Annotated in this window: 44 protein-coding genes, 1 CRISPR repeat array and 3 riboswitches (1 of these 48 running past the window's edge); of the genes, 23 read left to right on the top strand and 21 right to left on the bottom strand. The window is 73.9% G+C overall.

Features of this window, described 5'->3' with window-relative positions; all coding sequences use genetic code 11:
- Positions 1-14 precede the first annotated feature (14 nt).
- Both HGB44_RS14400 and HGB44_RS14395 read right to left on the bottom strand, forming a co-directional pair.
- Complete coding sequence (locus tag HGB44_RS14400; RefSeq protein ID WP_061078768.1) at positions 15-194, bottom strand: DUF397 domain-containing protein; 180 nt, start codon at positions 192-194, stop codon at positions 15-17.
- A complete protein-coding gene (locus tag HGB44_RS14395; protein WP_231972244.1) occupies positions 191-1,048 on the bottom strand; it encodes a helix-turn-helix domain-containing protein in 858 nt (285 codons plus the stop codon). Before HGB44_RS14395 ends, HGB44_RS14400 begins: the two co-directional genes overlap by 4 nt.
- 197 nt (positions 1,049-1,245) lie before the next feature.
- Here HGB44_RS14395 and HGB44_RS14390 point away from each other — a divergent pair, with 197 nt between their 5' ends.
- Both HGB44_RS14390 and HGB44_RS14385 read left to right on the top strand, forming a co-directional pair.
- Complete coding sequence (locus HGB44_RS14390; protein WP_061078767.1) at positions 1,246-1,698, top strand: ATP-binding protein; 453 nt, start codon at positions 1,246-1,248, stop codon at positions 1,696-1,698.
- A gap of 183 nt (positions 1,699-1,881) precedes the next feature.
- Positions 1,882-2,097: a helix-turn-helix domain-containing protein gene (locus HGB44_RS14385; protein WP_019609968.1), complete on the top strand. Its 216-nt coding sequence runs from the start codon at positions 1,882-1,884 to the stop codon at positions 2,095-2,097.
- Between the two features lie 5 nt (positions 2,098-2,102).
- On the opposite strand, the gene HGB44_RS14380 is transcribed toward HGB44_RS14385, so the two are convergent.
- Complete coding sequence (locus HGB44_RS14380; protein WP_061078845.1) at positions 2,103-2,639, bottom strand: class IV adenylate cyclase; 537 nt, start codon at positions 2,637-2,639, stop codon at positions 2,103-2,105.
- A gap of 82 nt (positions 2,640-2,721) precedes the next feature.
- A CRISPR array of direct repeats spans positions 2,722-3,298; the repeat unit is 28 nt; unit sequence GGTCCATCCCCGCGTGCGCGGGGCTCAC.
- Positions 3,299-3,471: 173 nt separating this feature from the next.
- Between HGB44_RS14380 and HGB44_RS14375 the strand changes: the two genes are divergently transcribed.
- From HGB44_RS14375 to HGB44_RS14365, 3 genes are all read left to right on the top strand, one after another.
- Positions 3,472-3,861, top strand: coding sequence for an ArsR/SmtB family transcription factor (locus tag HGB44_RS14375; RefSeq protein ID WP_061078844.1), 390 nt, complete (start codon positions 3,472-3,474; stop codon positions 3,859-3,861).
- A complete protein-coding gene (locus tag HGB44_RS14370) occupies positions 3,858-5,828 on the top strand; it encodes a heavy metal translocating P-type ATPase (RefSeq protein ID WP_061078766.1) in 1,971 nt (656 codons plus the stop codon). Before HGB44_RS14375 ends, HGB44_RS14370 begins: the two co-directional genes overlap by 4 nt.
- A gap of 178 nt (positions 5,829-6,006) precedes the next feature.
- Complete coding sequence (locus HGB44_RS14365) at positions 6,007-6,933, top strand: universal stress protein (RefSeq protein ID WP_061078765.1); 927 nt, start codon at positions 6,007-6,009, stop codon at positions 6,931-6,933.
- A gap of 8 nt (positions 6,934-6,941) precedes the next feature.
- Here the strand turns inward: HGB44_RS14365 and HGB44_RS14360 are convergent, their stop codons facing one another.
- Positions 6,942-7,205, bottom strand: coding sequence for a hypothetical protein (locus tag HGB44_RS14360; protein ID WP_231972242.1), 264 nt, complete (start codon positions 7,203-7,205; stop codon positions 6,942-6,944).
- An 813-nt stretch (positions 7,206-8,018) separates the two neighbouring features.
- Between HGB44_RS14360 and HGB44_RS14355 the strand changes: the two genes are divergently transcribed.
- On the top strand, positions 8,019-9,353 hold the full coding sequence (locus HGB44_RS14355; RefSeq protein ID WP_061078764.1) for a YeeE/YedE family protein: 1,335 nt from the start codon (positions 8,019-8,021) through the stop codon (positions 9,351-9,353).
- A 55-nt stretch (positions 9,354-9,408) separates the two neighbouring features.
- A complete protein-coding gene (locus HGB44_RS14350; RefSeq protein ID WP_061078763.1) occupies positions 9,409-10,557 on the top strand; it encodes an NAD(P)-binding domain-containing protein in 1,149 nt (382 codons plus the stop codon).
- A 31-nt stretch (positions 10,558-10,588) separates the two neighbouring features.
- Here the strand turns inward: HGB44_RS14350 and HGB44_RS14345 are convergent, their stop codons facing one another.
- Both HGB44_RS14345 and HGB44_RS14340 read right to left on the bottom strand, forming a co-directional pair.
- Positions 10,589-12,022 carry a TrkH family potassium uptake protein gene (locus tag HGB44_RS14345; protein ID WP_082768201.1) on the bottom strand — a complete coding sequence of 478 codons (1,434 nt, stop codon included), beginning with the start codon at positions 12,020-12,022 and terminating at the stop codon, positions 10,589-10,591.
- Entirely contained in the window at positions 12,019-12,840 is an 822-nt protein-coding gene (locus HGB44_RS14340; RefSeq protein ID WP_061078762.1) for a response regulator, read from the bottom strand. The genes HGB44_RS14345 and HGB44_RS14340 overlap by 4 nt, the downstream gene beginning before the upstream one ends.
- Positions 12,841-13,109: 269 nt before the next feature.
- Between HGB44_RS14340 and HGB44_RS14335 the strand changes: the two genes are divergently transcribed.
- On the top strand, positions 13,110-15,644 hold the full coding sequence (locus HGB44_RS14335) for a sensor histidine kinase (protein ID WP_061078761.1): 2,535 nt from the start codon (positions 13,110-13,112) through the stop codon (positions 15,642-15,644).
- Positions 15,645-15,833: 189 nt separating this feature from the next.
- Positions 15,834-16,724 carry a dihydrodipicolinate synthase family protein gene (locus HGB44_RS14330; protein WP_061078760.1) on the top strand — a complete coding sequence of 297 codons (891 nt, stop codon included), beginning with the start codon at positions 15,834-15,836 and terminating at the stop codon, positions 16,722-16,724.
- A 135-nt stretch (positions 16,725-16,859) separates the two neighbouring features.
- Here the strand turns inward: HGB44_RS14330 and HGB44_RS14325 are convergent, their stop codons facing one another.
- Positions 16,860-17,663, bottom strand: coding sequence for a FadR/GntR family transcriptional regulator (locus HGB44_RS14325; RefSeq protein ID WP_061078759.1), 804 nt, complete (start codon positions 17,661-17,663; stop codon positions 16,860-16,862).
- A 360-nt stretch (positions 17,664-18,023) separates the two neighbouring features.
- Between HGB44_RS14325 and HGB44_RS14320 the strand changes: the two genes are divergently transcribed.
- Together HGB44_RS14320 and nhaC are read left to right on the top strand one after the other, a co-directional pair.
- Positions 18,024-19,157 (top strand): trans-sulfuration enzyme family protein, encoded by a 1,134-nt coding sequence (locus HGB44_RS14320; protein WP_061078758.1) that lies wholly within the window; start codon positions 18,024-18,026, stop codon positions 19,155-19,157.
- A gap of 36 nt (positions 19,158-19,193) precedes the next feature.
- On the top strand, positions 19,194-20,642 hold the full coding sequence (nhaC, locus tag HGB44_RS14315; protein ID WP_061078757.1) for a Na+/H+ antiporter NhaC: 1,449 nt from the start codon (positions 19,194-19,196) through the stop codon (positions 20,640-20,642).
- Between the two features lie 147 nt (positions 20,643-20,789).
- On the opposite strand, the gene HGB44_RS14310 is transcribed toward nhaC, so the two are convergent.
- Positions 20,790-20,957, bottom strand: a complete 168-nt coding sequence (locus HGB44_RS14310; RefSeq protein WP_082768200.1) for a CsbD family protein — start codon at positions 20,955-20,957, stop codon at positions 20,790-20,792.
- A 302-nt stretch (positions 20,958-21,259) separates the two neighbouring features.
- Complete coding sequence (locus HGB44_RS14305; protein ID WP_061078756.1) at positions 21,260-24,598, bottom strand: AAA family ATPase; 3,339 nt, start codon at positions 24,596-24,598, stop codon at positions 21,260-21,262.
- Between the two features lie 280 nt (positions 24,599-24,878).
- A riboswitch (cobalamin riboswitch) is annotated at positions 24,879-25,086 on the top strand.
- 54 nt (positions 25,087-25,140) lie between these two features.
- On the opposite strand from HGB44_RS14305, the gene HGB44_RS14300 reads away from it, so the two are divergent.
- Genes HGB44_RS14300 through cobM form a run of 4 tightly spaced genes read left to right on the top strand, consistent with a single transcriptional unit; the run spans position 25,141 to position 29,040 of the window.
- Positions 25,141-26,067, top strand: coding sequence for a nitrite reductase (locus tag HGB44_RS14300; protein WP_061078755.1), 927 nt, complete (start codon positions 25,141-25,143; stop codon positions 26,065-26,067).
- Positions 26,064-26,729, top strand: coding sequence for a precorrin-8X methylmutase (locus HGB44_RS14295; protein WP_061078754.1), 666 nt, complete (start codon positions 26,064-26,066; stop codon positions 26,727-26,729). The genes HGB44_RS14300 and HGB44_RS14295 overlap by 4 nt, the downstream gene beginning before the upstream one ends.
- Positions 26,726-28,273: a precorrin-2 C(20)-methyltransferase gene (locus HGB44_RS14290; RefSeq protein WP_061078753.1), complete on the top strand. Its 1,548-nt coding sequence runs from the start codon at positions 26,726-26,728 to the stop codon at positions 28,271-28,273. Before HGB44_RS14295 ends, HGB44_RS14290 begins: the two co-directional genes overlap by 4 nt.
- Positions 28,258-29,040, top strand: a complete 783-nt coding sequence (gene cobM, locus HGB44_RS14285; protein WP_061078841.1) for a precorrin-4 C(11)-methyltransferase — start codon at positions 28,258-28,260, stop codon at positions 29,038-29,040. Before HGB44_RS14290 ends, cobM begins: the two co-directional genes overlap by 16 nt.
- On the opposite strand, the gene HGB44_RS14280 is transcribed toward cobM, so the two are convergent.
- Positions 29,009-30,262: a bifunctional cobalt-precorrin-7 (C(5))-methyltransferase/cobalt-precorrin-6B (C(15))-methyltransferase gene (locus HGB44_RS14280; RefSeq protein WP_061078752.1), complete on the bottom strand. Its 1,254-nt coding sequence runs from the start codon at positions 30,260-30,262 to the stop codon at positions 29,009-29,011. The two genes, cobM and HGB44_RS14280, sit on opposite strands and share 32 nt — an antisense overlap.
- Before the next feature lie 50 nt (positions 30,263-30,312).
- Positions 30,313-30,454: riboswitch (cobalamin riboswitch) on the top strand.
- Between the two features lie 34 nt (positions 30,455-30,488).
- Between HGB44_RS14280 and HGB44_RS14275 the strand changes: the two genes are divergently transcribed.
- The 3 genes from HGB44_RS14275 to HGB44_RS14265 all read left to right on the top strand — a co-directional run bounded on the left by HGB44_RS14275 (position 30,489) and on the right by HGB44_RS14265 (position 34,674).
- Entirely contained in the window at positions 30,489-32,591 is a 2,103-nt protein-coding gene (locus HGB44_RS14275; RefSeq protein ID WP_061078751.1) for a VWA domain-containing protein, read from the top strand.
- The gene (gene cobO / locus HGB44_RS14270; RefSeq protein ID WP_061078750.1) at positions 32,591-33,205 is read left to right on the top strand and encodes a cob(I)yrinic acid a,c-diamide adenosyltransferase; all 615 of its coding nucleotides are present in this window, start codon (positions 32,591-32,593) and stop codon (positions 33,203-33,205) included. The genes HGB44_RS14275 and cobO overlap by 1 nt, the downstream gene beginning before the upstream one ends.
- A gap of 155 nt (positions 33,206-33,360) precedes the next feature.
- Complete coding sequence (locus HGB44_RS14265; protein WP_061078749.1) at positions 33,361-34,674, top strand: cobyrinate a,c-diamide synthase; 1,314 nt, start codon at positions 33,361-33,363, stop codon at positions 34,672-34,674.
- Between the two features lie 58 nt (positions 34,675-34,732).
- On the opposite strand, the gene HGB44_RS14260 is transcribed toward HGB44_RS14265, so the two are convergent.
- Complete coding sequence (locus HGB44_RS14260; protein ID WP_061078748.1) at positions 34,733-35,908, bottom strand: winged helix DNA-binding domain-containing protein; 1,176 nt, start codon at positions 35,906-35,908, stop codon at positions 34,733-34,735.
- Positions 35,909-36,055: 147 nt separating this feature from the next.
- Between HGB44_RS14260 and HGB44_RS14255 the strand changes: the two genes are divergently transcribed.
- Positions 36,056-36,730: a TetR/AcrR family transcriptional regulator gene (locus tag HGB44_RS14255; protein WP_168444021.1), complete on the top strand. Its 675-nt coding sequence runs from the start codon at positions 36,056-36,058 to the stop codon at positions 36,728-36,730.
- 189 nt (positions 36,731-36,919) lie between these two features.
- Positions 36,920-37,513: a Uma2 family endonuclease gene (locus HGB44_RS14250; protein WP_061078741.1), complete on the top strand. Its 594-nt coding sequence runs from the start codon at positions 36,920-36,922 to the stop codon at positions 37,511-37,513.
- A 43-nt stretch (positions 37,514-37,556) separates the two neighbouring features.
- Here the strand turns inward: HGB44_RS14250 and HGB44_RS14245 are convergent, their stop codons facing one another.
- The 8 genes from HGB44_RS14245 to HGB44_RS14210 all read right to left on the bottom strand — a co-directional run bounded on the left by HGB44_RS14245 (position 37,557) and on the right by HGB44_RS14210 (position 48,018).
- Entirely contained in the window at positions 37,557-38,276 is a 720-nt protein-coding gene (locus HGB44_RS14245) for a cobalt-precorrin-6A reductase (protein WP_061078740.1), read from the bottom strand.
- Complete coding sequence (locus tag HGB44_RS14240) at positions 38,273-39,850, bottom strand: cobyric acid synthase (protein WP_061078739.1); 1,578 nt, start codon at positions 39,848-39,850, stop codon at positions 38,273-38,275. The genes HGB44_RS14245 and HGB44_RS14240 overlap by 4 nt, the downstream gene beginning before the upstream one ends.
- A complete protein-coding gene (cobF, locus tag HGB44_RS14235; protein WP_061078738.1) occupies positions 39,847-40,590 on the bottom strand; it encodes a precorrin-6A synthase (deacetylating) in 744 nt (247 codons plus the stop codon). Before cobF ends, HGB44_RS14240 begins: the two co-directional genes overlap by 4 nt.
- Positions 40,587-44,180 (bottom strand): cobaltochelatase subunit CobN, encoded by a 3,594-nt coding sequence (gene cobN, locus HGB44_RS14230; protein ID WP_061078737.1) that lies wholly within the window; start codon positions 44,178-44,180, stop codon positions 40,587-40,589. The genes cobF and cobN overlap by 4 nt, the downstream gene beginning before the upstream one ends.
- Positions 44,177-45,043: an ABC transporter ATP-binding protein gene (locus tag HGB44_RS14225; RefSeq protein WP_231972239.1), complete on the bottom strand. Its 867-nt coding sequence runs from the start codon at positions 45,041-45,043 to the stop codon at positions 44,177-44,179. Before HGB44_RS14225 ends, cobN begins: the two co-directional genes overlap by 4 nt.
- A 113-nt stretch (positions 45,044-45,156) precedes the next feature.
- Positions 45,157-46,173 (bottom strand): FecCD family ABC transporter permease, encoded by a 1,017-nt coding sequence (locus tag HGB44_RS14220; RefSeq protein WP_061078736.1) that lies wholly within the window; start codon positions 46,171-46,173, stop codon positions 45,157-45,159.
- On the bottom strand, positions 46,170-47,201 hold the full coding sequence (locus HGB44_RS14215; RefSeq protein WP_061078746.1) for an ABC transporter substrate-binding protein: 1,032 nt from the start codon (positions 47,199-47,201) through the stop codon (positions 46,170-46,172). Before HGB44_RS14215 ends, HGB44_RS14220 begins: the two co-directional genes overlap by 4 nt.
- 59 nt (positions 47,202-47,260) lie before the next feature.
- Positions 47,261-47,474, bottom strand: a riboswitch (cobalamin riboswitch).
- Between the two features lie 142 nt (positions 47,475-47,616).
- Positions 47,617-48,018 carry a MerR family transcriptional regulator gene (locus HGB44_RS14210; protein WP_061078735.1) on the bottom strand — a complete coding sequence of 134 codons (402 nt, stop codon included), beginning with the start codon at positions 48,016-48,018 and terminating at the stop codon, positions 47,617-47,619.
- A gap of 50 nt (positions 48,019-48,068) precedes the next feature.
- Here HGB44_RS14210 and HGB44_RS14205 point away from each other — a divergent pair, with 50 nt between their 5' ends.
- Both HGB44_RS14205 and HGB44_RS14200 read left to right on the top strand, forming a co-directional pair.
- The gene (locus HGB44_RS14205) at positions 48,069-49,001 is read left to right on the top strand and encodes an NAD(P)-dependent oxidoreductase (protein WP_061078734.1); all 933 of its coding nucleotides are present in this window, start codon (positions 48,069-48,071) and stop codon (positions 48,999-49,001) included.
- 64 nt (positions 49,002-49,065) lie between these two features.
- Entirely contained in the window at positions 49,066-49,497 is a 432-nt protein-coding gene (locus HGB44_RS14200; protein WP_061078733.1) for a PPOX class F420-dependent oxidoreductase, read from the top strand.
- 166 nt (positions 49,498-49,663) lie between these two features.
- Here the strand turns inward: HGB44_RS14200 and HGB44_RS14195 are convergent, their stop codons facing one another.
- Together HGB44_RS14195 and HGB44_RS14190 are read right to left on the bottom strand one after the other, a co-directional pair.
- Positions 49,664-55,147, bottom strand: a complete 5,484-nt coding sequence (locus tag HGB44_RS14195) for an ATP-binding protein (protein ID WP_061078732.1) — start codon at positions 55,145-55,147, stop codon at positions 49,664-49,666.
- 505 nt (positions 55,148-55,652) lie between these two features.
- The gene (locus HGB44_RS14190) at positions 55,653-56,306 is read right to left on the bottom strand and encodes a pyridoxamine 5'-phosphate oxidase family protein (protein ID WP_061078731.1); all 654 of its coding nucleotides are present in this window, start codon (positions 56,304-56,306) and stop codon (positions 55,653-55,655) included.
- Between the two features lie 69 nt (positions 56,307-56,375).
- On the opposite strand from HGB44_RS14190, the gene pdxR reads away from it, so the two are divergent.
- Positions 56,376-57,671, top strand: the 5' portion of a protein-coding gene (gene pdxR / locus HGB44_RS14185) for a MocR-like pyridoxine biosynthesis transcription factor PdxR (protein ID WP_061078730.1). Its footprint extends 222 nt past the window's final position; only the first 1,296 of its 1,518 coding nucleotides appear in the window; its start codon is at positions 56,376-56,378; its stop codon lies off the right edge, out of view.

Here is a 57,671-nt window from a genome sequence, read left to right as displayed (position 1 = left end):
TTCACCTGCTGACGTTACCGACCGCGTACCGCACTCAACAGGGCCGTCCACTCGGCAGCCGGAGCGGCCAGGTGGCCGAGCGGCCGGTTCTGGGTGTCGCGGACCAGGACGGCCGCTTGGTCGCGACGGGCTTCCACGCAGTCGCCGCCCTCGCCGTTGCTGTAGCTGGACTTGCTCCAAGCCTCGGTCATCATGTGATGCTGCCTCGAATCTCTTCCATGCGGGACCGTGACGAGGGCACCGGCAGGGCGGCGCTCCTCAGCTCCGCGAATATCCGGTCGTAGCTTGCCACAACGTCCGGCTGCTTCAGTGACACCCCTGTCCTCTGGCTTTCGATATAGGCGAATGTGCTCGAATCAGGCACGTCGATCAGCCTAAAGGACCCGAACAGACCCGGATGTCCCTCGGTCGCGATCGGCACGATCTGGAGGTTCACTCGCGGGCGATAGGACTGGTCAATGAGGTGATCGATCTGTTGCTTCATCACCTCCGGCTTCCGGAACCGTCGCAGCAGCACCACCTCGTCCAGGAGCACCGTGATCGTCGGCGGGTGGGGCCGGTCCAGGATCTGTTGTCGGTACTTCCTGGCCTTCACGATCTGGTCAATGGCCTCCGTGGTGGCTTCGGGGTTGGAGAGTTCACTGATGGCCCGCACGTACTCCTCGACCTGGAACAGTCCAGGAACCAGGCCGTAGGAGTAGTCGCGGATCTTGAGAGCCATCTGCTCCGCCTCGGCCACCTCGCGGAAGTACGCGGTCACCCCGGCTCCGGAGAACACCGCGTCCCACGCGTCCACGAGCACGCCCCGGGCGGTAAGGGCTTTGTCGAGACGTACTACTGGATCTCTCCGCGTCCCCTTTTTCCCGCGTTCCAAATCGCTGACGGTGCTCTGTGACACCACGGCCAGGGCAGCGAGTTCCTGCTGAGTAAGACCCGCCTGACCTCGGAGTTTGCGGAGCAACTTGCCGAAACGAAGCTGTGCAGCCTTGTCGGCATCTTCTTCTTGCACCATCACACCACCAGGCCAACCAAAAATATCGCTGGCCATAGAAGTTTTACCGTCTTAGGTAATAAGCATAGCGCCAAAGACAGACCAGTTGGCAAGGTTCGTGACGAAGCAAATACAGAAAGCTTCGCAGCCCATATCGGGCGAAATATCTACAAGGGCATGAAAAAGCCCCGGAGACCGAAGGTGAGAGCGATCTCCGAGGCAAGGTGCCCCACCCCGAATACCCGAGGTGAGACATGAACAAGCCTATCGTCCAGGCCCCGACGCTTCCACGCCGACTGTGTGGAACCAGCACCAAATCAGGCATTCTGCTCGGCCCCGAACTCGGCCACGTCAAGATCGCCCGCCGCTGGGCCACCCAGGCCACCCGCTCCCGCCCCAGCCTGGCCGAACCCGTCGGCATCGCCGTCTCCGAGCTGGTCACCAACACCCTGCGCCACTCGGCCTCCGGACTTCCCGGCGGCACCATCCGCGTCGAGATCGAACGCACCTCACGCCACCTCGAACTCCGCGTCACCGACAACGGCCCCCGCCCCGGCGACAAACCCAGCTTCCCGGCCGTGCCCGACCCCGAACCCCTGCGCCCCAGCGGCAACGGACTGCGCCTGGTCGAGGCCCTGTGCTCCTACTGGGACTGGAAACAGCACACCTGCGGCGCGATCACCGTCCGCGCCGTCTTCCCCTGGTAGCCCGCTCCCCCGGCAGGCGAGCCCTTCCAGACTCCGCACCACCCGACCTGTCCCCCGGGCCGGTGCGGACGGGCCGGTGCCCTGCGCACCAGCCCTGGGGCCCCGCCTCCTCCTTCCCCGGGGAGGCGGGGCCACCCGATCGACCACTCACAGAACAAGAACACCGGACACGGAAAGCGCCTCATGCCCGACTACAGCTACCTCCTCGACGGCCGCCCCGACGTCCTCACACCCAGCGAAGTCGCCGCCCTGTTCAACATCCGCCCCCGCAGCCTCCACCGAGGCGAATGGGACAACGTCCTCAAACCCTTCCGCACCCCCGGCGGAGCACGCCGCTACCCCAAAGAACACATCGCCACCCTCCTCAACCAGCCAGACGAATCCGCCCCCACCCCCTGAAGCCGTCAGGCCGTCGCGGCGCGCACGAGGGTGTCGTAGGTGTCGGTGGTGCGTTCCAGGGCCGCGTCGAGTCCTCGCGCCCACGCGTCGAGTTCGGCCTGGACGGTCAGGCCGTCGCGGTCGTCATCGACCACCAGTTCCAGTTCGACGAAGGCGCCCAGGCCCTCGACCAGGTCCACGCACACCCCGATGGGTCCTGTGGTGCCGGTGCGACGGTGCTTGACAATGCGCACCGTGGGTTCGTAGCCCAGCGCCAGCAGGGCCCCGTGCATCTGCTCACGGTCGGCGACGATGGTCTCGTACTCCACGCACTCCATGGCGTTGGCCAATGGGGTCTTGGTGGTAAGCAGGTGCACGCTGTCCTGGGTGCGCAGACGAGCGAAGGTGTGGCCGACCTGGCCCAGCTCCGAGCACCAGCCAGCGGGGGCATAGGCCTGGTCGTCCTGGTAGACGGGGTCGCTCATGCGCACCCCGGCCTGTTTGAGCGCGGCCAGCAGTGCTTCGAGATCAGCTACCCGGTACTTCGTCTCGATCTCCCGCACCACAGGCCCCCTGTGTCTCGGCACCACCGTCCCGGCGAGCGTACCGAGACCGCGCCCCACCAGGCGGGAGTTTCCTAAAACAAGCCCATCCCCGCCTGCGCGGGGCTCACGGGGTGGAACGCTGAGATGCGGCGGGCCCGCGCGGTCCATCCCCGCGTGCGCGGGGCTCACCGGACGAGGCCCCGGGCGACGTGATAGATGACCGGTCCATCCCCGCGTGCGCGGGGCTCACCGGGCCAGCGGGTTGGGGGAGATCGCCGGGTGCGGTCCATCCCCGCGTGCGCGGGGCTCACTGATCCGTCGGCGGCGGTGAACCGGAACCGGACGGTCCACCCCCGCGTGCGCGGGGCTCACGGCTCTCCTCATCGCGCTCGCCCTGTAGCACCCGGTCCATCCCCGCGTGCGCGGGGCTCACTCCGCCCACCGGACACCATCCGGGAAAACGCCCGGTCCATCCCCGCGTGCGCGGGGCTCACGTCACCAGGCGCGTCGTGTACTCCGTGTCGACCGGTCCATCCCCGCGTGCGCGGGGCTCACCGGCCCTCACTCTCCCGAGGGCCGCGCCCCTGGGGTCCATCCCCGCGTGCGCGGGGCTCACCGCCTCATTGACGCGGGCGGCTGGGATCCGATCGGTCCATCCCCGCGTGCGCGGGGCTCACGCTTAATAACCTGCGAAAACGCGGGCCGTTATCTCGCCGCAACCTTGGCTCGGGGCATGCTGAGCGCTCCCAGCCTCGACATACATCCTCACACAGTGCACGACGACGCCCATCCCCCCCACACACCGTTTCGGATGTTGCCCTCCGCGTCATTCAAGATCTACTATCTGCGTATGAACGCAAGTAGTAAGAGATGCGGGCTCGACGAGAACAGCCCATACGTCGAGTACGCCGTCGAGATCCTCTCCCTGCTGGCCGACGCCACGCGGGTCCGCATCATCCTCGCCCTGCGCGGAGGCGAACTCTCCGTCAACGAGTTGGCCGAACGCCTCGGCAAGCCCGGCCCCTCCGTCTCCCAGCACCTGGCCAAACTCCGCATGGGACGCGTGGTGGCCTTCCGCAGGGAGGGCAACCGGATGTACTACCGCCTGGCCAACGAGCACGCCCGCCAACTGGTGGCCGATGCCGTCTACCAGGCCGAGCACGCCCTGGAGGTCGAACCCGCCCACCACCGCGCCGACGTCGCTCCCCCGGCCCGCGGCTCCGGGAACGGCACCCGGTGACCGTCGCCGACGCCCCGCCGTCCCCGTCCGGCCGGACCGTGGCGGCCCGGCCCGCGTCCCTGTTCGCGACCGGCATGCGCCTCGGCGAGGTGCGCTGGGCCGCCGCGGCGCTGGCCCTGTTCCTGGCCGGGTGGGCCGCCCAGCTCCTCGGCGCCCCGGCCTGGCTGTGGTGGGGCCTCCATCTGGCCTGCTACGCCGCGGGCGGCTGGGAACCCGCCCTGTCCGGGCTGCGCGCCGCCCGGCGGCGCACGCTGGACGTGGACCTGCTGATGATCGTGGCCGCCGTCGCCGCCGCCTCCATCGGCCAGGTCTTCGACGGCGCCCTGCTCATCGTCATCTTCGCCACCTCCGGTGCCCTGGAGGCCGTGGTCACCCAGCGCACGGCCGACTCCGTCAGCGCCCTGCTCACCCTGGCCCCGGAGCGGGCCGTCCGGGTCACCACGCTCCCGGACGGGGAACGCGAGGAGACCGTGGACACCGCCGAACTGCGGGTCGGGGACACGGTCCTGGTCCGGCCGGGCGAACGCGTCGGGGCCGACGGCACGGTCGTGGAGGGCGCGAGCGAGGTGGACCAGCAGGCCGTCACCGGGGAGTCGGTCCCGGTGCCCCGCTCGGTGGGCGACGAGGTGCTCTCGGGCACGGTCAACGGCACCGGCGCCCTGCGGGTGCGGGTGGACCGCGCGGCCCGGGAGTCGGTGATCGCCCGCATCGTGACCCTGGTCGAGGAGGCCTCGGCCACCAAGGCCCGGACCCAGCTGTTCGTGGAGAAGGTCGAACAGCGCTACTCGGCGGCCGTCGTCGCGGCCACGCTGCTCGTGCTGGGCGTCCCCCTGCTCCTGGGCGCGGACTTCGAGGAGGCGCTGCTGCGCGCGATCGTGTTCATGATCGTGGCCTCGCCGTGCGCGGTGGTGCTCTCGACCATGCCCCCGCTGCTGGCCGCGATCGCCAACGCCGGACGCCACGGCGTCCTGGTCAAGTCGGCCACCGTCATGGAGCAGATCGGCCGGACCGGCGCGGTGGCCTTCGACAAGACCGGCACCCTCACCCGGGGCGCCCCGGAGGTCACCGGCGTGACTCCGGCGCCGGGGTACGGCGCCGACGAGGTCCTGGCCCTGGCCGCGGCCGTCGAGCGCTACAGCGAGCACCCCCTGGCCCGTGCCGTCCGTGAGGAGGCCGACCGGCGGGGGCTGACCGTGCCCGACCGGGTGGAGGACTTCGCGTCGCTGCCCGGTGTCGGAGTCCGCGCCACCGTCGCGGGCCGGGAGGTGCGGGTCGCACGGGCAGCGGCGGCCCCGTCCGAACCGGCAGGACCAGCGGAAACGGCAGAACCGGCGGGATCCGCCGCTCCGTCCGCTCCCGCGGGTACCCGGGTCACCGTGACCTCGGGCGGCGAGGAACTGGGCGTGCTCACCCTGTCCGACGCCCCGCGCGCCGAGGCGCCCGGGGCCGTGGCCCGGGTGGCGGCCCTGACCTCCGAACCGGTGCTGCTGCTGACCGGCGACAACGCGGCCACCGCCGCGCACGTGGCCCGGACCACCGGGATCACACGGGTGCACGCCGGCCTTCTGCCGCAGGACAAGTCGGCGCTGGTGGCGCGGATGGAACACGAGGGCACGCGGGTGATGCTGGTGGGCGACGGCGTCAACGACACCCCGGCCATGGCCGCGGCCACCACCGGGGTGGCCATGGGCCGCCGCGGCTCGGACCTGGCCCTGGACACCGCCGACGCCGTCATCGTCCGCGACGACCTGGCGACCCTGCCCCGGCTGCTGGCCCTGTCGCGGCGCGCCCGCCGGTTCGTCATCGCCAACCTGTGCGTGGCGGCCGCGTTCATCGTCGTGCTCGTGACCTGGGACCTGGTGGGCACGCTCCCCCTGGCGCTGGCCGTCGCCGGGCACGAGGGCTCCACCGTGATCGTCGCCCTCAACGGGCTGCGGCTGCTGCGGTCGCGCGCCTGGACGGGCTGACCGACGCGCATCCGCGCGGGCGGCCCGGGTAGGAGGGAGGCAGGCCGGAGGGCGGACGTTTTTCGCGCCACACCGCCGCAGCGGCGAGTGCGGACCACCGCCTTAGGGCACGCTCTGCGGTGGGAGGCGTCCGCCTCCCGCCGCAGAACACCGTCCCGCGACGAGAAGGCAGGAAACCATGGCCGATGTCCCGCTCCCCTCTCCCAAGGTCGCGGTGGGCGTCGACGGATCGGCGTCGGCGCGCGGAGCCCTGGAGTGGGCCGCGGCGGAGGCCGAGCTCAGGCGGCTCCCCCTGTACGTCGTGCACGCCCTGTCCATGCCGCTGGTGATGTCGGTCTACGCCGGTCCCACCCGCTTCCCTCCCACGGAGGAGATGACCGCCCAGGGCCGCCGCCTCCTGGAGGAGGCCGCCGAGCACGTGCGCTCGCTGCGGCCGGGGCTACGCGTGGAGACCGCGCTGGGGCTGGAGGAGCCGCCGCTGGCGCTGCTGCACCGCACCGGCCACGGGGACCTCGTGGTCGTGGGCTCGCGCGGCATGGGCCCGGTGCGCTCGGTGCTGGCGGGGGCGGCCGGAATGCGGCTGGCCGCCAAGGCGCACTGCCCGGTGGTCGTCGTCCCCGGCGCCGAGGGGCGCGCGCCCCAGCTCTCGGGACCGCTGCGGATCGCGGTCGGCGTGGACGGCTCGGTGGCCTCCCGGCGCGCGCTGGACTTCGCCCTGCACCGGGCCGCGCTCCAGGAGGGCTCCTCGGTCGTGGTGGTGCACAGCTGGGAGGTTCCGCTGCCCTTCGCCACCGCCTCCCTGACCGAGTCCGGCTGGACCCCGCCCGACGACCTGCTGGAACGCCAGTCCGAGGAACTCGTGTCAGGGGTGCTGGCCGAGGTGATGGACGACGCCACCGCAGACGTGGACGTCTCCGCCGTGCGCACCCAGAGCAACCCGGTGGACGCGCTGGTGGAGGCCGCCGCCGAGGCGGACCTGGTGGTCGTGGGCTCGCGCGGCCGGGGCGGTGTGCGCGGCGTGCTGCTGGGGTCGGTCAGCCAGGGCGTGATGCACAGTTCGCCGGTGCCCGTGGCCGTGGTGCCCCGGCACGCGGAGGAGGGCTGAGCCCGGGCTCAGCCCCCGCCGGTGCCGGGCATGCCGGGCAGCAGGCCGCCCGGGCCGACGCTCCGGAGCTCCTGCTCGACCGTGCTCACCACCGAGCAGCTGCTGCCCTCGACCTTGGCACCGGGAGAGAACAGCACCAGGGGGCTGCCGCAGGAGGGCTCCGTGGTGGGCCCGGCGGTGGCCTCATCGGCCAGGGCGGGGGCACCGGCCAGCCCGGCCAGCGCCAGGGCTGCGGCCGCGGTGAGGGCGGCACGCGTCAGTGTCATGGGCATGGGGGAGGGTTCTTCCTTCTCGGACGGAGGCTCGCGGACGGGCCGCGGCGTCGGAACACATCCAGTGTTTACCAAGAGTAGTTATATTGCAACTCTTGGTGACTACACGTAGTGGCCCAGCCGAGACCGGAAAGGGAAAAGCCCCCGCGCGACCGGGTCGCGCGGGGGCTCCCGCGTCTCGCCGGACCCTCTCGAATCCCCCGATAGCGGAGGTCCGGCGCGGACCGCGCGCTCACCCCCGTGGCGCCCGGCCCCGCACCCGCGCCGTGTCCCCGGGACCTCGTGGCCTTGACGGCCGCCCCCGTGGCCCGCGGGGCGCGCAGGTGCACACCCTCCTGTCTACCCGTTCTGTTCCGGGTAAACATGGGCCCGCCCCCGCGGCCCGCCGGGGCCGCCCTGCGCCAAGGGTCCTCACACCCGCCCCACCAGGAACGACGCTCCTCGGCGGCTTCCGCGCATTCCGACCGCGCGCCGGTACGCGTCACCGCTTCCGGGACAGCGCACCCCGCGTCCCGGACCAGCGCGCGTCCGTGCGCTTCGTCACGGTGCTGTCACCCCCGCCGGACTTTGTCCTACACTGAGCCCCGTGTCCGATAAAGCCCGCTTCCTGCGCATGGTGCTCATCTCCATGTCGCTGACGAGCACCGACGACGGCCTCTGTCGCCGCCGGTGCCGCGACGGCGTGCGCTGACCGGGCCCCGTCCCCCTCCCCCCCCGCGGTCTCCCGCGCCCGGCGTCCCCGCGGTACCGGTGTCCCCGTCCTCGTTCGGCCACGGCCGACACCCGCTCCGTCACCGTTTGGACAGCTTCCCCGTGACCACTCACCCCTCCGCGCCTCCCGGCGCCGCCGAACCCGCCCCCGCGGACACCGCCCCGGACGCCGCCGCCGCGCCCGTCTCACCCGCCCTGTCCCTGAGCTGGCGGCCGGCCCTGTCCGTGCCGCAGCCCCGCGCCGCCGAGGCCGAACCCGTCCGCTGGTGGCCGCTGGGGATCGCCCTGGTCGTGGCCGTGGGCCTGGCCGCCCACGTCTGGAACGCCCACGGCGCGCTGCCCGCCGCCCTGCTGCTCCTGGGCACGGGCCTGGGCTTCACCCTGTTCCACTCCCGGTTCGGCTTCACCTCCGCCTGGCGGCAGTTCCTCTCTGTGGGCAACGGCACCGGCCTGCGCGCGCACGCCGTGCTGCTGGGCACCACCGCGACCCTGTTCGCACTGGTCATCGGCACCGGAACCGGATTGTTCGGCAACGACCCGCAGGCCTCGGCCGGACCGATCGGCATCGCCCTGTTCCTGGGCGCGTTCCTTTTCGGCGTCGGCATGCAGCTGGGCGGCGCCTGTGCCTCGGGCACGCTCTTCGCGGTCGGCTCCGGCCAGTCGGCCATCGTCATCACCCTCGTCGGCTTCATCGCGGGCTCGGTCATCTACAGCGCCGCGTGGCCGCTGGTGAACGACCTGCCCGCGCTGCCGCCGTTCCTGCTCTCCGACCACGTGGGCTGGGGCGGCTCCTGGGCGATCACCGTCGCCGTGCTCGCGGCCGTGGTCGTGGGCACCCGCGTCGTGCAGAACCGCCGCGTCCCCCCGCCCGTGGGCACGCCGCCCTCGGCTCGGGGGCCGCTGCGCGTGGTCCGGGGCAGCTGGCCCATGATCGTCGGCGCCCTGGTGCTGTCCGTGCTCGGCGCGGCGGTGCTGCTGGTCTCCGGCGGCGCCTGGGGCGTCACCTCCGCCTTCAACCTGTGGGGCGCCAAGGCGCTCCAGCTGCTGGGCGCGCACCCCGAGACCTGGGCGTTCTGGAGCCAGCCCCAGCAGGCCGCGCAGCTGGCCGGTCCGGTGCTCCAGGACAAGACCAGCCTGACCAACATCGGCATCATCCTCGGCGCCGCCGTGGCCGCGGCCGCCGCCGGAGCGTGGAAGCTGCACACCGGCCTGAGCTGGAAGCTGGTCGCCGCCGGGCTCCTGGGCGGCATCCTCATGGGCATCGGCGCCCGTCTGGCGGGCGGCTGCAACATCGGCGCCTACCTGGCCGGAATCGGCTCGGGCAGCCTGCACGGGTGGCTGTGGGCGGTCTTCGCCCTGGCCGGGACCTGGGCGGGGCTGCGGGCCCGCAGCCTGTTCGGCCTGGGCGTGCCCAAGCCGGGCGACAGCGTCTGCTGAACCCGGGCGCGGCGGACGCCGCGGTTCCGCTGACGGGGGGACGGAAGGACGGGGAATGGACGGCGCGGAGCACGTGCACGACGTGGTGGTGGTCGGCGGCGGGCAGGCCGGACTCGCCGCGGGGTACTTCCTGCGGCGGGCCGGGCTCGACTTCGCCGTCCTGGACGCCGGTGAGGGGCCGGGCGGGTCCTGGACCGAGTACTGGGACTCGCTGCGGCTGTTCTCCCCCGCCGAGCACAGCATGCTCCCGGGCTGGTGGATGCCCGCCGAGGAGGGTCGGGAGTACCCGAGCGCGCGGCACGTGGCCTGGTACCTGGCCGAGTACGAGCGCCGCTACGACCTGCCCGTGCGCCGCCCGGTCCGCGTGGAGGCGGTCGAACGGGAGGACGGGGCCCTGCGCGTGGTCGCCCGGGAGGGGGCCGGGCGCGGGCGCCCGTCGGGGGTGGCCCGCTCTCCCACGGAGCGGCCCCCGCGCGGTGGCGGAGGACGGGTGGAGTGGCGCGCCCGCCACGTCATCAGCGCCACCGGCACCTGGCGGGCGCCCCACGTCCCCGACGTCCCGGGCCGGGAGCTGTTCGCGGGCAGGCAGCTGCACACGGTCGGCTACCGGGGCCCGGAGGAGTTCGCCGGGCAGCGGGTCGTGGTCGTGGGCGGCGGCAACTCCGCGGCCCAGATCCTCGCCGAACTGTCGAAGACCGCCGAGACGGCCTGGGCCACCCCGCGCCCGCCCCGGTTCCTGCCCGACGACCTGGACGGGCGCGCCCTGTTCGGCATCGCCACCCGGGCGCAGCGGGCGGCTCGGCAGGGGACGGCGGCCCCCGAGGGCGTCGGCGACCTCGGGGACATCGTGGTGGTGCCCACGGTCCGCGAGGCGCGCGGGCGCGGCGCGCTCAAGGCCGAGCCGATGTTCGACCGCCTCACCCGCACCGGCGTGGCCTGGTCCGACGGCACCTCCCTGGACTGCGACGCCGTCCTGTGGTGCACGGGGTTCCGGCCGGTGCTGGACCACCTGGCCCCGCTGGGGCTGGCGGACGGCCGGGGCCGGATCGCGCTGGAGGGGACCCGCTCCGTGGCCGAACCCCGGCTGTTCCTGCTGGGCTACGGGGACTGGACCGGTGCCGCGTCGGCCACCCTCATCGGCGCCGGGCGCACGGCCAAGGCCACCGTCGCCGAGATCACCGCCGCCCTCGCCCGACAGGGGTGAGGGCAGCGGAGCCCACCGGCCCCCGCACCGCTCAACCGACGATCGGCCGCTCCTCGGGCAGCTCGTAGAGGCGGGGGCGGCGCCGCAGCGCCAGGGCCGAGGCCAGCGTGATCGGCCCGATCCGCCCCACGAACATCAAAAACACCAGCACCATCTGCCCCAGCAGCGGCAGGTCGGCCGTGATGCCGGTGGACAGCCCGACCGTGGCGAAGGCCGACGTCGTCTCGAACAGGATCTGGTCCAGGGTGAACGGGGTGACGGTCATCAGCGTCAGCGTCCCCGCCAGCACCAGGCCCAGCGCCAGCAGCACCACCGTGGTCGCCTGCGAGGTGGTGCCCTCGGCCAGGCGGCGGCCCGACACGTGGACCGTGGGCTCGCCGCGCACGTTGGCGTAGATGGCGAAGGCCAGCACGGCGAAGGTCGTCACCTTGATGCCCCCGGCCGTGCCCGCGCTGCCTCCCCCGACGAACATCAGGATGTCGGTGACCAGCAGCGTCTGGGTGTTCATCTGTCCGAAGTCGAGGCTGTTGAAGCCCGCCGTGCGCGGCATCACCGACTGGAAGAACGCGGTGAGGAGCTTCCCGCGCAGGTCGAGCCCGCCCATGGTCGCCGGGTTGGACCACTCCAGGGCCAGGAAGGCCACGAAGCCCACCACGAGCAGCAGCCCCGTCATCACCAGGGTGATCTTGACGTGCAGCGTCCAGTGGCGGTGCTCGGCGCGGCGCCGGGTGAAGCGCCACAGCTCCACCCACACCGGGAACCCGAGCCCTCCGGCCAGGACCCCCAGGGCCACGGGGACCGTGATCCACGGGTCCTCGGCGAACCCCGTGATGCTGTCGGCGTAGAGCGCGAACCCGGCGTTGTTGAAGGCCGAGACGGCGTGGAAGACGCCCGTGTGGACGGCCTCGGGCAGGGCCAGCCCGTACCCCAGCCACCAGCGCAGCATCAGCACCACGGCCAGGGCCGTCTCGAACACCACCGTCACCACCAGAACCCCGGTGACCAGCTGGCGCACCTCGCCCAGCGTGACCACCTTGGCCTCCGAGCCCGTGCGCACCGCCATCCGCAGCCCCAACTGCCGCCCCACCACCAGGGTCAGGACGGTGGCCAGCGCCATGATGCCGAACCCGCCGACCTGGATCAGGACCAGGATCACCGCCTCGCCCAGCCCCGACCAGTAGGAGGCGGTGTCCACCACCGCCAGGCCGGTCACGCTGGCCGCCGAGGTGGCGGTGAACAGGGCCGTGTCGAAGGGCGCCCGCTCCCCGGCCTCGGTGGCGGCGGGCAGCGACAGCAGGCCCGCGCCGACCAGGATCAGGGCGCCGAAGGCCGCGGCGGTGAGCTGCGGAGGTTTGATCCACCCCGACAGGTCGCGCAGCCTCCGGTCCGCGCGGACACCGGTGCGGGCACCGGCGCGGAGCCGGGCCCGCGGGCCCGTCGGAAACCGCCCGGTTCCCGTTCTCACCTGCCGCCCTCCCGGTCCTCCGGCCCGGCATCCAGGCCGCCCGCCCCGCTCTCCCGGCCCTCCGCCCCGGGCTCTCCCGCCGCGACCCCTCCCCCGGCCGCGCCGCCACCGCCCGGCCGGAACCGGTAGCCCAGTCCGGGCTCGGTGAGGAAGTAGCGCGGCCGGGGCGGGTCCGGCTCCAGGCGCTGGCGGATCTTGGTCATGAACACCCGCAGGTAGTTGGTCTCGCGCCCGTAGGAGGGACCCCACACCTCGTTGAGCAGGTGCTTGTGGGTGACCAGGCGGTCGGGGTTGCGCGCCAGGACCTCCACGATGTGCCACTGGCGCGGCGTCAGCCGCACCGGCTCGCCGCCGCGCAGGACCTGCTTGGCGGCCAGGTCGACCGTGAAGTCCGCGGTGGCCACCGCCGCCTCGTACTCGGGCACCGCGGAGCGGCGCATGGCCGCGCGCACCCGGGCGAACAGCTCGTCCATCCCGAACGGCTTGATGACGTAGTCGTCGGCGCCCAGGTCCAGCGCCTGGACCTTCATCGACTCGGTGTCGCGTCCCGAGAGCACGACCACCGGCACGTCCGTCCACCCGCGCAGCCCCCTCAGGACCTCCAGGCCGTCCATCCCGGACAGGCCCAGGTCGAGCAGGAGCAGGTCGGGGCGGTGGCGGGCCACCAGCCGCAGCGCGCGCTCACCGGTGTCGGCGAGGTAGGCGGTGTAGCCGCGGGCCCGCAGGTTCACCTCCAGCGTCCTGAGGATGAGGGGGTCGTCGTCGACGACGAGGACCGAGGGCGCTCTGTCCGCGCCGGTGCCGGTGTCCGTGTCCATACTGGTCCGTATCTCCCCCGTCCACGTGCCCCGGTCGGGGCCTCGCGCTCACGATGCCAGGCGCGCCGCGTCCGCGGGTCGCGTCGCGTGTCCGCGGGCCGCGACGGCGCGGGGCGCCGCAACGACTCTGCGCCGTGGCGGCGGGGACGGCGGGCGCGCTAACGCTCCCTTAGCAGCCGAAGGCGCGGATTTAGCGCCCCGTTAGCACCAGAATGCCCGAAAACACCTCCGTGACCAGTCAGGATGGGGAGGCCGGAAGGGGGAACACGATGACACGCGGCCACTTGCGCGTCTACCTGGGCGCGGCGCCCGGTGTCGGCAAGACCTACCGGATGCTGGACGAGGCGCACCGGCGCCGCGACCGCGGCGCCGACGTGGTCATCGGGTTCGTGGAGAGCCACGGCCGGGCGCTGACGGAGGCGATGGTCGACGACCTGGAGACGGTCCCGCGCGCGGTCCTGACCCACCGGGGCGCCCGTCTGGAGGAGATGGACCTGGACGCCGTGCTCGCCCGCCGCCCGCAGGTCGTCCTCGTGGACGACCTCGCGCACGCCAACGCCCCCGGGGCGCGCAACGCCCGGCGCTGGCAGGACATCGAGGCCCTGCTGGAGGCGGGGATCACGGTGCTGTCCACACTCGACGTCCAGCACCTGGAGTCGCTCAACGACGTCGTGGAGCGCGTCACCGGCGTCCGCCAGAGCGAGACCGTGCCCGACGCGTGGGTGCGCGGAGCCGACCAGATCGAACTGGTGGACATGACGCCCGAGGCCCTGCGGCGGCGGCTGGCGCACGGCAACGTCTACGGCCCCGACCGGATCGACGCCGCGCTGGGCCACCGGTTCCGGGTCGACACCCTGACCGCTCTGCGCGAGCTGGCGCTGCTGTGGCTGGCGGGGCGGGTGGACGACGAGCTGGAGCGCCACCGCGGCGAGCACCGCGCGGCCTCCTCGTGGCAGACCCGCGAACGCGTGGTCGTGGGCCTGAGCGGAGGCCCCGGCGGGGAGGCGCTCATCCGCCGGGCCGCCCGGATCGCGGGGCGCGGCAGGGGGGTCGAGCTGCTGGCCGTGCACGTGGCGCTCGGCGACGGCCCGGTGGGCGCCGACCCCGCCATGCTCGCCCGGCAGCGGGTGCTGGTGGAGGACCTGGGCGGCACCTACCACCAGGTCCTGGGCGAGGACGTGCCCGCCGCGCTGGCCGCGTTCGCCCAGGGGGTCAACGCCACCCAGCTGGTCCTGGGCGCGAGCGGGCGGGGCAGGCTCGCCCGCCTGCTGCGGCCGGGGGTGGGCGCGGCCACCGCGGCGCTGTCGGAGTCCATCGACGTCCACCTGGTCACCCAGGAGGGAACCGACCGCGGCTCCGGGCGGGCGCGCTCGGGCGCGGTCTCGCGCCGCCGCAGGCTGGCGGGGTACGCGCTGGCGCTCACGGCGCTGGCGCTGCTGGTGTTCGGCACCGGTGTCCCCCACAGCGAGGAGTACCTCAGCGGCGGGATCCTGCTGGTGTTCGCGACGGTGACGGCGACGGCGCTGGTCGGCGGGCTGTGGCCCGCGCTGGCCGCGGCGTTCAGCGGGTTCGTGGTACTCAACCTCTTCTTCACCGAGCCCTACGAGACGCTGGTGGTCAACCAGCCGGGCAACCTGCTCACCCTCGTGGTGTTCGTGTTCGTGGCCGTGGCGGTGAGCGTGGTGGTCGACCAGGCCGCGCGGCGCACCCGCGAGGCGGCGCGGGCCAGCGCCGAGGCCCAGACCCTGGCCACGGTGGCCGGGAGCGTGCTGCGGGGTTCGCGTCCCCTGGAGGCGCTGCTGGAGCGGCTGCGCGAGACCTTCTCCCTGGAGTCGGTCGCCCTGCTGGAGCGCAGGCCGGGGGCCTCCTCCCGACCCGACCACCGCAACGACCCCGGTGCGTGGGAGGCGGTCGCCTTCGTCGGGGAGCGCCCCCGCGGGGCCCCGGGCGGGGCCGACGTGGACGTCCCGGTGGACGAGGGGCTGACCCTGGTGCTGCACGGGCACCGGCCGCGCGCGGGCGAGCGGCGCATCATCGAGGCCTTCGCCGCGCAGGCCGCCGTCGCGCTGCGCCAGGAGCGGCTGGCCCGGGAGGCGGCCGCGGCCGGGACCCTGGCGGAGGCCGACCGGATGCGCACCGCGCTGCTGGCCGCGGTCAGCCACGACCTGCGGGCTCCCCTGGCCTCGGCCAAGGCGTCGGTGACCAGCCTGCGCAGCCGGGAGGTGCGCTTCAGCGAGGAGGTCCAGGCCGAACTGCTGGCCACGGCGGACGAGTCCCTGGACCGGCTGACCCGGCTGGTGACGGACCTGCTGGACATGAGCCGCCTCCAGGCGGGCGTGCTGGGCGTGACGGTCACGGACCTGTCGCTGCGCGAGTCGGTGTTCGCGGTCCTGGACGAGCTGGGCGCACAGGGCCGCGACGTGCGGGTGCGGGTGCCCGAGGAGCTGCCGGAGGTCGCGGCCGACCCCGGCCTGCTGGAGCGGGTGCTGGCCAACGTGGTGGGCAACGCGCTGCGCTTCAGCCCGCACGGCCGGCCGCCCTCGGTCACCGCCTCCTGGACGGGCGACCAGGTGGAGCTCCTGGTGGCCGACCACGGCCCCGGGGTTCCCGAACACGAGCGCGAGCGCATGTTCGTGCCCTTCCAGCGGCTCGGGGACACCGACAGCGCGACCGGGCTCGGACTGGGCCTGGCGCTCTCCCGCGGGCTCATGGAGGCCATGGGGGGCTCGCTGCTGCCCGAGACCACCCCGGGCGGCGGGCTGACGCTGCGCCTGGCCCTGCCCGTCGCGGAAGCGGCGGGTTAGGGCGTGTCCGGTGGGTGCCGCCCGCCGTCCAGCGCCGCCGGACAGCCGCAGCGGCCTCTCGGCGCCCTGTCCCAGGACATGAGGTCGTAGGGTGAGGGCCGTGCCCGGGCCGACCATCACCGGGGACCCAGCGGCGGCGCCCCGACCCGGCGCTGCCGCCCCCGTTGCCCCGAACACGAAGGAAAGACCATGTTCACCGGCCTGAGCGCCTTCCCCCTGACCCCGCTGGACGACGACCGCTTCGACGAGCGGGCCTACGCCGGACTGATCACCCGCCTGGTCGAGGCGGGCGTCGACTCCGTCGGCGCGCTGGGATCGACCGGCTCCTACGCCTACCTGGACCGCGACGAACGCCGCCGCGTGGCCCGGACGGCGGTACAGCACGCGGACGGCACACCGGTGGTCGTCGGCATCGGCGCGCTGCGCACCTCCCATGTGCGGGCCCTGGCCCAGGACGCCCAGCAGGTCGGCGCGTCCGCCGTGCTGCTGGCCCCGGTGAGCTATCAGCCGCTCACCGACGAGGACGTGTTCGCGCTCTACGAGAGCGTCACCGCCGAACTCTCGGTGCCCCTGGTGGTCTACGACAACCCCGGCACGACGCGCTTCACCTTCTCGACCGAGCTGTACGCGCGCGTCGCCGCGCTGCCCTCCGTGGCCGCGATCAAGATCCCGCCGGTGCCCGCGGACCCGGCGGCCGCCCGCGAGCGCGTGGCGGCGGTCCGCGCGGCCGTCCCCGACCACGTGAGCATCGGGGTCTCCGGTGACGGCGTCGCCGCGACCGGGCTCAACGCCGGCTGCCGGGCCTGGTTCTCCGTGGTGGGCGGGACCCTGCCCGCCACCGCCCTGCCCCTGGCCCGCGCCGCCCTGGGCGGTGACGCCGAGGGGGCCGTGGCGGAGTCGGAGCGGCTGCGCCCGCTGTGGGAGATGTTCGCCGCCCACGGCAGCCTGCGCGTGAGTGCCGCGATCGCCGAACACCTGGGCCTGGTCGCCCCGCGCTGTCTGCCCCACCCGATCCTGGGGCTGCCCGCCGCCGAGCGGGAGCGGGTGGCCCGTGTGGTCGGGGAGCTGGGCCTGGCCTGAGCGGAGTCGGCGCACGCCCCCGGCGGGGTCGACCCGCCACGCCGCTGCCGCCGCGCTCCGCCGGTATCGTCAGCGTCGTCGGCGGCGGTGTGGCGACCACCCGCGGCGCGGCCGGTCAGCTCCTCCCGATGCCGGTCAGGCCGGGTCCTGCTCCGCACCCTCCGTCTTGGGCCGGGTCTCGATCTCGCGCAAGGTGACCTGGAGGTGGTCCTCCATCGCCGCCACCGCGCGGGCGGGGTCGCCGCTCAGCACCGCCTCCAGGACCTCCTCGTGCTCGGTCGCCGAGACCGCGGGGTCCTCGGCCGTGGCCAGGAAGCGGCGGTGGCTCTGCTCGCGGCTGTCGGCCAGCGACCGTTCGAGCGCGTCCAGGATCTGGGTGAGGCTCCGGTTGCCGGAGGCCGCGATCAGGGCCTGGTGGAAGGCGAGGTCGGTGCGCACGCGGTTGGGCACGTCCAGGGGGGCGGCGCGCATGTCGGCGATGGCCTGTCGGGCCCGGGCGATGGCCTCGCGGGTCTGCTCCTCCTCCGGCCCGGCGATGCGCTGCGCGGCCAGGCGGGCGCCGTGCACCTCCAGCGCCTTGCGGATCTCGGTGAACTCCATCAGCGCCCGGCGGTCGCGCAGCACCGACAGGGCCACGAAGTTCTCCACCGGCAGGGCGTTGGGCGAGGCGATGACCGCGGGCTTGCCCTGGCGCCGGTGCACCAGGCCCTTGGCCTCCAGGGTGCTCAGGGCCTCGCGCAGCACGACCCGGCTCACCCCGAAGCGTTCGGCGAGTTCCTTCTCCGAGGGCAGCTGGGTGCCCGGCTGCGCGTCGGGGCCCACGCACAGCTCCTCGACGAAGGCGACGACCTGTGAGGTCAGGGAGTTCGGGCGGGCGTGCCGCGGCTGGGACCGGTCCGTGAGCCCTTCGCCCTGGGTCCCCGGCGACGCTGATCCCATCGTGTACGCCTCGTCCTTCGCTGGAGGGTTGTGCCGACTCCCCAGCGTACAGACGCCGGGGCCCGCGGGCGGACCCGTGCCCACCCATTGACTACTTAGCAGCTTGTACTACAAGATGACCGCACCGGCACGCGCTCCGCGTCGTCTCGACCGCGAAGCCGTGCCGTGAGCACGCGTGCGAGCGGTGGGTCCTGCCACGGACGGCCACCGACCGCACCGACACGAGCGCGGGCGCCGCCCGCGCGCACGGGCCGCGACGGCGGGCGCGGCGGGTCGGGACCATCCGCCGCCGCGCTCGCGCGACCGCGCCCGGGAACCGATCGGGGGGCAACGGTGGACAGGTCCGACAGGGAAATCTGCATGAGCGCGTGGGAGGGGCCGGAGAACGTCCACGGCGCGGTCACCCCTCCGGTGTTCCAGACCAGCATCTTCACCAAACCCTCGTTCGAGGCGTTCATCGAGGAACAGGAGCAGGAGCACGAGAGGTACGTCTACAGCCGCGGCGCCAATCCCACGGTGGCCTTTCTGGAGGAAAGGCTGGCCCTCCTGGAGCGCGGCGAGGCGTGCAAGTGCTTCGGGTCCGGAATGGGCGCCATCAGCGCCGTCCTGATGAGCCTGCTGCGCGGCGGCGACCACATCCTCTTCGTCAACAGCACCTACGGTCCGGCCCTGGAACTGGCAGAGCACCTGCGCGGTTTCGGCATCGACCACACCGTGCTCCCCGACGGCACGTCCGACATCGAGGAGCACCTGCGGGAGAACACGGCGCTCGTCTACGTCGAGAGCCCCGGGACCATGCGGATGAAGGTCCTGGACCTGGCCGAGATCACCCGCACCGCCCGGGCCAGGGGGATCTGGACCGCGATGGACAACACCTGGTCCACGCCGCTCTTCCAGAAGCCGATCCTGGCCGGAGTGGACATCGTCATCCACTCGTGCACCAAGTACATCGGCGGCCACAGCGACGTCCTGGGCGGGGCGGTGATCGGCCCGGCCTCCTTCGTGCGCGACCTCTTCCACACGGGGTTCCAGCTCCTGGGCTCGGTCATGTCGGCCGTCGAGGCGTCGATGGTGCTGCGCGGGCTGCGGACGCTGCCGATCAGGATGGCCGAGCACGAGCGCAGCGCCGTGCGGGTCATCGACTACCTGGCGACCCGGCCCGAGGTGGCCGCGATCCACCACCCCCACCACGACCACCGGCCCGACGACCCCCTGGTCAAAAACCAGTTCAGCGGTTTCTCCGGGCTGCTCAGCTTCGACCTGAAGGACGGTTCCTTCGAAGAGGTCGCGGCTTTCATCAACCGTCTGTCGCTGTTCCGGATCGGCGCGAGCTGGGGCGGCTACGAAAGCCTCGTCACCGCCCCCGTCCGGCCCGGAAACGAGGAGGCGCTGCGGGAAAAGGGGTTCTCCCCCGGAATGATCCGCCTCTCCGTGGGCCTGGAGGGGGCCGACAACCAGATCGAGGATCTCGAAAGGGCCTTCACCGCACTGTAGAAGACCGGAAAGCGGTCATCACCGAGAGGAAAGAAGATGACTAACCCCCCGGACGAACACGTTCGCCGACCCGGTGTGGCGGCGGCGTGCGTCCCCGTGGTCATCACCGTCGCCGTCCTCGTCGGCGGCATCGGCGTCCTGAAGTACCCCGCCGAGCTCATGCTCATCTTCGCGGGGGTGGTGTTCGCCCTCTTCGCGCTCTGGCACGGCGTGCGCTGGGAGGACGTGCTGACGAACATGGGCGAGAAGCTCAAGCGCGCCCTGCCCGCGGTCCTGATCCTGCTCAGCATCGGCATGCTCATCGGCTCGTGGATGATCGCCGGGACGATCCCCCTCATGGTCTACTACGGCCTGGAGCTCATCAACCCCTCCTACCTGTACGTGCTGTCCTTCGTGGCCACCGCGCTCGTCGCCACCTTCACCGGCACGTCCTGGGGCGCCGGAGGAACGGTCGGCGTCGCCCTGATCGGGGTGGCCCAGACGATGGACGCGTCGCTGGCGATCACGGCGGGCGCGATCGTGTCCGGCGCCTACCTCGGGGACAAGCTCTCACCGCTGTCGGACACGACCAACATGAGCTCGCTCGCGGCGGGCGCCAACCTGTACGAGCACATCCGGCACATGCTCTACACGGCCGTGCCCTCGTCGGTGGTGGCCGTCGTCGTCTTCCTCCTCGCGGGCACCACCATCACCACCTCGTCCGCCGGCCTGGGCGGTATCGACGAGGTCGTCACCGAACTGAACGGGCTGTTCACCCTCAACCCGCTGCTGCTGGTCCCGGCGCTGGTCGTGCTCGCCGGGTCGGTCATGAGGAAGCCGCCGCTGGTCGTGCTGTTCGCGTCGTCCATGACGGCGCTGCTGATCGCGCTGCTGGTCCAGGGGGCGAGCGTGGGCGACCTGTTCGCCGCGGCCGTCTCCGGCTTCACGACCGACATGCTGCCGCAGGGGGACGGGGTCTCCGACGTCCTGGCCGAGCTGCTGAACCGGGGCGGGCTGTACTCGATGTACAACTCGGCCTTCTTCGTCTTCTGCGCCTTCTTCTTCGCCTCGGCGCTGGAGAAGTCGGGCGTGCTGCGGGTCCTGCTGGAGGGGCTGATCGGGAAGCTGCGGTCCACGGGCAGCCTCATCCTCACCACCCTGCTCTCCGGCTTCACGATCATCAACGGCACCTCCAACGCCCTGGTGACGTTCTTCCTGGTCAAGGACGTCTACGGCGACGCCTACCGGGCCAGGAACCTGCACCCGGTGAACCTGTCGCGCAGCATGGAGGACTCGGTCACGATCACCGAGGTGCTGATGCCCTGGACGGTGTCGGGCGTCTTCTTCGCCACGACCCTGGGCGTGGCCAACTTCGAGTTCCTGCCGTGGGCGGTGTTCAACTGGAGCGGCTTCCTGTTCTCCGCCCTGATCGCCTTCCTGGCGCCGCTGACCCGCGGCTTCGGCATCCGCCGCCTCGAACCGGAGCAGGAGCGCTCCACGACGTGAGCCCCGCCCCGGCGGTCATGGGAGAGGGGGAGAGGAGCACGTGCTCCTCTCCCCCTCTCCCGAGGACGCGGTCCGGCCGCCGGCCGCGCGGCGGCGGGGTGCTCCCGCGCGCCGGGGGCCGCCTCCGACCGCCCGCGAAGGCGGCACCTACCGGCCCTTCTTCATGTCCTCCTTGCCCTGGCGCAAGCGCCCCTTGGCCATCTCGGCGCGGCCCTCGTTCTTCATGCGGTCGTTGCCGGTGGCCTTGCCGGTGCTCTCCTTGGCCTTGCCCTTGACCATCTCGGCCTGGCTGCGGCCCTTCTCGCTGGCGCTCATGCTCTTCCTCCTTCGGTGGTCCTTCCGAGGGGCGGCGTACTCGCTTCCGGAACCGCCCCTGGCCCAGGCCCCTGCCCGAAACAAGAAACCCTAAAATCCCCGCAAACTCCCCGAAGACCTCCACACCGGCCCCCACCACCGCTGTTCCGCACGAACACCGGACCGGGAGCGAACACGGGAACGCGCGTCGCCGCCCCAGCGCAGCGCCCGAGCACCGAAGCGCCCACCCATCAACCGCCACGCCGCCCGTTCCCGTGCGCGGGGGAGCCCTCGCTCCCCTCCCCGGCGCCCGGCTGCGAGGACTACCGGGCTCCCACGACGTCCTCGGGACGCAGTGTCTGCAACTCCGCCAGACCGGGGTCCTCCCCGGCCAGGGCCGCCGCCTCGATCCGCCGCGCCTGGCGGATCACGCTCTCCTCGAACAGCTTGCGGACCTCGCGCCCGTTGCCGCCCCCGAACACCCCGGCCCGCTCGACCACCAACGCGCCCAGCGCCCCGCGCGTCTCCTCGGGCACCAGGAAGTCGCTGCCCTCGGCCATCCCGACGAAGATCCGCACCAGCTCGCCCGCATCGTAGGGGGCGAACTCCACCGTCCCGGAGAACCGGGACTCCAGCCCCGGGTTGCTCGCCATGAACTCGCGCATCTCCCCGGTGTAACCGGCGGCGATCACCACCACCTCGTCACGGTGGTCCTCCATCAGCTTCAGGAGCGTGTCGATGGCCTCCTGGCCGAAGTCGGAACCGCTGCCGCCCGACCGGGCGAGCGCGTACGCCTCGTCGATGAACAGCACGCCTCCGCGCGCCCGGTCGAACACCTCGCGCGTGCGCTGGGCGGTTTGGCCCACGTACGAACCCACCAGGTCCGCCCGGCTGGCCTCCACCACCTGCCCCTGGGCGAGCACCCCCAGGGCGGCCAGCAGTTCCCCGTAGACCCGCGCGACCGTGGTCTTGCCCGTTCCCGGAGGCCCGGCGAAGACCAGGTGCCGGGAGGGCAGCGGGGCCTCCAGCCCGGCCGCCTGCCGCCGACGTCCGGCCGAGATCAGGTTCACCAGGTCGGCCACCTCCCGCTTCACCGCCGCCAGGCCCACCATGGCGTCCAGGCGGCGCATCAGCTCCTCCACCTGACCGGCGTCCCTGGGCCCCTCCGCGACCCTGGCGGAGAGCCCGCCGTCCACGACGTCGGCGAGGTCCTCCGGCAGGATCAGCGACAGGTCTTGGGCCGAACCGAAGTCGCCGTCCACGATCCGGGTGGCCTGGGTCTGGACGGTCTCCTCGAACACGCGGCGCGCCTCGCGCCCGTTGCCGAAGGTCTCGTCCCGCTTCTGTGCCTGGAAGTGCCGGGTGATCAGCTCACGCACGCCCTCCCCCAGCGTGTAGCCCTGCTTGTGCGCCATCCCCGTGAAGATGGTCGTGAGCTGTTCGGGCGAGTAGTTCTCGAACTCGATGGTGCGGGCGACCCGCGACCGCAGGCCGGGGTTGGCGTCGAGGAAGCCGCGCATCTCGCTGGAGTACCCGGCGAAGACGATGACGACCTCCTCGCGCAGGTCCTCCATGAGTTTGATGAGGGTGTCGATGGCCTCCTGGCCGAAGTCCGATCCGCTGCCGAACTTACGGGACAGCGCGTACGCCTCGTCGACGAACAGGACACCGCCCCGTGCCCGCTCGACCACCTCGGTGACCTTGGCGCTGGTGCCGCCCAGGTGCTCGGCCACGAGGTCGGGGCGGGCGGCCTCCACGAACTGGCCGCTTCCCAGCACGCCCAGGGAGCGCAGGATCCGCCCGTAGAGCCGGGCCACGGTGGTCTTGCCGGTTCCGGGCGGCCCGGAGAAGACGAGGTGGCGGCTGACGTTGAGCGCGGGCAGCCCCGCCGCCGCGCGCTTGACGCTGACCTGCTGGAAGTTGACGAGGGAGCGGACCTCCTTCTTCACCCCGTCCAGGCCCACCATGGCGTCCAGTTCGGCCAGCAGTTCCTCCAGCGGCTGCGCCTCACCCTCGGGCGCGTCCGGCACGGCCGCGCCGCCGCTGTCGCCGTCGGCCGCGGCCCGCGCCTGGACCCTGTCACCGCCCCCGTTCCCGGTGATCTCGGTGTCCTCGGTCTGCACGGTCGCGGTGTCCTCGGCGTCCACCCCCTCACCGGCGTTGCCGGAGACCGTGCACCCCACCAGGCGCACCCGGCTGGTGCCGTACACGGCCAGCCCGGAACCCTCCCCGTCACGGACCTCGGTGTCCTCCAACGTGACCACGGCCCCGTTCTCCACGCCGATTCCGGCCGACGCGCACCCGCTCACCGTCGACGAGCGCAGGACCAGCCGCGACTCGCTCCCCACGTAGACACCGTGCAGGGAACAGTCCGAGATCTGGATCCTGTCGATTTCGACCTCGGACCCTTCGTTGACGGTCAGCGCGTTGAGCCTGCTGTTGGTGATCGTCATTTCGCGTACCGTGACCGTGCTGTCCTCGGTGACGAGGAGACCGCCCCTGACGTCATCCCCGCTCAGGTCGGTCAGGCTTCCCCGTGCGTTGACGATGTGCGCCATCGTCGACGCCTTCGAGGCACGCAACCCGGTGACCTCGAACCGCCCCTTCTGCGCGGCAAACCCGCTCCGCGTCTCCAGCGCCTCCGGTGTGCTCTCACGCAGTTCGACGTCTGAGAGCGTCGTCCGGCACTCCTCGACGTAGACCCCGTTCCCACCGACACGGGTCAGGGACAGCCTCTCCCCGCTGACCCTGGCCTCCTTTGCGTAGAGGCCTGTCAGGGCAGCGTCCTCGACGACCAGGTCTCGGACGGTCAACGCGCCCCCGGTGGTCGCCAGGGCGCTGGCCCTGGCGTTGGTGACGCGGCCGTGGGTGATGGTCAGCTCGGAGTCGTCCCAGGCGTACACGGAGTCGCCGCCGACGCGGCCGCCGTCCACTCTGAGGTGGTTGAACTCCGCCTTGGATCGTCCGGTCACCCGTACCGGCCAGCCCCGGTCCCCGGTGACCGTCAGGTTGGTGAATTTCGGAGCGGCCCCGTCCCGTACGTGGACCGCCTGGGTCCTCTCCCCGCCGCAGTCGGTCAGGACGCAGTCGGTGACCGCGGGCGAGGCGTTGGAGATGTACAGGTTGTGCCACGTGTCGTGGCCCCCGGTGAAGGTGGTCCCGCGGACCTGGGGGGAGTCGGGGCCCTGGACGATGAGCACGGCGTCGGTGAAACGGCAGCCGTCCACCCTGCCCGTGGAGTCGTCCATGTAGACTCCGCCGCCCGTGAACCCGCAGTTGGTGAACTCGGCTTCGGTGTTCTTCACGTTCACCCGCGTGTCCGCGGAGAAGGCACAGTCGACGGCCTTGAGGGAGGCCTTCGGGTGTACGTACACGGGCGGGTACTCGGCCGAGGTGCTGCGCACGTGCACACCGTGCAGTTCCAGCCGCCCCTTGTGCACGTTGAACACGTTCTTGCCGCCCGTGGAGATCGTCACGGTGCCGGGGCCCTGGAGGGGCACCACGATGACGTGCTGGTTCACGCCGAGCACCCGGGGTTCCGCGTAGTGGCCCGGTTCGACGTGCAGGTACAGGTCACAGCCCGCGTACATCGGGGCCCGCAGCGCCGCGTCCAGGCTGGAGAAGGCGTAGGGGTCTGTCTGCGAGATTCGGACCGTGTACATCCATCGGCTCCCGGGGGTAGGGCACGGCGGCGCGGACCGTGCGAGGAATACGCGGTACGTACCGTATCGGCCGGATGCGTCACACACCGCCGACCGCGTTCCCGGGACCGGGACCGGCCGCCTTCGGCCACGCCGGAGCCGCGCCGGGGCCGTGTCGGGGCCGTGTCGGGGCCGTGTCGGGGCCGTGTCGGGGCCGTGTCGGGGCCGTGTCGGGGCCGCGCCGGGGCCGCGCCGGGGCCGTGTCGGGGGAAGGCCCCCGGACCTGGCCCGGGAGGGGGACGGTACCCTCGTCGAGCCAGTCGAACTCCACCTCGTGGGGCAGGGAACCCGGTGCGAATCCGGGGCTGACGCGCAGCGGTGAGGGTGACGGGCGGGCACGCCCCGGGGACGCGGTTCCCCGGGACAGCCACTGGAGCGCGACGCTCCGGGAAGGCGCTCCGCACCGGTCGATCCCGAGTCCGAAGACCTGCTGGCGCTGGCGGTGACGGGCCGCCAGGTCGACCGCGGACCCCGCGAACGGGTCCCTGACCAGAAGGACGCGCATGTCCCCGATGGGTTCCCCATCCCCATCCCCCACCGTCCGCGCCCGGCGCGACCGCTGTCCGGGCGCCCTGCGGCCCTGGCCCGCCGACGACGGGCTGCTGGTGCGGCTCCGGCTCGTCGGCGGCAGGCTTCCCGCCCGTTCGCTGCGCGCCCTGGCCGCCGTGGCCCAGGAGTACGGCGACGGCCGGATCCACGTCACCGGGCGGGCGAACGTGCAGCTGCGCGCCCTGCCGGGAAGCGAGGGGCGGCTGTCCCCCGGGGTGCTCCGGGCCCTGGAGGGAACCGGCCTGCTGCCCTCGCCCTCCCACGAACTGGTCCGCAACGTCATGGTCTCCCCGGGCACGGGGCTGGCGGGCGGGAAGGCCGACCTGCGCCCCGTGGCCGCCGCGCTGGACGCGCTGCTGTGCGCCGAACCGCGTCGCGCCGCCCTTCCCGGCCGCTTCCTCTTCGCCCTGGACGACGGAAGCGGCGACCTGCTGGAGCGCCCCTGCGACCTGGGACTCGTCGCCCTCGACGCGCGTACCGCCCAGCTCAGGGCCGGGGAGCACTGGGGTCCGCTGACGCCGCTGGAGGAGGCCCCGACCGCGCTCGTGCGCCTCGCCGACCGGTTCCTGGACCTGCGTGGCGACGGCCCCGACGCCGCCTGGCACGTGGTCGAACTCCCCTCGCCCCTGACCGACCCGGCGCCGCCCGACCCGAGGCTGCCCGACCCCGCGCCGCCGCTGCCGTACGGCCCGCTGCCCGGGATCGGACGGCACGTCCCCGTGCCCGAGGACGGCCTGGACCGGGCCGCCGCCGAAGCGCTCGCCGCCGAAGCCGTCGAAGCCGGATCGGGCGAACTCATCGTCACGCCGTGGCGCGCCGTTCTCATTCCCGAAAAGCACGGTCCCGGACAGCCCGGTCACGTCCACGAGGAGGCGCGGTGACCTCCCTGAGACGCCCGAACCGGCACTACGAGTACGCCGACGACGGGCCCGCCATCTACGCCGACTCCTTCGCCACCATCCGGCGCGAGGCCAGGCTCGACCACCTGCCCGCCAACGCCGAGCGGCTCGCCGTGCGGATGATCCACGGCACCGGCCAGGTCGACCTCGCCGACGACCTCGTCGTCCACCCCGACCTGGTCCCCTCGGCGCGCGCCGCCCTCCGGGCCGGCGCGCCGATCCTGTGCGACGCGCGCATGGTGGCCTCCGGCGTGACCGCGAGCCGCCTGCCCAGCGACAACGAGGTGCTCTGCCTCCTGGGCGACGAGCGGGTGCCCGGCCTGGCCCGGGAGTGGGGCACCACCCGCACGGCCGCCGCGGTGTCGCTGTGGGAACCTCTGCTCGACGGTGCTGTGGTCGCCGTCGGCAACGCGCCCACCGCCCTGTTCCACCTGCTGGAGATGCTGATCGACGGCGCCCCGCGCCCGGCCGCGATCGTCGGCTGCCCGGTCGGCTTCGTCGGCGCCGCCGAGTCCAAGCAGGCGCTGACCGAACTCCGCGACCGACACGGGCTCGACGTCCCCTACGTGACCGCGCGCGGCCGCCGCGGGGGTTCGGCGATGACCTCCTCGGCCCTCAACGCACTCGCCAAGGAGGAAGAGTGACCGGCCGTTTCCACGGCGTCGGCGTCGGCCCGGGCGACCCCGAGCTGATCACCCTCAAGGCGGCCAGGCTCATCGCCGCGGCCGACGTCGTCGCCTACCACGCGGGTGTGGGCAAGGAGTCCAACGCCCGCCGCATCGCCGACGCGCTGGTCCCGGACGGGGCGGTCGAGGAGCGGTTGACCTATCCGGTGACCACCGGGACGACCGACCACCCGGGCGGCTACGCGGGGGCGCTGGCCGACTTCTACGAGGAGTCCGCCGCCCGGCTGGCCGCCCACCTGGACGCCGGGCGCGACGTCGTCCTGCTCTCGGAGGGCGACCCGCTGTTCTACGGGTCGTACATGTACATGCACGACCGGCTGTCCGAGCGCTACCCCACCGAGATCGTGCCGGGGATCCCGGCGTTCGCCGCCGCCACCGCCGCCGCGGCCGCCCCGCTGGCCCGGCAGACCGACGTGCTCACCGTGCTGCCCGGCACCCTGCCCGAACCGGAGCTGGCCCGCCGCCTGGCCGACACCGACGCGGCCGTGGTCATGAAGCTGGGCCGGACCTTCCCGGCCGTGCGCCGCGCGCTGGCCGCGGCCGGGCGGCTGGAGCACGCGGTGTACGTGGAGCGGGCCTCGATGGGCGGGGAGCGGCGGCTGCCGGTGGCCGAGGTGGACCCGGCGACGGTGCCCTACTTCTCCCTGGTGCTGGTGACCGGGGACAGCCGCAACGGGCCGCGCTCCCGGAAGGTAGGCGAGGCCGCGCGGACCCAGTCGGCGCAAACGGCGCAGGCGGCGCAGACGGCGTCCGGTCCCTCCGGAGCGGCGGCCGAACTGCTGGTCGTGGGTCTGGGCCCCGGCCCCGAGGACTGGCTCACCCCCGAGGCCTCCGCCGCTCTGGCCGGGGTGGACCACGTGGTGGGCTACGGCCCCTACGTCGACCGGGTTCCGCAGCGCCCCGGGCTCACCCGGCACGCCTCCGGCAACACCGTCGAACTCCAGCGCGCCCGGTTGGCCCTCGACCTGGCCGGGCGCGGCGAACGCGTCGCCGTGGTCTCGGGCGGGGACGCCGGGGTCTTCGGCATGGCCACCGCCGTGTTCGAGGCGGCCGAGGACCCCGCCTACCGGGACGTGCCCGTCCGGGTGCTGCCGGGGGTCAGCGCCGTCCAGGCGGTCGCGGCCCGCGCGGGCGCCCCCGTGGGCGGCGACTTCGCGGTGATGAGCCTGTCGGACCGCCTCAAGCCGTGGGATGTGGTCGAGCGGCGGCTGCGCGCCGTCGCCGAGGCCGACCTGGCGCTGGCCGTCTACAACCCCGCCTCCCGGTCCCGGACCGAGCAGATCGTGACCGCGCGCCGGATCCTGCTGGAGCACCGCGAACCCGACACCGTGGTCGTCGTGGGCCGCGACGTGGGCCGCGACGGCGAGTCCCTGACGGTGACCACCCTGGGCGGACTCGACCCGGCCGCCGTCGACATGCGCTGCCTGCTCATCGTCGGTGCCTCGGGGACCCGGGTCACCGGGGCGGGCCGCGTGTGGACCCCCAGGTGGGTGAAGCCGTGACCGTGCACTTCGTGGGCGCGGGCCCCGGCGCCGCCGACCTGCTGACCGTGCGCGCCACGCGCATGCTCGCCGAGGCCGACGTGGTGCTCTACCCCGGCACCTACCTGGACCCGCAGGTCCTGACGCACTGCGCGCCCGGCGCCGAACTGGTGGACACCCAGGGCCTGGACCTGGACCGCATCACCGACCACCTGGTCGCCGCGCACGCCGCGGGCCGCGACGTCGTACGGCTCACCTCCGGCGACCCGTCGCTGTACTCGGCGCTGGCCGAACAGACCCGCAGGCTCGACGCGCACGGCGTTCCGTGGGACGTCACGCCCGGGGTGCCCGCGTACGCGGCCGCCTCGGCGCTGGCGGGGCGGGAGCTGACCGTGCCGCTGGTGGCCCAGTCGGTGGTGCTGACCCGGACACGGGCCCGCTCGACCGCCATGCCCGACGCCGAGTCGCTGTCCGCGTTCGCGGCGACCCGGGCCACGCTTGTGCTGCACCTGGCGATCCGGCGGGTGCGCGAGCTGATGGCCGAGATCGAACCCGAGTACGGCGGCGACTGCCCGGTGGTCGTGGTGTACCGGGCCAGCCAGCCAGGCGAGGCGGTGCTGCGCGGCACGGTCTCCACCGTCGCCGACGCGGTGGAGGAGGCCGGGTTCCGGCAGGCGGCGGTGATCCTGGTGGGTCGGGCGCTCGATCCCCGGGCGGGTGGTGAGTCCTACCTCTACGCCCCGGACCGCCCCCGCGTCAGTACCCCGCTGCCAGGGACCACTGGGTGACCGTGCGGGCGGGGGTCCAGCCGGTGAACGCGCCGATGGGCGCGGTGGTCTCGACGGCGATCCGGGTCAGCTCGCCCCCGTGGCGCCGGTGGGCGTCGGCGAGCAGGTGCTCGGTCTCCAGCGTCACCCCGTGCACCACGATCCGCCCTCCCGGCCGCAGCGCCTCCAGGCAGGCGTCGAGGACGCCCGGCCGGGTCGCGCCGCCGCCGACGAACACCGCGTCGGGCGCGGGCAGCCCGGCCAGCGCGTCCGGCGCGCGTCCGGTGACCACGTCCAGGCCGGGAACGCCGAGGCGGCCCGCGTTGCGGCCGATCCGCGCGGCCCGTTCGGCGTGGGCCTCCACCGCCGTGGCGCTGCAGGAGGGGTGGGCGCGCATCCACTCGATGCCGACCGACCCCGCGCCCGCGCCCACGTCCCACAGGTGCTGGCCCGGCGAGGGCGCCAGGCGGGCCAGCGCCGAGGCGCGCAGGTCCCGTTTGGTGAGCTGCCCGTCGTGTTCGAAGGCGTCGTCGGGCAGCCCCGCGACCAGGCCGTAGCCGGGCGGGCCGAGGAGTTCCAGGGCCAGCACGTGCAGCGCGGGCACCGCGCCGGGAGGGTCCGCGAGCCAGTGGTCGGCGGTGGTCTCCAGGCGCGACTCGGAGTCCGCGCCCAGGTCGCCCAGCACGGTCATCCGGCTGGCGCCGTAGCCCGCGCCGACCAGCAGGGCGGCGACAGCGGCGGGGGTGCCGCCGTCGGAGGAGAGCACCAGGACGCGGTGGCCGGGGGCGAGCTGGCGCAGCAGCAGGCGGGGGTCGCGGCCGACCAGGCCCACCACCGCGCAGCGTTCGGCGGGCCAGCCCATGCGGGCGCGGGCCAGGGCGACCGAGGAGACGGCGGGCTCCACCCGCACGGCGTCCGCGCCCAGCAGGTCGATCAGGGTGGTGGCGACGCCGGACACCAGGGGGTCTCCGGAGGCCAGCGCCACCGTGGCGGCACCGCCGGTGGAGACCCCGTCGAGGGAGGCCAGCAGTGGCGGCAGGTTCTCGCGCAGGGGTGAGGGCCAGGCCCGGCGGCGCTGTCCGGGCCGGTCCGGGAGCATCGCCAGGTGCCTGCGCCCGCCCAGCACCGTGTCGGCGGCCAGGACGAGCGCGCGCAGCCGCTCGGGCAGGCCGGGCCAGCCGTCGGCACCGATGCCGACGACGGTGATCCTGGTTTCGGGGGGAGGGGGCGCGTCATCCTTCATTCCCCGGACGCTATCGTGGCGGCAGGCATGAGGTGCCCCAACGGCCCAGCCATCGGAAACGGTGAGGACGGTCGACGGGGAGAATCTGGGAAGCCCGGTGAGACTCCGGCACAGGCCCGCTGCGGTGAACCGAGCCTTCCGTCCAGGAAGGACCCGGCAAGTCCGAAGACCGGCCTCGCGCCCGTCCCTTACCGATGGCGACATGAGCGGGAGCCTCTACATGCCATTGCGGTCACCGCACTACCCCTTTTCCGCGATCGTCGGCTGCGACGCCGAGGAACTCGACGACCTGGGCCTGTCCCTCGTCCTCACCAGCGTCTCCCCGGAGATCGGCGGCGTCCTGGTGCGCGGCGAGAAGGGCACCGCCAAGTCCACCGCCGTCCGGGCCCTGGCCTCCCTCCTGCCGCCCGTCGACGTCTACCGGGGCGACCGGTTCTCCGTGGACCCCGCCGACCCGGCGCAGCACTCCCCCGACGGGCCCTTCGGGTCCGACACGGCCGTGGAGAGCCGCCCGGTGCGCCTGGTCGAACTGCCCGTCGGCGCCACCGAGGACCGCGTCCTGGGCTCCCTGCACCTGGAACAGGCCCTCACCCACGGCAGGGTCGCCTACGAACCCGGTCTGCTGGCCCGCGCCCACCGCGGCATCCTCTACGTCGACGAGGTCAACCTGCTCCACGACCACCTGGTCGACCTGCTCCTGGACGCCGCCGCGACCGGTCAGGTGACCGTGGAGCGCGACGGGTTCTCCGTGGAGCACGCGGCCCGGTTCCTGCTCATCGGCACCATGAACCCCGAGGAGGGCGAGCTGCGCCCGCAGCTCCTGGACCGGTTCGGACTCACCGTCGAGGTCGCCGCGCCGTCCGAGCCCGCGGTCCGCGCCGAGGTGGTGCGCAGGCGCATGTCCCACGACGCCGACCCCGCCGCCTTCGCCGGTCGCTACCACGAGGCCGAGAAGGCCCTGGCCGAGCGCATCGCGGCGGCACGGGAGGCGCTCGGGCGGGTGCGGCTGCCGGAGGCGGCGCTGCTGAAGATCGCCGAGGTGTGCGCGGCCTACGACGTGGACGGCCTGCGCGCCGACATCGTCACCGCGCGCACGGCGATGGCGCACGCGGCCTGGGCGGGCCGGACCTCGGTCACCCGGGCCGACATCCGACGCGCCGCCACGCTCGCCCTGCCCCACCGGCGCCGACGCAACCCCTTCGACGCACCGGGGCTGGACGAGGAACTCCTGGACCGGATCCTGGGCGACGAGGAACCGCCGCCCGACCCCCCTCAGCCGCCGGGCCCGGAGGGCAACGACGACCCCGACGGCTCCGACACCCCGCCGGACCCGCAGGGCCCCGCCAACGACAACGACCCCTCCGACGACGCCGGACCTCCTGCCGACGCCGGGGACACCGAGGACGCCGGGCCCTCCGGCGGAGAGCGGCCCGGCCAGGAGCGCTCCCCCGCCTCCGCCGAGCACACGACCGACGACGCCGAGGGCGACTCCCCCGAACCCCGCCCCTCCGGCGCCTCCCCGGCCACCGCCAGGGCCGCCGCCCCCTACCGGACCCGGCTGCTCACCGTGCGGGGCTCCGGCGAGGGCGCCGACGGCAGGCGCAGCCGGGCCCTCGGCACGCGGGGCCGGCGGATCGGCGCCGCCGCGCCCGGCCGGGGCGGGGGCAGCGCGGTCCACCTGGTCGAGACCGTGCGGGCCGCGGCGCAGCGGCCCCAGGACGGCGGCCGACTGCGGTTGCACCCCCGCGACCTGCGCGTCGCGGTCCGCGAGGGCCAGGAGACCAACCTGGTCCTGTTCTGCGTGGACGCGTCCGGTTCCATGGCGGCGCGCAGGCGCATGACCGAGGTCAAGACCGCGATCCTGTCCCTGCTCCTGGACGCCTACCGGCGCCGCGACAAGGTCGGCCTGGTCACCTTCCGGGGACGCGAGGCCGAGCTCACGCTGCCGCCGACCCGTTCGGTGGACGCGGCCGCGGCCCGCCTCGACGACCTGCCCGCCGGGGGGCGCACCCCGCTCGCCGAGGGCCTGGAGGAGGCGGCCCGCGTCCTGCGCCGCGAGCGGCTGCGGGACCCGAGGCTGCGCCCGCTCCTGGTCGTGGTCACCGACGGCCGGGCCACCGGCGGCAAGGGCGCCGTCGGCCGCGCGATGGCCGCCGCCGACCACGTCGCCGGTCTCGGCGTCACCACCGTCGTGGTGGACGGCGAGTCCGGGCCGCTGCGCCTGGGCCTGGCCGCCTCCCTGGCCGCCCGTCTGGGCGCCGACCACATGCCCGTCAGCGAGGTCAGCGCGGACGCGCTGGGCACCGCCGTACGAGAGAGGGCCGCCTGATGCCCAAGGGACAGCCGCTCGTCGTCCCCGACGACGGGCTCACCACGCGCCAGCGCCGCAACCAGCCCCTGTTCGCCGTGCACACCGGTGACGGCAAGGGCAAGTCGACCGCCGCGTTCGGCCTCGCGCTGCGCGGTTGGAACCAGGGCTGGCGGATCGGGGTCTTCCAGTTCGTCAAGTCGGCGAAGTGGCGCATCGGCGAGCAGACCGTGCTGGAACGCCTGGGCGAGCTGCACGAGCAGACCGGCGAGGGCGGCCCGGTCGAGTGGCACAAGATGGGTTCGGGCTGGTCGTGGAGCCGTCGCAAGGGCGACGCCGAGGACCACGCGGCGGACGCCGCCGAGGGTTGGGCGGAGATTCGGCGGCGGCTGGCCGACCAGACGCACGACCTGCTCATCCTCGACGAGTTCACCTACCCGCTGAACTGGGGCTGGGTCGACGTCGAGGACGTCCTGGCCGCCCTGCGGGACCGCCCCGGCCGCCAGCACGTGGTGATCACCGGCCGCCGCGCCGACCCGCGGCTGCTGGAGGCCGCCGACCTGGTCACCGAGATGACGAAGGTCAAGCACCCCATGGACGCCGGGCGCAAGGGGCAGCGGGGCATCGAGTGGTGACCTCCCCGGGCGCCTCGGAGGGTTCGCGAAACCGGACGGCGGGGGCCGCCGGGGAGTGCGGGGGAGGCTGGAGAACGGGGTCCCCCGAGCCCGCCGGGCCGACGCCGCCGGCCCGACCGACGGCACTGTCCCGACCGACGGCACTACCCCGGTTGATGATCGCCGCGCCCATGACGGGTCAGGGCAAGACCACGGTCGCGACCGGGCTGATGGCGGCGCTGCGCGACGCCGGGCACACGGTGAGCGGCCACAAGGTGGGCCCCGACTACATCGACCCCGGCTACCACGCCCTGGCCACCGGGCGCCCCGGCCGCAACCTCGACCCGCACCTGGTCGGCGAGGAGCGGGTGGCGCCGCTGCTGCTGCACGGGGCGCGCGGCGCGGACGTCGCCGTCATCGAGGGGGTGATGGGCCTGCACGACGGGCGGCTGGGCACCGACGGGTTCGCCTCGTCCGCGCACGTCGCCGCCCTGACACGGACACCGGTGGTGCTGGTGGTGGACGTGTCGCGGATGTCGCGTTCGGTGGGCGCGCTGGTGGCGGGGATGGCCGCCTACGACCCGGCCGTCGAGGTGGTCGGGGTGATCCTCAACCAGGCGGGTTCGGCGCGCAACGTCGCCGAGATCACCCGGGCCACGCACCTGCCCGTCCTGGGCGTGGTCCACCGCGACGAGCGGCTCGCCAGCCCGTCCCGGCACCTGGGGCTGGTCCCGGCGTCGGAGCGGGCGGAGTCGGCGCGCGTGGTCGAACGGCTCGGGGAGCACGTCGCGCGCCAGGTGGACCTGGACGCGCTGCTCGCGGTGGCCCGCTCCGCGCCCGCCCTGGACGCCCGCCCGTGGGATCCGGCGCGGGCGGAGGGGCTCCCCGCTTCGCGGCGGCCGGTGGTCGCGGCGGCGGGCGGCAGGGCCTTCACCTTCCGCTACGCCGAGACCGAGGAACTGCTCACCGCCGCCGGGTGCGAGGTCGTCGCCTTCGATCCGCTGGGCGACAGCGCGCTGCCCCCGGGCACCCGGGGCGTCTACCTCGGCGGCGGCTTCCCCGAGGTCTACGCCGGTCAGCTCGCCGCCAACCGCGGCCTGCTGACCCAGCTGCGCGAGGCGGTGCGGGACGGGGTACCGACCGTCGCCGAGTGCGCGGGCCTGCTCTACCTCGCCGAGACGCTCGACGGCGAGCCCATGGCCGGAGCCGTCCCCGCGCACGCCCGGATGACGGGGCGGCTCACCCTGCGCTACCCCGAGGCGGTCTCACCCGGGGACACCCTGCTGACCCGGGCCGGGGAGAGGGTCACCGGACACGAGTTCCACCGCACCGGTCTGACCCCCGGTGCCTGCGGCGACCGCCCGGCGTGGGACATCGAGGGGGCGCCGGAGGGCTTCGCCTCGCCGACGCTGCACGCCTCCTACCTGCACGTCCACTGGGCCGGGCACCCCCGGCTCGCCGCCCGCTTCGCGGACGCCGTGCGCGTGTAGCCCCCGTCGCGCCTCCCCCCGAGGCGTCGCCCTCCGGACGGCGCGCACCGGGCCGCCCTCAGCCCCACGCGTCCCGGGCGGCCCTCATCGCGGGCGACACGTAGCCGGTGCCGATGCGGACACCGCCGAGCCATTCGGTCAGCCGCGCCGCCTCCTCCCCCAGGGCCCGCCGCGTCGCGGTCGAGACGGATTCGAGCAGGTGCACCCGGACCGCGCCGGAGCCGTCCTGCACCCACGCCCCGACCACGCGGCCGTCCGCCCAGGCCGTCGTGCCCGCGTTGCCGCGCTTGTCGAAGAGCTGCTCGCGGTGCGGACCCAGGTAGAAGTCCCGGCCCCGCCAGCCCATGACGGTCGGGTCGAGCACCGGCAGCAGCGCCACCCACGCGCCCGGGTCGGCCACCTCACCGAGGTCGTCGGGCAGGAGCCAACCGGTGGCGCCGCCGTCGAGGGAGACCCTGACGGCGCCGAGTTCGGCCAGCGCCGTGCGCACTACCGTCTTGGTCGACCCCAGCCACCAGACGATGTCGTCCTCGGTCCCCGGGCCGAAACTGTGCAGCCAGAGGCGGACGAGTTCCCGGTAGCCCTCTGCGGCGCCCCACGGGGCGGGAACGCCGTCGAGCCAGTGCCCGGTCAGGGTCCACCGCGGCTGCGAGACCGCGAAGCGGCCGGTGTTGGCGCCGCGCACAATGTCGGCGGCGGCGCCGAGGAGGGTGAGCACCCGCGGCGCCGACCACACCTCGCCCGCCGACCCCGCGACCCTGACGTCGATCCTCGGCACCGCCCGGCGCACGTCGGCGGCCACCAGGCCCTCCGGCTCGTCGGCGAGCAGGGCCAGGACCTCGGCCCCGGCCCGGTCGAGCCAGGCGTCGCCGTCGTCGGTGATCCCCGCCCCGACCAGGTCCTTGCGCATGCGGGCGCGCTCCGTGGCGGCCACGCGCGCGGAGGCGCTCGGCCACACGGCGGGCAGCAGCTCGCGCGGGAACACGAAGAGCGTGCGCCGCATCGCCAGCTGCTTCACCAGGTTCCGGTCCCCGTAGAGCGCCCTGTCGAGGTCGGCCACGGTCAGCGAGGGCACGCGCGCCCGGCACGACAGGTAGACCGTGGCCGGTTCGGTGGCGTGCAGCGCGGTCACCGCCCGCGTGGCCGCCTCCGGGGAGTCCGCGTGGAAACCCGCTGCCAGGGCGTGCCGGACGCCGATGCGGGCGCGCCTCTCGTCGTCACTCACGTGGTGCATCGGCTCATCGTGCCACACCGTCCGGACATTTCGATACGCACGAGTTCCGGAACGATCTCGTTCCTGAACTGCTATGTTCCTGGACTACGCTGTTCCGGAACAGGTGTGCAACGTCCTGACCAGCGGTGAGACGAGGAGGAGGTCGCCATGACGCGAGACAGCGACACCCGCGGGCCCGCCGCACCCGGCGGCGGGCCCGCACGACCCGGCCGCAAACGCGACCGCTCCCGTGACGGCGCCATCCTCGACGCGGCGCTGGAGGTCCTGGCCGACGTCGGCTTCGCCCGGCTGACGATGGACGCCGTCGCCGCCCGGGCCGGGGCCGGGAAGGCCACGCTCTACCGCCGATGGGCCTCCAAGACGGAACTGGTGATCGACGCGGTGGCGCGCATGAAGCGCGAGCAGGTCGGCATCGAGCGCCTGCCCGACACCGGCGACCTCCGGGAGGACCTGCTCGGCCTGTTCCGGCCCCAGTCGGCGCGGGAGGGCGAGCGCAGGCTCCGGATCATGGCGGGGCTGACCTCGATGCTCGTCCAGGACGAGGCGTCCGCCGACGCCGTCGGCGCCGCGATCGTCCAGCCCTGGGCCGAGGCCCACCGCCTCCTCATGCGGCGCGCCGTCGAGCGCGGGGAGGCCTCGGCCGCGGCCGACGTCGACACCCTCTCCCAGGTGGTCGCGTCGATGGCCGCCTACCGCGCGCTCGTCCAGCGCAGGCCCTTCGACCGGGACTTCCTCGTGTCGCTGGTGGACGGCGTCCTGATGCCCGCGCTGCGCGGGCCCCGGGCGGAGGCCCCCTCAACGGAACCGGAACGCACGCCCTGACCGGCCGGGCACGGGAGCCGTGCGCGGCCGCGCGTCCCGAGCGTCACCTTTCCCGGGCTCGACGGTGTCCGGGTTCGCATGGCGGTACCGAACCCGGCCATCGCCCGGGGTCAACGCACCGAGCCCCTCTGGAACCACCCGTGTCCGGAGAGAAGCGCTGGCCTAGAATGTGCGCTGGAGGAGCCCACCATGACCGTTGCGGACCACCACCCACCGCCCGCCCACCCATCCGTCACCGTCCAACAGTTCGAGCCCATCGCCCTGGCTGCCGAGCGCGAGGACGTCAAACTCGAATACGTCAACGGGAGGATCTGGGCCGAAGGCGTGACCGACGGGGACCACAACAGCATCCTGACGTGGCTGTTCCGCCAGTTCGTGGCACACCGGCCCGACCTGGACCTCACGCAGGGCCAGGCTCTGAAGGTCGACACCTACCGCAGCGGACGCGCCCGCCCCGACGGCATCCTGACACCGGTCGGCTACTTCGACGGCCAAGGCGAATGGGCCGAGCCCGACGGGGTTCTCGCCGTCATCGAGGTGACCTCCTGGGACGCCGACACACACGCCCGCGACCGGGTCGAGAAGCCCGCCGCCTACGCCGCCACCGAAATCCCCGCCTACCTGTTGGTCGACCGCGACGTGAACGCCGTGGTGGTGCACTCCCGTCCCGAACACGGTGAGTACCAGGACCGGTCGAGGCACGTCTACGGCGACAGGGTCGAAATCCCCGGCACCGGGATCATCCTGGACACCGACGAGCTGAAGAGCCGGTTCGCCCGCTGACGCGGCCCGCGTGCGACGGCCGCGACCATCCGGCGGTCTCCTCTCACCCCAGGGCGGTCACCCAGGCGAACGCGGCCGCCACGTCGTGGACGGTGGGCACCCCCGCCGGGCCCGGCGGGCGCCGCACCACCACGACCGGGACGCCGAGCAGCCGCGCGGCCTCCATCTTGGGCCAGGTGTAGGCACCGCCGGAGTCCTTGGTGACCAGGACATCCGCGCGGTGCCCGCCCATCAGGTCCAGTTCGCCGTCGAGGGTGTACGGCCCCCTGCTGGTCCTCAGCGACCACGTGTCGGGCAGCACGGTCTCGGGGACGTCCACCACCCGGGCCAGGACCGCCCGCCGCCCCAGTTCCGGAACGAAGCGGGCGAGTTCCTGGCGGCCCACCGTGAGGAAGGGCCGCTCCCCCAACTCCGCGGCCCGCTCCGCCGCCTCCTCGTGGGTGGCGGCGTACCGCCAGGCCGGATCGGGGTCCCAGCCCGGCCGTTCCAGCCGCAGCAGGGGAAGGTCCGTGCAGGCCGCCGCCGCGTTGGCGGTCATGCCCAGGGCGAAGGGGTGGGTGGCGTCCACGACCGCGTCGTAGGAGGCCAGCGCCGCGCGAAGGCCCGGCACGCCCCCGAAGCCGCCGATCCGCACCTTCCCCACCGGCAGGCGGGGCCGGGCCACCCGCCCGGCCAGCGACGTGGTCACGTCAACGCCCGCCTCGACCAGGAGGGCGGCCAGCTCACGGGCCTCGGACGTTCCCCCCAAAAGCAACAGTCTCACCGGGACACCTCCGCCCCGGACCCGTGCCGCGAACGTGTCGCGGACGGGGCTCCCGGGGCGAGCTCGGGCAGCCCCGCCGGGGCGCCCTCCCGGGCCAGGGTCAGCAGGGCGTCCACGTCCAGGTGCTCCTCCGCCAGGTCGGCGAGCAGGTCCAGGCGCCGCTCCCGGGAGGCGGCGAAGCGCACCCCCGAGGGCGCGCATCCCAGCGCCTCGGCCAGGAAGGCGGACCGGAAGGCGTCGCCCTCCAGGCTGCCGTGCCACATGGTGCCGAAGACGTTGCCCGAACGGGCGCCGCCCAGGAACCCCTCCGCTCCGGCCCCGACGGTGACCCGGCCGTGGTGGATCTCGTAGCCGTGCGCGGGCGCCCCGAGCGCCTCCCCCGAGGGCAGGCGCAGGGTCTTGTCGGCGGTGAACTCGGTCCGGGCGTCGAGCAGCCCGAGGCCGTCCGCGCGCGCTCCGGGTTCGGCCTCGACCCCGTCGGCGTCGGTGACGGTGCGGCCGAGCATCTGGAACCCGCCGCAGATCCCCAGCAGCGGCCGACCGCGCCGGGCGTGCTCGACGATCGCCCGGTCGAGCCCGCGCGAGCGCAGCCAGGCCAGGTCGGCCAGGGTGGAGCGGGTGCCGGGCAGGACGACCAGGTCGGCGTCGGCCACGTCGCGCGGGCCGGAGGCGAAGACGACGTCCAGGCCCGGTTCCAGCCCGAGGGCGTCCACGTCGGTGAAGTTGCTGATCCGGGGCAGGCGCACCACGGCCACCCGCAGCCCCGCTCCCCCGCGCGTGCGGCGGCCCTCCAGGTCCAGGGCGTCCTCGGAGTCCAGCCACAGCCCCGGGTCCCACGGCAGGATGCCGTAGACCCGGCGGCCGGTGAGCCGCTGGAGATCCTCCAGGCCGGGCCGCAGCAGCCCGGGGTCCCCGCGGAACTTGTTGACCACGAAGCCCGCGACCAGCTCCTGGTCGGCGGCCTCCAGCAGGCCCACCGTTCCGTACATCGCGGCGAAGACGCCGCCCCGGTCGATGTCGCCGACCACCACCACGGGCAGGCCCGCGTGCCGGGCCAGGCCCATGTTGACGTAGTCGCCCGCCCGCAGGTTGATCTCGGCGGGGCTGCCCGCGCCCTCGGCGACGACGACGTCGTGGCGGGAGGCGAGGTCGTCGTAGGCGGCGTGCGCGGCCTCGGCCAGGTGGCGGCGGCCCGCCTCCCAGTCGGCCGAGGAGACGTCCCCGGCGGGGTGGCCGAGCAGGACGGCGTGGCTGCGCCGGTCGGTGCCCGGTTTGAGGAGCACGGGGTTCATGGCGGGCTCGGGCACGGCGCGGGCGGCCAGGGACTGCACCCACTGGGCGCGGCCGATCTCCGCCGGGCGTCCGTCGGGTCCGTGGCAGACCATGGAGTTGTTGGACATGTTCTGCGCCTTGTAGGGGGCGACCCGAGCGCCGCGGCGCGCGAAGGCCCGGCACAGGGCGGTGGTGACCACGCTCTTGCCCGCGTCGGAGGTGGTCCCGGCGACCAGGAGCCCGCCTCCCCCGCGGCCGTGGCCCTCACCGCGCGCCGGGGCCCGCGTCCCGGCCGCGCTCACACCGGCCTCCTCAGCAGCGCGACGTCCATCACCCAGCCCGCACGCGCCCTGGCCCTCCTGCGGCGCGCGGCGATGTCGAGCTGCGCCGCGCCGACCCGTCCGGCGGCCAGCTCCTCGGTGTCGGTGCCCAGGTTGGCGCCCCACCAGACCCTCCAGTCCCTCAGCTCGCCGAACGCGAGCTGGCCCCCGAGCACGGTCTGGCCCCCGAGCATGACGACGATGTTGTCCTGGCCCGCCGCCACCGCCTCGCCCAGGAGGCGCGCGGGGGTCACGTGCACCGGACGGCCCACCTCGTGCAGCACGATCCGGTGCCGCGCGGCGAGGAGCTGGGGGGCGCTGACGCCGGGGAGCACGTCGTACTCCACCTCGACGGCCCCCCGCTCGGCGATCCGTTCCACGATCCGCAGCGTGGAGTCGTACAGGCCCGGGTCGCCCCAGACCAGGAACGCCGCGGTGCCGCCGCGCTCGCCCAGCACCCGCTCGTAGGCGTCGACCCGCGCCTCGTGCCAGGCGGCCACCGCGGCCGCGTAGTCCGCCGGGTCGTCGCGGTCGCGCTCGGGGTCGGGCACCGCGACCAGCGGCACGCCGTGCGCCTCGCACACGGCCCGGCGCAGGGCCAGCAGCCCGTCGTCCCCGCGTTTGCGGGCGGCCACCGCGTAGTCGCAGCCGCGCAGCGCGTCGGCGACCTCGGGGGTGACGTGCCGCGGCCCCATGCCGATGCCCAGGATGCGCACCCTCATTCGGACCGGTCCTCCAGGTCTCCCTCGACCTCCAGGTAGACCTCCTGGAGGGCCTCCAGCGTCGCCGGGTCCGGCTCGGCCCACAGACCGCGCCGGGCGGCCTCGTGCAGCCGCTCGACGATACCGTGCAGCGCCCACGGGTTGGAGCGGCGCAGGAACTCCTGGGTGTCGGCGTCGAGCACGTACTCGGCGGCGAGCCTGTCGTACATCCAGTCGTGGACCACACCGGCCGTGGCGTCGAAGCCGAAGAGGTAGTCGACCGTGGCGGCCAGCTCGAAGGCGCCCTTGTAGCCGTGGCGGCGCATGGCCGAGATCCAGCGCGGGTTGACCACCCGGGCCCGGAACACGCGGGCGGTCTCCTCGGCCAGGGTGCGGGTGCGCACCGCGTCGGGTGAGGTGGAGTCGCCGACGTAGGCCTTGGGGTCGGCGCCGGTGAGGGCGCGGACGGTGGCGATCATGCCGCCGTGGTACTGGAAGTAGTCGTCGGAGTCGGCGATGTCGTGCTCGGCGCTGTCGACGTTCTTGGCCGCGACCTTGATCCGGCGGTAGTTGGCGCGCATGTCCTCGGCCGCCGCGACGCCGTCCAGGCCCCGCCCGTAGGCGAAGCCGCCCCAGGCCGTGTACACCTCGGCCAGGTCGCGGTCGTCGCGCCAGGTGCCCGACTCCACCACCTGGAGGATGCCCGCGCCGTAGGAGCCGGGCGCGGAGCCGAAGATCCGGGTGGTGGCGCGGCGCCGGTCCCCGTGCTCCTCCAGGTCGGCCAGGGTGTGGGCGCGCACGAAGTTGCTCTCCCCGGGCTCGTCCAGGTCGGCCACCAGGTTCACGGCGTCGTCCAGCATGGCGACCACGTGGGGGAAGGCGTCGCGGAAGAAGCCGGAGATGCGCACCGTGACGTCCACGCGCGGGCGGCCCAGCTCCTCCAGCGGCACCACGTCCAGCCGCGAGACCCGGCGCGAGGCCTCGTCCCACTCCGGTCGGACGCCCAGCAGCGCCAGCACCTCGGCCACGTCGTCGCCGGAGGTGCGCATCGCCGACGTGCCCCACACCGACAGGCCCACCGACTCGGGGTAGGTCCCGGTCTCCTCCAGGTGGCGGCGCAGCAGGGACTCGGCCATCGCCTGCCCGGTCTGCCAGGCCAGCCGGGAGGGGACGGCGCGGGGGTCGACGGTGTAGAAGTTGCGGCCGGTCGGCAGCACGTTGACCAGGCCGCGCAGCGGGGAGCCGGAGGGGCCCGCCGGAACGAAGCCGCCCGCCAGGGCGTGGACGACGTGGTCGAGTTCGTCGGTGGTGCGGGCCAGGCGGGGCGCCACCTGCGCGGCGGCGAACTCCAGGACGGCGCGCACCCCGGGGTCGTCGTGCAGGCCGGACGCGGCGGCCGGGTCCCAGCCCGCGGCCTCCATCCGCTCCACGAGGTCGCGGGCCAGGGCCTCCACCCGGTCGACCTCGACGGCGGGCGCGTCCTCCTTCAGGCCCAGCGCCGAACGCAGACCGGGCACCGCGGCCCCCACCCCTCCCCACACCTGGGCGGCGCGCAGGACGGCCAGGACCAGGTTCACCCGGGCCCCGCCCCCGGGCGCCTCGCCGAGCACGTGCAGGCCGTCGCGGATCTGCGCGTCCTTGATCTCGCACAGCCAGCCGTCCACGTGGAGCAGGAAGTCGTCGAACTCCTCGTCGTCGGGCCGCTCCTCCAGGCCGAGGTCGCGGTGCATCTCGGCCGCGCGCATCAGGGACCAGATCTCGCCGCGGACGGCGGGCAGCTTGGCCGGGTCCATGGCCGCGATGTTGGCGTGCTCGTCGAGCAGCTGCTCCAGGCGGGCGATGTCGCCGTAGGACTCCGCGCGGGCCATCGGCGGGATGAGGTGGTCCACGACCGTGGCGTGGGCGCGGCGCTTGGCCTGGGCGCCCTCGCCCGGGTCGTTGACCAGGAACGGGTAGACGAGCGGCAGGTCGCCGAGCACCGCGTCGGTGGCGCAGGCGGCCGAGAGCGCGGCGTTCTTGCCGGGCAGCCACTCCAGCGAGCCGTGCTTGCCCAGGTGGACGACGGCGTGGGCGCCGAAGCCGTGCTCCAGCCACCGGTAGGCGGCCAGGTAGTGGTGGCTGGGGGGCAGGTCGGGGTCGTGGTAGATCGCGATCGGGTTCTCGCCGAAGCCGCGCGGGGGCTGGACCAGGACGACGACGTTGCCAGCGCGCATCGCCGCGAGGACCAGCTCGCCCGCGTCGTTGACGTAGAGGCTGCCGGGCGCGGCCCCCCACGCCTCGGTCATCGCCTCCCTCAGCGGGGCGGGCAGGCCCCCGGTCCAGGCGGCGTACTCCTCGGGGGTGATGCGCACCTGGGCGTCGGTCAGCTGCACTGAGGTCAGCCAGTCCTCGTCCTGGCCGCCCGCCGCGATCAGGGCGTGGATGAGCGCGTCCCCGGCCTCGGTCTCGTCGGGCAGGTCCAAACCGGGCAGGGCGCCGGGCTCACCCAGGTCGTAGCCCTCGTCGCGCATCCGGCGCAGCAGGCGCACCAGCGAGCGGGGCGTGTCGAGCCCGACGGCGTTGCCGATGCGCGAGTGCTTGGTGGGGTAGGCGGACAGGACGACCGCCACGCGCTTGTCGGCGGTGGGCACGTGCCGCAGACGGGCGTGGGCGACCGCGATCCCGGCCAGGCGGGCGCAGCGCTCGGGGTCGGCGACGTAGCGGGGCAGGCCGTCGCGGTCGATCTCCTTGAAGGAGAAGGGCACGGTGATGATGCGGCCGTCGAACTCGGGGATGGCGATCTGGCTCGCCGAGTCCAGCGGGGTGACGCCGTCGTCGGAGGCCTCCCAGTCGGCGCGCGGGCTCGTCAGGCACAGCCCCTGGAGGACGGGGACGTCCAGGGCCGCCATCCGCTCCACGTCCCACGCCTCGTCGTCGCCGCCCGCGCTCGCGGACGCGGGCACGCTGCCGCCCGCCGCCAGGACGGTGACCACCAGGGCGTCGAAGCCGCCGAGCGCCTCGTAGAGCTCGTCGGGCGCCGAGCGCAGCGACCCGGCGAACACGGGCACGCCCACGGCCTGCCCGGTGGCGTCGACGGCGTCGGCCAGGGCGTGCGCGAAGGCGGTGTTGCCGCCCGCCTCGTGCGCCCGGTAGTAGAGGATGCCGACCTTCGGCAGGGCAGCGGAGCCGCGCGGCCGGTCGCGCTCGGCCAGGCCCCACAGCGGGACGGGCGCGGGCGCCTCGAACCCCTCGCCGGTCAGCAGCACGGTGTCGGACAGGAAGGCGTGCAGGCGCGCGAGGTTGGCGGGCCCGCCCTCGGCCAGGTAGCGGTGGGCGTCGGCCGCCACGCCGATCGGAACGGTGGAGTGCTCCATCAGTTCCGCGCTGGGCTGCTGCTCACCGCCCAGGACGACCAGCGGCGTGCCCCGTTCCCGGACGGCGGCCAGCCCCGGCCACAGGTCGTGCGGGGAGCCGAGCAGCCGCACCACCACCAGGTCGGCGCCCCCGACGACGCCGGTGAGCTCGGCGTCGGAGGCGCGGGAGGGGTTGGCCCACGCGTACGCGCGGTCGCTGGCCCGCGCGGAGAGCAGGTCGGTGTCGGATGTGGACAGCAGTGCGATCCGTACCGTCATGGCCGGATTCCTCCTTCGGGGATGGCTCCCCATCGTCGGTCGGACCGCTCGGGTCCGGATTCTGTCCTCGCCCCCGCGGCGGGGGCGTCACGGTGGCGCGTCGGCTCGGCGCCTCGGCGCAGGAAGCGGATCACCGGGTGCCCGGGGCCGGGGGCGACCTCGGCCCGGACCCCGTAGACCTCCTCGATGAGGGAGGGGGTCAGGACCTGCGGGGGCGCGCCCTCGGCGACGACGCGCCCGCCCCGCAGCACCAGCAGCCGGTCGCAGTACATCGCGGCCAGGTTGAGGTCGTGCATGGCGATGACGGTGGTGACCGGCAGGCCCGCGACCAGTTCCATGAGGTCGAGCTGGTACTGGATGTCGAGGTGGTTGGTCGGCTCGTCGAGCAGCAGCTCGCTCGGCTCCTGGGCCAGGGCGCGGGCGATCTGGGCGCGCTGGCGCTCCCCGCCGGAGAGCGTGTGCCAGGACCGGTCGGCGATACCGGTCAGTCCGGTGCGCTCCAGTGCCGCCGTGACGGCCCCCGCGTCGGCCCCCGACATGGGCGTCCAGGCACGGCGGTGCGGGATGCGCCCCAGGGCCACCACGTCGCGGACGGTCAGCTCGGTCTGGGTGTGCGCGTTCTGTTCGACGGCGGCCACGCGCCGCGCCACCGCCCGGCGCGCGGTCCGGTCGAGCGGCCTGCCGTCGAGGGCGACCACGCCCGCGGAGGGCGCCAGGACGCCCGCGAGCAGCCGCAGCAGCGTGGACTTGCCCGAACCGTTGGGGCCGAGCAGGCCGACGGTCTCACCGGGGCGCGGAACGAGGGTGACACCGTCCAGGACGAGCCCCCCGCCGATCAGGCGGCTCACCCGCTCGGCGCGCAGACCGCTCCCGCCGGGCGCGCCGCGCCGCGTCCGCGCCCCTTCCTCGGGCCGTCGGTCGTCGGTCGGGGACGTCGGGCGGGCGGGCGCCACTGTCTGGTCCTGGTCGGAACGGATCACGTGTGCCTCCTGGAGCGGTAGAGCACGGCGACGAAGGCGGGCACCCCGATGAGGGAGGTCACCACCCCCACCGGGATCTCCTGCGGGTCCAGCGCGGTGCGGGCCACCGTGTCCACCCACACCAGGAAGACGGCGCCCGCCAGCGCGGTGACCGGCAAAAGCCTGGCGTGGCCCGCGCCGGTGAGCGCGCGGGCCGCGTGCGGCAGCACCAGGCCAACGAAGCCGATCGCCCCGGCCGCGCTGACCAGGGCCGCGGTGAGCAGCGCGGTGGCGCACAACAGCACCATGCGGGCGCGGGCCACCCGCACGCCCAGGTTCGCGGCGGCCTCCTCACCGAAGGCGAACGCGTCCAGGGTGGTGGTGTGCGCGAGGCACACGGCGAGCACACCGGCCAGCACCGCCGCGCACAGCACCACGTCGTCCCACCCGGCGCCGCTGAGGGAGCCCAGCAGCCAGAACAACACCCCGCGCGTGGTCTCGGCGTCGGCCGAGGTCAGCACGATGAACGAGGTCAGCGCCGAGAACAGCTGCATGGCCGCCACCCCCGACAGCACCACGCGGTCCATGCTCGCGCCCAGGGTGTGCGCGAGCAGCACCACCAGCCCGAAGGAGAGCAGGGCGCCGACGAAGGCGCCCGCCGACAGCGACACCACCGCGCCGCCCCACCCCAGGACCAGCACGGCGACCGCCCCGGTGGAGGCCCCCGAGGACACCCCGAGCACGAAGGGGTCCGCCAGAGGGTTGCGCAGCAGGGACTGCATGACCGCCCCGCACAGGGCCAGCCCCGCCCCGCACACGGCGGCGAGCAGGGTGCGGGGCATGCGCAGGTTCCACACGATGCCCTCGCGCAGCGGAGACAGGCCGCTCTCCCCGAACCCCAGCCGCGCGGCGACCGACCTCCACACCTCGGCCGTGGTGATGTCGGCGGGGCCGATGGTCACCGCGACCGAGACCGACACGGCCAGGAGCACCAGTCCACCGCAGGAGAGCAGCGCCAGACGCGCACCGCTCACTGGGTGAGCCCGAGGGCGCGCAGACCGTCGGCGACCTGCTCGATCCCCTCGACCGTGCGGATCGAGGGGTTCATGGCCTGGCCGCTGAGCAGGACGTAGCGCTCCTCGCGCACGGCGGTGAGCTCGCGGGTGGCGGGGTGGGACTCCAGGAACTCGATCTTGGCGTCGGCGCTCTCCGCGGTCTGGGAGTCGCGGGTCAGGTCGCCGAGCACGATGACGTCGGGGTCGCGGTCGGCGACGGTCTCCCAGTTGATCTGGGGCCACTCGTCGTGGGTGTCGTCGAAGGCGTTGCGCGCGCCGACCGCGCGGGTGATGGCGCCGGGGGCGCCGCAGCAGCCCGCGAGGTAGGGCGACTGGGAGTTGGCGAACCAGTACATGAGGGAGACCCCGGAGGCGTCCAGGTCCCCGGTGGCCGCCGCCACCCGCCCCTCCAGCTCGGCGATCAGCTCCTCCCCGCGCTCCTGCACCCCGAACAGCAGGGCCAGGTCGCGGATCTCGCCGTACACGGCGTCGAGGGTGAGCGGTTCGCTGCGCGATCCGTCTCCGCCGCTGTCGTTGTCCTTGCCCGCGGCGCAGTCGGTCGGGGAGACGTAGGTGGGCACGCCCAGCTCCTCGAACTGCTCGCGGGTGGCGACCCCGCCCGTGCCGAGCGTGGAGACGAAGGAGGCGGTCACCAGGTCCGGTTCGGTGTCCAGGACCACCTCGAAGGAGGGGGCGTTGTCGGCCAGGCGGGGGACGCCCTCGCCGGCCTCCTCCAGGCCCTCCATGATCGGGTCGGTCCAGGTGGCGGTGCCGACGAGGCGGTCCGCCAGGCCCAGGGAGAGCAGGATCTCGGTGCTGCCCTGGTTGAGGGAGACGACGCGCTCGGGCGGGGCGCCGACGCTCACCTCGTGTCCGCAGTTGTCGACCGTGCGGGCGCCGTCGGCGGCCTCCCCGCCGCTCCCCCCGTCCGGGGAGGGCGCGCAGGCGGTGAGCAGCAGGGCGGAGGCGAGCAGGAGGGGAAGCGGGCGCGGGGCGTGACGCAGCATGGGCATGCCTTGGATGTCGGGGCTCGAACGCGGAGCCTGGCACGGGACGCCTCCGCGCACTCGACGCGGAGGGGCCAGCAGGTCTTCGGACTCGGGTTCGCCCGGACGGGGTGCCTTCCCAGGTCGGTGCCGCCTCGACTCCGTGGTCGCCGCGGCCTCCGCCCCAGTGGCGTGAGTACCCCGCCCGTCCCCCTCACCGCTGCGCGTCAGTTCCGGATTCGCACCGGATTCCCTGACCACGTACGTGGTACGACTGGCCCCGGCAGACTATCAAGGCCCCCTCGGCCCTCCGCGGCCGAGAGGTCCGCAGGGGCCGTGCCCTCGCCAGCGGACGTGCGCGGGGCGCCCCGGAGCGCCGGGGCGGCCCCGGTTCCGCGGGCGGAGACGGTCCGCACCGCACGCCCCCTCGCGCACGTCACACCGGTGCCGGCTCCGGTTCGACGGCGTCGCACCCGTACCGCGAGACCCGCCGCTCGGTGGCCTCGATGTAGTCGCGCAGGGCCCCGCGGGAGCGGGTCAGCGTGTCGATGTGCTCGTCCAGCCCGCGCAGGCGCGTCCGCAGGGTGTCCAGCAGCTCGGGGCAGGGTTCGAAGTCGGGGGACGCGCCGACGGCGCAGGGCAGCAGGAAGGCGATCTCCTGGGTCGAGAGCCCGGCTTCGAGGAGCCTCCTGATCTGCGCCACGGTCAGGACGGCGTCGTCGGCGTACTCGCGGTAGCCGTTGGACCCGCGGGCGGGCTCCAACAGGCCCTGGGCCTCGTAGTAGCGCAGCTGGTGCGTGTGCACACCCGTCCGTCTGCTCAGCTCACCGATCAGCACGCCTGTTCCCCCTTGACCTTCATACCGGTGTGAACGTCGAGAATTCTGGCATGAGCAGCCACCCGCTCCACAAGGGGCGTACGAAGCACGACCACGACACCTCCCCCGTCCCCGTGACGGTCCTCGGCCTGGGCATGATGGGCCGGGCCCTGGCCAGCGCGTTCCTGCGCCAAGGGCACCCCACCACCGTGTGGAACCGCACCGCCGCCAAGGCCCGGGACCTCACCGCCCAGGGCGCGAGACCCGCCGCCTCGGTCGGCGAGGCCGTCGCGGCCAGCCCGGTCGTGGTCGTGTGCGTCTCCGACCACGAGGCCGTGCACGCGCTCCTGGACCCGTTGGACGGGGCCCTGGAGGGCCGGGTCCTGGTCAACCTCACCTCCAGCACCTCCGCGCAGGCCCGGCTGACCGCCGCGTGGGCGCGTCGCGGGGGCGCCGACTACCTCGACGGCGCCATCATGGCCGTCCCCGACGCCATCGGCACGGCGGAGGCCGTCATCGTCCACAGCGGATCACGGGAGGCCTTCGAGCGGCACGAACCGGCCCTGAGCAGCCTGACCGCGAACACCTCCTACCTCGGTGAGGACCCCGGTCTGGCCGCACTGCACGAGACCGCCGTGCTGAGCCTGATGTGGAGCGTCCTCAACGGTTTCCTCCAGGGCGCCGCACTGCTGGGCGCGGCGGGCGTGGACGCCTCGGCGTTCGCCCCCCTCGCCTCCAGGGGAATCGCGACCGTGGCCGACTGGCTGCCCGGCTACGCCGAACAGGTCGACGACGGCGCCTACCCGGTCCTGGACTCCACCATCGACACCCACCTGGCCACGATGGAGCACGTCGTCCACGAGAGCGAGGCCCTCGGCGTCAGCGCCGAACTGCCCAGGTTCGTCAGGGACCTGACCCGGCGGGCCGTGGCCGACGGACACGGCGGCGAAGGCTACGCGGCCATGATCGAGCTGTTCCGCGCCCCTTCGGGGATACGATCGTGACCGGCCGCACACGGCCCCGCACCACCGCGCACCGCACGCATCCGGCAAAGAGGGGATCCCGGACATGACCGCGACGACGTTCGACCCGCGCGCACTGCTCGCCCAGAGCAGGCTCGGCGTCCTGGCCACCATCAAGGCCGACGGCCGCCCGCAGCTCTCCCCAGTCCAGCCCTTCTACGACGCCGAGACCGACCTCCTCCACGTCTCCATGACCGAGGGCCGGGCCAAGACGGCGAACCTGCGCCGCGACCCGCGCGCCACGCTCCAGGTCACCAGCGCCGACGGCTGGGCGTGGGCCACCGCCGAGGGCGTGGCCACACTCACCGGCCCGGGCACCGACCCGCACGGCCCCGAGGTCGAGTCGCTGGTGGACTACTACCGCCTCGCCGCCGGGGAGCACCCCGACTGGGAGGAGTACCGGTCGGTCATGGTCTCCGACCGCAGGGTGCTCATGACCATGCCCGTCGACCACGTGTACGGCGAGAAGATCCGCTGACCGCACCGCCGGGAGGACCGCGCCGGGGGACGGCCGCACCGCCGTCCCCGGACGGCGGACCCGCGCACGACGACGGGGCGGGGCCGCGGCCTCCCGCCGCGACCCCGCCCCTCAGCCCGTCAGCCCGCGCGGCCGACCGCGGTCCACCCGCGGCCGGCCTCGACGCCTAGCGCTTCATGCCGTGCTCGATCGCCTCGATGATGCGCGGACGCATCTCGGCGGCGCTGATGATCGCGTCCACCGAACCCACCTCGACCGCGCGCTGGATGCTGTGCACCCGGTCGAACTCCGCGGCGACCTCGCCGAGCTTCTCCGCCCGCACCGAGGACTGCGTCTCGGCCAGCCGCGCGTTGAGCGCGGCCCGCTCGGCGCCGCTGGCCGCCGACACCTGCTCCTGGAGCCCGGTCACCCGCGGGTCGCTCGCGGTACGCGTGTTGACCTCACCGGCGAACACCACGGCCGCCGCCGGGGCCCCGCCCAGCACCGAGGCGAACGACCCCTCCAGCGCGAGCACCGTCATGTTCGGGTTGAGCGCCTTGGAGAACACCACGAACGCGCCGCCGTGGTACCGCGAGATCACGCAGAACACGATCGGGCCGTCGAAGTTGACGATCGCCCGCCCGATCTCGGCCCCGTACTCCAGCTGGAGTTTGCGCAGCGACTCCGGCGAGCCGTCGAACCCCGACAGGTTCGCCAGCACCACCAGCGGCCGGTTGCCCGACGCCGCGTTGATCGCCCGCGCCACCTTCTTGGACGAGCGCGGGAACAGCGTGCCCGCGGTGTAGGTGTCGGGGCCGTCGGTGGGCGGGAAGCCGTGCCGCGGCACCGACCGAGACTCGATCCCCACCAGGCACACCGGCCAGCCGCCGATGTGCACGTCCTGCACCGCCGCCGTGTCGGCGTCGGCCATGCCCGCCCAACGCTCCAGCACCGCGTGGTCCTGGTCCGAGAGCGCCCGCATCACCGTACGGATGTCGAACGGCTTCTTGCGGTCCGGGTTGTGCTCGGCGGAGAAGATCTCGCCGACGGTGGCGAAGTCGCTGCCCGCCACCGCGTGCGGGAACGGCGAGACGTCGCGGTCGACCGGGTCCAGGGTCCTGGCCCGGCGCGGCGCCTCCTCCCCCGGCACGACGTAGGTGTGGTCGTAGTGCGCCATGAGGATCTCGCGGGCCGAGGCCAGGTTCGGCGCCCAGTACTGCGCCTGCCCGTTGGGGCCCATCACCCGGTCGTAGCCGCCGATGCCGAAGTTGTCCTCGGCCGACACACCGCCGGAGAAGTCCAGCGACTGCTTGCCGGTGAGCACCATCGCCGAGTCCGGCGTCATCACCAGGACGCCCTTGGTGTGCATGAGCATCGTCGCCTCGGCGTTCCAGTACGGCTGGGCGCCGACGTTGATGCCCGCGACCACGACGTTGATCTCGCCGCCGTCCTGGGTGAACTCCACGATCCGCTTGAGCGCGGCCGCGACCCAGTCCATGTTCTCGGTGCCCGAGGACATCGAGATCCGCGCGCCCGCCGACAGCGCGAACCACTCCAGCGGCACCCGCATCGACTCGGCCAGGTCCAGCGCGGCGATCACCCGCGAGCACTCGGGCTCCGAGAGCGCGCCCAGCGCCTTGGTCGGGTCGCCCAGCAGCACCACGCGCGTGACCCCCTCGGGGTGGCGCACGGTCGGCGTGGTGACCACACCGGCCACGATCGCCGCGGAGTTGTGCCCGCGCGGCCGGTCCACCGGGACCAGCACACCGTTGTCGTCCAGGTCGTACTCGGTGAAACCGCCGCCCGGACCCGACAGCAGACCGGTCAGCTCGTAGGGGTAGACGGTCCCGCGGCGGGCCGCGCGCAGCACCTTCTGGCGGTAGTCGTCCAGCGGCAGCACCGGCTCGGTCGAGGGCTCCTCGACGTGGACCCGCGCGTCCTGGCCCTGGTCCAGGCTGATGCGCACCGCGACCTCGGTCAGCTCACCGGAGGACGTGCGCTGGCGGGCCAGGAACTGGACCTCCTCCAACCCCGCCCCGGCCGTGGTCGGCAGCAGCCGCTGGACCAGCGTCTCCAGCTCCTCGGGGGTCAGCTCGGTCGACGGCCACACGTACATCATGATGCGGTTGGTGTCGAAGCGCCGGTTGTGCGGGCGCTGGGCCTGGATGTTGCGGATCGCGTCCAGGCACCCGGTGACCGTGTCCTCCAGCGCGGGCAGCGCGATCAGGCGCCCGTCCGCCTCACGCAGCGGCGTCAGGTCGCGGACCTGGCCCATCGCGAAGAGGCGCTCGTCGGCCGGGTTGCTCTTGGCCACCGCCCGGAACAGGTAGATCTCCTCGTCGGCCGAGGGCAGCCGGGTGAGGTCGAACTCGCGCAGGCGCTGCAGCTGCAGGCGCCGGGCGATCTGCGGGTGCAGGCCGCGGATCAGCCGGTCCTCGGCGAAGCCCGCCCCCTCGGGCCGGAAGGTGAAGTGGTGGTGCATCACCGCGCCGCTGGTACCGGCGACGGTGGCGGTGACCCGGCGCACGCCCGCGGGCAGCGGGTTCTCGGCCAGGAGCCGCCCGAGCCGCACCGCCATCGCGTCGGCGTCGGGCTGGTCCTCCCAGGTGACGTAGAGGTCGGCCGCGAGTCCGTGCTCGGCGACGTCGGCGGCGAGCTCACCGACCGCGCCCACGGCGTCGGGCAGGGCCGCGATGTCGACGGCGGTCGTGACCAGGCGCGTCAGGCCGCCCGCGCCGTTGTGCTCGGCGGTGACGAACCGGCAGCCCCCGACCTCGCGGGCGGTGACCCGGGACAGTCCGCGGTTGCCGTAGTAGCGGCGGGTCAGCACCTCCAGCAGCGGGGCGTGGTCGCGCCCGGCCCGCCCCATGCGCTGGCCGACCAGCCGCACCAGCGGCTCGGCGCTGGCCACCATGGCCTGGATCCGCTCCGCCCGGTCCGGCGCGTCGGGGTTGCGGTCCAGGTGGCGCAGCTCGTCACGCACCGCGGCGTAGACCCGGGCCCGGTTGCGGCGCAGCAGCGGCTGGGCGAACCAGCGGAAGACCACACCGCGGGCCAGGTCCGACACCGCCGGGAAGCGCACCTGCGTGGCCTCCACCAGGTGCTCCAGGACGAGCCCGGCGCGCTCGCTGAGCGCCTCCGCGGGCGGCCCGCCCGCCAGCCAGCGGCGCAGCAGCTCCGACACGATCGCCAGCGCGGCGCCCGTGTTCTGCTGGGCCAGGAAGATCCGGAAGACCGCGGCCTCCAGCTCCGGCGTGCGGTCCAGATCGGTGACCCCGTAGTGGGCCAGGACCCGGGTGAGCTTGTCCCGGAAGCCCTCGCTGACCCCGGCGCGCTCCACGTCCAGGCTCTGCAGGTAGCTGTGGAAGAACTCGCGCGGGCTGTGCACCGAACTGCGCGGCTCGGTGTCCGGCTCCCCGCCCGGTTTGTTGCGGCTCAGCTCGCACAGGTCGGCGAAGACGGTGAACAGGTCCAGCTCGCCCTCGACCGGACGCCCGCCCAGCTCGGCGCGCGCGGCCAGGTAGTCGGCCAGCACCCGCCCGCGGTCGTGCGGGTCGGCGTCGAAGCCCAGCAGCAGGCCGCGCAGATCCTGGAGGCCGCGCTCCACGCGCTCGGCCGCGGAGGCCTCCACGGGCTCCTCGGGAAGCTCGATGGCGACGGCCTCCACGTCCGCCTCCGCCTCCTCGGCCCCCTCGTCGGACAGCGGCTCCAACCGCATCAGCGGCGCACCGGTCTCGACCTGGCTGCCCACCGACACCGGGCACTCGCGCACCCGGGCACGGAACGGCGCGCGCAGCACCGTCTCCATCTTCATGCTCTCCAGCACCAGGACGGGCGCGCCGGACTCGACCTCGTCGCCAACCGCCAACGGCGTCGCCACCACCAGGGCGGGCGCCGGGGAGCGGACCACACCGCCCTCGTCGCGGCTGATCCGGTGCGTGACGCCGTCGACCTCGACCAGGTGCACCGGCCCGTGCGTGGCCGACACCAGCCGGAACCGGCGGCCGTTGACCACGATCTGGCCGCTGTGCGCGTCGAAGCGCTCGACCTCCACGTCCGCCGGGTGCACGTCGCCGCCGCCGGAGACGCCGACGCGGAACCGCCGGTGCCCGACCCGGGCCACGCTCACCCGGTAGCCCACGCCGCGCAGCTTCAGGTCCAGCGGACGGCCGCTCTCGTGCTGCACCTGCGGGCGGCCGCCGTGCGCGGTGGACAGCAGCCGCTGGCGGCTGACCTCCTCCTCGTCCTGGTAGGCCTCGATCGCGGCCGCGGCCAGGGCGACAGCGGAGTGGCGGTGGCTGACCAGGCGCCCCTGGGCACGCACGCGGTCGATCCAGCCGGTGTCGGCGCTGGCGTCGATCACCTCGGGCTGGTCGAGCAGGTCGAGCACGAAGCTCTTGTTGGTCGCGCCGCCCTCGATGATCACCGTGGTCTCGGCCATCGCGCGGCGCAGCCTGCCCAGCGCCTGCTCGCGGTCGCGGCCGTAGGCGATGACCTTCGCGATCATCGAGTCGAAGTCGGCCGGGATGGTGTTGCCCTCGCGCACGCCGGTGTCCACGCGCACGCCGGGCCCGGTGGGCAGGACCAGGCGCGCGATGCGGCCCGGGGCGGGCGCGAAGTCGCGGTCGGGGTCCTCGGCGTTGAGCCGGGCCTCGACGGCGTGGCCGGACTCGACCGGCTGGGGGCCCTCCAGCTTTCCGCCGCTGGCCACGTGCAGCTGGAGCCGGACCAGGTCGGTGCCGGTGGTGAGCTCGGTGATCGGGTGCTCGACCTGGAGGCGGGTGTTGACCTCCAAGAACGCGAACAGCTTCTCACCGGGGTGGTACAGGAACTCGACGGTGCCCGCGCCGCGGTAGTCCACCGCCAGCGCCAGCCGCTCGGCCGACGCCTTGAGCTGCGCGGTCTGCTCCGCGTCCAGGACCGGGGAGGCCGACTCCTCGATGATCTTCTGGTTGCGCCGCTGCACCGAGCAGTCGCGCACGCCCAGCGCCCACGCCGTGCCCTGCCCGTCGGCGATGATCTGGACCTCGACGTGCCGGGCGCCGGTGACCAGGCGCTCCAGGAAGACCACGCCGGAGCCGAAGGCGCGCAGCGCCTCCTGGCTGGTGCGCTCGTAGGCCTCGGCCAGGTCCTCGCCCGAGGCGACCATGCGGATGCCGCGCCCGCCGCCGCCGGCGGTGGCCTTGAGCATCAGCGGGTAGCCGATCTCGTCACCGGCGCGCAGCGCCTCCTCCAGGGTGGCGACCTCGCCGCGGCTCCACGGCGCGACCGGGACGCCGACCTCCTCGGCGATCAGCTTGGCGCCGATCTTGTCGCCGAGCTTGCGCATGGCCTCGGCGCTGGGCCCGACGAAGGTGACGCCGATCCTCTCGCACAGGTCGGCGAAGGCCGGGTCCTCGGCGACGAAGCCCCAGCCCACCCACGCGGCGTCGGCCCTGGTCTGGACCAGCGCGCGCTCCAGGACGGCGTGGTCGAGGTAGGGGCGGGCCGAGGCGGGACCCAGCGAGTAGGCGACGTCGGCCTCGCGGACGAAGGTCGCGTCGCGGTCGGCGTCGGTGTGGAGGGCCACCGTCTCGATCCGCACGCCGGTTTCCGCTGAGAGGTCCCGGACAGCGTGGATGAGCCGCATCGCGGCCTCTCCACGGTTGACGATGGCGACACGACTGAACACCGGTTGAGCCTCCCAAGTACCCACGCGCAGAAGGCGACGTCCGGGTCTCGGAGCGTCGCCTGCACCTACCCTTTCTACCCTGGTCGATTACCGCCGGGTACACCAATGGCCCGAACCACGCATAGCGAAGCCGATGCGTTGTGGGAACCCCACAAAAAACGCCCGGCCATGCCGCCCGCCCCCTGTTTCACGCGAGGTTCGCCACACCGGACGGCCGCCTCCCGCGGCGGCGGTGACCAGGACGGTGTCCGGTCGGAGAACGCGCCGCAATAAAGGACTATTGGCCTATCCAATAGACCAAAGAATGTCCGCTCGCACGACCGCCGCGGTTTTCCCGGACGCCGTTTCCCTCCGGCGCGGGCGACGCCGCGGACCGCGGGCGACACCCGGGCGGCAGGACCCTGGCGTCGGACGGGACCCCGGGCGGCGCGCGAGGCCCAGACGACGGGCGCAACCGCGACCTCCCCGCCCGCCACACGAGCGGCCCTCCCCGCGACGGCCGCCCTCAGAACAGCGACGACGGGAACAGCGACCGCCCCGACACACTGGCCGGAACCTCCAGCCCCGGAGCCAGCCCCGGATCCGGCTCCGGCGCCCCGAACACCTGCCGCACCGGCAGCACACCCGCCCACACCGGCAGGGCCAGGTCCTCCTCGTCATCCGTCGGCGGACCCGTGCGCACCTTCACCGACGCCTCCTCCAGCGACAGCGCCAGCACGCGCGTGGCCGCCAGCTCCTTCGCCGTCGGCTCCCGGGCCTCCTCCCACCGCCCCGGAACCAACTGCTCGGTCAGCGCGCGCAACCCCTCCAGCCGCTCCCGCTCGTCCTCGACCACCCGGGGCACTCCGTAGACCATCGCGGAGCGGTGGTTGACCGAGTGGTGGAACAGCGACCTGGCCAGCACCAGACCGTCCAGCAGGGTCACGGTCACGCACACCTCCCCGCCCGCGCGCAGCGACCGCGCCCCGGTCGAACCGTGCAGGTACAGGGTGTCGCCCACCCGCCCGTAGGCGGTGGGCACCACCATGGGCGCGCCGTCGACCACCACCCCCAGGTGGCACACCACCCCTTCGTCCAGGAGGTCGTACAGGTCAGCCCGGTCGGACCGGGCCTTGTGCTTGTTGCGGCGCAACCGGGTGCGTTCTGTCGTGGAGAGCATGGCATTTAGCCTAGAAAGCAAGTGGACCCTCCGACCATGGCCACTTCTGCCCGAAAACGAAGGACCACTGTGCCCCGCCGCCTGGCCGAACCGACCCTCCACCTCGACCGCTCCGCCGCCCGACCCCTCACGGTGCAGCTGTCCGACACACTGCGCGAGGCCATGTCCGGCGGGACGCTCGCCCCCGGGGAGCGCCTGCCCTCCAGCCGCGCGCTGGCCACGCAGCTGGGCGTGAGCAGGACCGTGGTCACCGAGGCCTACCAGCAGCTCTACGCCGAGGGCTGGCTGGAGGGACGCCACGGCTCGGGCACGTTCGTCGCCCAGGACGGCTCACCGCCCACCACCAGCGGACCCCCCGCTCCCGCCGCCGACGGACACGCCCCCTGCGGGAACGACGACGCCAGCGGGCACGGCCCCCTGTCCGCCACCGCAGCCCCCGCCGCGCGAACGACCTCCCCGCGCACCTCCCGGGAACAGGCCCGCCACCAGGGCATGATCGACCTGCGCCCCGGCGCGCCCTGGGTCCGCGACCACGACCGCGCCGCCTGGCGCCGGGCATGGCGGCACGCGGCCGAACACCCCCTCGACGACGACCCCGACCCCCGCGGCCTGCCCCGGCTGCGCGCGCTCCTGGCCGACCACCTGCGCCGCACCCGCGCAGTACGCATCGGACCCGAGAACGTCATGGTCACCCGCGGCACCGGCAACGGCCTGGACCTGGTCGGAGCCGCCCTGCTCGGCGCGGGCACCCGAGCGGGCGTGGAGGAGCCCGGCTACCAGAAGGCCCGTACCATCCTGGCCGCCCGCGGAGCCCACGTGCTCCCCTGCCCCGTCGACCACGAAGGCATCCTCACCGAACACCTGCCCGAGGACCTGTCCCTCGTCCACACCACACCCGCCCACCAGTACCCCCTCGGCGGACGGCTGCCCATCCCGCGCCGCGAACGCCTCCTGGCCTGGGCCCGCCAGAACGCGGCGATGGTCGTGGAGGACGACTACGACGCCGAGTTCCGCTACGACGTGGCGCCCCTGCCCGCCCTCTACGGCCTGGACCCCGACCGCGTCATCCTGCTCGGCACCCTCTCCAAGACCCTCTCACCCGACCTGGGCATCGGCTGGATCGTCGCCGAACCCCCGCTGCTGGAACGCCTGGCCACCGTCCGCCACGACCTGTCGGACCGCACCAGCGTCCCGGTCCAGGCCGCGACCGCCCTGCTGCTGGAACGCGGCGACCTCGACCGGCACCTGCGCCGCATGCGCCTGGAGTACGCCCGCCGCCGCGGGCTGCTGATCGACCTCCTCGCCACGCGCCCCGTCGGGGACACCGCGGGCCTGCACGTCCTGCTCCCGCTGCCCGCCCGCGCG

The organism is Nocardiopsis alborubida (assembly GCF_012396365.1).
In the GTDB taxonomy this organism is placed as follows: domain Bacteria; phylum Actinomycetota; class Actinomycetes; order Streptosporangiales; family Streptosporangiaceae; genus Nocardiopsis; species Nocardiopsis alborubida.
Note: the sequence above shows the minus strand (reverse complement) of the source record. Positions and strands in the feature narration are given on the sequence as shown.

Excerpts from the sequence above, each read along its gene's own strand:
- HGB44_RS14190 (WP_061078731.1), bottom strand. The coding sequence starts at position 56,306 with ATGCTCTCCACGACAGAACGCACCCGGTTGCGCCGCAACAAGCACAAG.
- cobO (WP_061078750.1), top strand. The coding sequence starts at position 32,591 with ATGCCCAAGGGACAGCCGCTCGTCGTCCCCGACGACGGGCTCACCACG.
- HGB44_RS14200 (WP_061078733.1), top strand. The coding sequence starts at position 49,066 with ATGACCGCGACGACGTTCGACCCGCGCGCACTGCTCGCCCAGAGCAGG.
- HGB44_RS14335 (WP_061078761.1), top strand. The coding sequence starts at position 13,110 with ATGACACGCGGCCACTTGCGCGTCTACCTGGGCGCGGCGCCCGGTGTC.
- cobF (WP_061078738.1), bottom strand. The coding sequence starts at position 40,590 with ATGAGGGTGCGCATCCTGGGCATCGGCATGGGGCCGCGGCACGTCACC.
- HGB44_RS14255 (WP_168444021.1), top strand. The coding sequence starts at position 36,056 with ATGACGCGAGACAGCGACACCCGCGGGCCCGCCGCACCCGGCGGCGGG.
- HGB44_RS14375 (WP_061078844.1), top strand. The coding sequence starts at position 3,472 with ATGAACGCAAGTAGTAAGAGATGCGGGCTCGACGAGAACAGCCCATAC.
- nhaC (WP_061078757.1), top strand. The coding sequence starts at position 19,194 with ATGACTAACCCCCCGGACGAACACGTTCGCCGACCCGGTGTGGCGGCG.
- HGB44_RS14340 (WP_061078762.1), bottom strand. The coding sequence starts at position 12,840 with ATGGACACGGACACCGGCACCGGCGCGGACAGAGCGCCCTCGGTCCTC.
- cobN (WP_061078737.1), bottom strand. The coding sequence starts at position 44,180 with ATGACGGTACGGATCGCACTGCTGTCCACATCCGACACCGACCTGCTC.
- HGB44_RS14390 (WP_061078767.1), top strand. The coding sequence starts at position 1,246 with ATGAACAAGCCTATCGTCCAGGCCCCGACGCTTCCACGCCGACTGTGT.
- HGB44_RS14395 (WP_231972244.1), bottom strand. The coding sequence starts at position 1,048 with ATGGCCAGCGATATTTTTGGTTGGCCTGGTGGTGTGATGGTGCAAGAA.
- HGB44_RS14265 (WP_061078749.1), top strand. The coding sequence starts at position 33,361 with ATGATCGCCGCGCCCATGACGGGTCAGGGCAAGACCACGGTCGCGACC.
- HGB44_RS14215 (WP_061078746.1), bottom strand. The coding sequence starts at position 47,201 with ATGCTGCGTCACGCCCCGCGCCCGCTTCCCCTCCTGCTCGCCTCCGCC.
- HGB44_RS14360 (WP_231972242.1), bottom strand. The coding sequence starts at position 7,205 with ATGCCCATGACACTGACGCGTGCCGCCCTCACCGCGGCCGCAGCCCTG.
- HGB44_RS14350 (WP_061078763.1), top strand. The coding sequence starts at position 9,409 with ATGGACGGCGCGGAGCACGTGCACGACGTGGTGGTGGTCGGCGGCGGG.
- HGB44_RS14330 (WP_061078760.1), top strand. The coding sequence starts at position 15,834 with ATGTTCACCGGCCTGAGCGCCTTCCCCCTGACCCCGCTGGACGACGAC.
- HGB44_RS14305 (WP_061078756.1), bottom strand. The coding sequence starts at position 24,598 with ATGTACACGGTCCGAATCTCGCAGACAGACCCCTACGCCTTCTCCAGC.
- HGB44_RS14320 (WP_061078758.1), top strand. The coding sequence starts at position 18,024 with ATGAGCGCGTGGGAGGGGCCGGAGAACGTCCACGGCGCGGTCACCCCT.
- HGB44_RS14325 (WP_061078759.1), bottom strand. The coding sequence starts at position 17,663 with ATGGGATCAGCGTCGCCGGGGACCCAGGGCGAAGGGCTCACGGACCGG.
- HGB44_RS14365 (WP_061078765.1), top strand. The coding sequence starts at position 6,007 with ATGGCCGATGTCCCGCTCCCCTCTCCCAAGGTCGCGGTGGGCGTCGAC.
- HGB44_RS14400 (WP_061078768.1), bottom strand. The coding sequence starts at position 194 with ATGATGACCGAGGCTTGGAGCAAGTCCAGCTACAGCAACGGCGAGGGC.
- HGB44_RS14300 (WP_061078755.1), top strand. The coding sequence starts at position 25,141 with ATGTCCCCGATGGGTTCCCCATCCCCATCCCCCACCGTCCGCGCCCGG.
- HGB44_RS14205 (WP_061078734.1), top strand. The coding sequence starts at position 48,069 with ATGAGCAGCCACCCGCTCCACAAGGGGCGTACGAAGCACGACCACGAC.
- HGB44_RS14280 (WP_061078752.1), bottom strand. The coding sequence starts at position 30,262 with ATGAAGGATGACGCGCCCCCTCCCCCCGAAACCAGGATCACCGTCGTC.
- HGB44_RS14310 (WP_082768200.1), bottom strand. The coding sequence starts at position 20,957 with ATGAGCGCCAGCGAGAAGGGCCGCAGCCAGGCCGAGATGGTCAAGGGC.
- HGB44_RS14250 (WP_061078741.1), top strand. The coding sequence starts at position 36,920 with ATGACCGTTGCGGACCACCACCCACCGCCCGCCCACCCATCCGTCACC.
- HGB44_RS14385 (WP_019609968.1), top strand. The coding sequence starts at position 1,882 with ATGCCCGACTACAGCTACCTCCTCGACGGCCGCCCCGACGTCCTCACA.
- HGB44_RS14260 (WP_061078748.1), bottom strand. The coding sequence starts at position 35,908 with ATGCACCACGTGAGTGACGACGAGAGGCGCGCCCGCATCGGCGTCCGG.